The sequence below is a fragment of the Streptomyces sp. NPDC048416 genome, assembly GCF_043200435.1.
In the GTDB taxonomy this organism is placed as follows: Bacteria; Actinomycetota; Actinomycetes; order Streptomycetales; family Streptomycetaceae; genus Streptomyces.
The window spans coordinates 1-57671 of record NZ_JBICXU010000005.1 but is presented as its reverse complement, the minus strand read 5'-3'; the positions used below and the strand labels follow the sequence as shown (position 1 = coordinate 57671).

Below are 57671 nucleotides of genomic sequence, written 5' to 3'. Positions count from 1 at the left end.
TCGCGGTGCTGCACGTGACGCCGGAGAAGGGCTCGAACGGCAAGTCGCTTGAGGAGACCGTCGGGGGCGCGCTGCCGGTGGACTTCAACGCGCCCGCCGTGCCGAAGATCGCCTCCATGTCGGCCAACGGCTACCCGGCCGCGCCGCCGTTCGACGGCCAGAAGCTGTACCAGTGCAAGGACAAGCCGGGCCGTCTCTCGCTCGACGCGAGCATGCCGACGATGTACCGCCTCGGCTGCACCATGACCGGCGGGTCCTCCGGTGGCGGCTGGATCGCCACGGGCTCGGACGGCAAGCCCGCGCTCGTCTCCAACACGTCGATCGGCCCGGTCACGGCGGGCTGGCTGGCCGGCCCGCGCCTAGGCAAGGAGGCCAAGGGCGTCTTCGACTCGGTGAGCACCAAGTACGCCGGACGGTAAGCCCTTTGCGGGGGTCCTGTGAACGACAGGGCCCCCGCGCGTTCCCCTCGTGCCGAACGGGCATAGTAGGGGGCCGCACGGTGGGCCGACGGCGCACAGCCGCGCCCATCGCGCTGACAAGCACATGACAAAACCTGCCTTGAGGGGCAGGCTCATCAGGGGGAATCGTTTTCATGCGATCCATACGTCCGCTGCTGACCGCTTGCGGTCTCGCGGCGGCTCTCGCGCTGACCGCCACCGCGTGCGGTCCGGGCGGGAACGACGCCGACAGCAAGCCGTCCGCCTCCGGCTCCGCCGGAACCAAGGACGATGCCGCCTCCCGTGCCGGTCTGGCCGACGCCCTCAAGAAGCACGGGGCCGACCTGGACAAGTGGAAGAACGGCGGCTGGAGGGACTGGGACAAGAACACCTGGCTGCGTGACGCCAAGGACTTCGTCAACCCGGTGATCGACGGCCTGTGGAAGCCGGACCGGATGAAGTCCGCCAAGGACCCGCAGAAGACCATGGCGGCCGGCGACGTCACCGGCGGCACGGGCATCTCGGATCCCGAGCCCGCGCCCGTCAAGGCCGTCCAGGAGAAGCTGCCGTACCACCAGTTCGCCGCACCGGTCGGCAAGGTGTTCTTCGACTCCCCCGAGGGATCCATGGTGTGCTCGGGCACCGTCGTGAAGGACCCGGCCCACCCGGGCAGGTCCAACCTGGTGTGGACCGCCGGTCACTGCGTCCACCAGGGCGGCTCCGGCGGCTGGTACCGCAACATCGCCTTCGTCCCCTCCTACAACGACCAGGGCAAGCCGGCGGCGGCGCTCAACAACGCCAAGCCGCAGGAGGTCGCTCCCTACGGCGTGTACTGGGCCGACTGGGCCTCGACGTCCAACGAGTGGATCAATGACGGCGGCCCGACCGGCGGCACCGGCGCCCCGTACGACTACGCGGTCCTGCACGTGAAGCCGCAGAACGGCACCAAGTCCCTGGAGGAGACCGTCGGCAACGCGCTGACGGTCAACTTCTCCGCCCCGCAGGCCAAGACCGTCCCCTCGATGGGCGCCTGGGGCTACCCGGCGGCTCCGCCGTACGACGGCTCGCAGATGTTCCGGTGCGTCGACCACCCCGGTCAGCTCTCCATCAGCCCGGGCACTCCCCCGATGTACCGCATCGGCTGCACCATGACCGGCGGCTCCTCCGGCGGCGGCTGGTTCATGAACGGACCCGACGGCAAGGCGCAGCTGGTCTCCAACACCTCGATCGGCCCGGTCACCGCGGGCTGGCTGGCCGGCCCTCAGCTCGGCGCAGGCGCCAAGGCGCTCTTCGACTCGATGAGCGCGAAGTACGGCGGCCGCTGACACCCGGCCCCACCCGGCCGGACACGGCACCGACACCCGGCTCGCCGGATCCACCGGGTGCGGATCCAGGACCCGGCCCGCCCGGTCCACCCGGATACGGCGTCGGCGACCCGGTCCACCCGGATACGGCGAAGGCCGCCTCCCTCGTGCGCGAGGGAGGCGGCCTTTCGTCTTGCGGCCGATCACCTGGCCGACGCGTGGTGCATACGGTCAGTGCGCGGCCGGCACATAGGGAGCGAGCTCGGCGGCCAGCACCTCGTGCACCCGGGCCTTGAGCACGGTGCCCTCCGCCACGTGCTCCTCGGAGATCACCTCGCCCTCGGTGTGCGCCCGGGCGACCAACTGCCCGTGCGTGTACGGCACCAGCGCCTCGATCTCGATCTCGGGACGCGGCAGTTCGGTGTCGATGAGCGCCAGCAGCTCCTCGATGCCCTCGCCGGTACGGGCCGAGACCGCGATGGAGTGCCGCTCGATGCGCAGCAGCCGCTGGAGCACCAGCGGGTCCGCCGCGTCCGCCTTGTTGATCACCACGATCTCGGGCACATCGACCGCGCCCACGTCGCGGATGACCTCGCGCACGGCGGCCAGCTGCTCCTCCGGCGCCGGGTGCGACCCGTCCACCACATGCAGGATCAGGTCGGAATCGCCGACCTCCTCCATGGTGGAGCGGAACGCCTCGACGAGGTGGTGCGGCAGGTGCCGTACGAATCCGACGGTGTCGGCCAGCGTGTAGAGCCGCCCGCTGGGCGTCTCCGCCCGGCGCACGGTCGGGTCAAGGGTGGCGAACAGCGAGTTCTCCACCAGCACGCCCGCGCCCGTGAGGCGGTTGAGCAGCGAGGACTTGCCGGCGTTGGTGTAACCGGCGATGGCGACCGATGGCACCTTGTTGCGACGGCGCTCCTGGCGCTTGATCTCGCGGCCGGTCTTCATCTCCGCGATCTCACGGCGCATCTTCGCCATCTTCTCGCGGATCCGCCGACGGTCCGTCTCGATCTTGGTCTCACCGGGGCCACGGGTGGCCATGCCACCGCCGCCGCTCGACCCGCCGCCGCCCATCTGCCGCGACAGCGACTGACCCCAGCCGCGCAGACGCGGCAGCATGTACTGCATCTGCGCGAGCGAGACCTGCGCCTTGCCCTCACGGGACTTGGCGTGCTGGGCGAAGATGTCGAGGATCAGGGCGGTGCGGTCGACCACCTTGACCTTGACGACGTCTTCCAGATGGATCAGCTGGCCGGGGCTGAGCTCACCGTCACAGACCACCGTGTCGGCGCCCGTCTCAAGGACGATGTCGCGCAGCTCCTGCGCCTTGCCGGAACCGATGTAGGTGGCCGGGTCGGGCTTGTCGCGGCGCTGGTAGACGCCGTCGAGCACCAGGGCGCCCGCCGTCTCGGCGAGGGCCGCGAGCTCGGCGAGCGAGTTCTCCGCGTCCTTGAGTGTCCCCGTGGTCCATACGCCGACCAGCACCACGCGCTCCAGGCGCAGCTGCCGGTACTCGACCTCGGTGACGTCCTCGAGCTCGGTGGACAGGCCCGCCACGCGCCGCAGCGCGGCACGCTCGGAGCGGTCCAGCTGGTCGCCGTCCCGCGCTCCGTCGATCTCGTGGCTCCAGGCGACGTCCTCTTCCATCAGGGCATCGGCCCGAAGGCTCTCGGTGCGGTGGGTGTCCGCGAAGCTCTGCTCGTCCTGGGAAGGGGATGAAGAGGAGGTCATTGGATCCTTTACGTCGTTGGAATTCCGGACCGGAAGCTCCCGGGGGAACTCCGGCTGTGTCGGTCACAACGCGTAACGGGCCCAAATGATTCCCGAACGATTCCGGGCGGAATCCGGTCCCTGGCTGCGCCGCCGACGTGAACGATGGTCGCACGGGGCCTCCAGGGACGTCACCCCGGTTTCGGGCCCACTCCAGCCCCACTCCGGTACCACTCCACCCCGCTCCGGCCCCGCGGCCTTGCGGTGCGGCCTTGCGGTGCGGCCTTGCGGTGCGGTCTCGCGGTGGGGCTCGTGGTGCGGTCTCAGTGCCGGGGCGCCGGCGGGGCGTGCACCGGCGTCCGGCTGTGCCAGTCTGCGTGGCCGGGCATCGGCGGGGTCTTCTCGCCGTACAGCCACGCCTTGAAGAAACCGGACAGGTCACGGCCGGCGATGCGTGAGGCCAGCGCGGAGAAGTCGGCGGTCGTCGCCGTGGAGTCCCGGTGGTCCCGCACCCAGCGCCGCTCAAGGCGCTCGAAGGCGCGCGTCCCGATCTCCTCGCGCAGGGCGTACAGGACAAGGGCGCTGCCGTCGTAGACGATGGGCCGGAAGATCCCGATCTTCTGTCCGGGGCCGGCCGCCCTGGGCGCCGCCGGGGGGCCGCCTGCCGCGCGCCAGCTGTCCGAGAGGGCGTAGGCGTTGCGCATCCTGCGCTCCATGGGCTGCTTGCCGAACTCCTCGGCGTACAACGCCTCGTACCAGGTGGCGTGTCCCTCGTTCAGCCACACGTCCGACCACGCGCGGGGCGAGACGCTGTCGCCGAACCAGTGGTGCGTCAGCTCGTGCACCATGATCGAGTCCACGTACCACTCAGGGAACTGGGGCCGGACGAACAGGGACCGCTCGAACAGGGTCAGGGTCTGCGTCTCCAGCTCGAAGCCCGTGTCGGCGCCCGCGATCAGCACCCCGTACGTCTCGAACGGGTACCGCCCGACCCGCCGCTCCATCCAGGCGATCTGGTCGGGCGTCTTCTTCAGCCACGGCTCCAGCTTGGCTTGGTCCGCCGCGGGGACCACGTCACGGATAGGCAGCCCGTGCGGTCCCTCCCGGTGCAGCACCGCCGAGTGTCCGATCGACACCTGGGCGAGCTCGGTCGCCATGGGATGGCTGCTGTGGTACGAGGAAACGATGCGCCCGCCCCGGCGCTCGCGCCCGATGGGCAGCCCGTTGGCGACGACCGTCACGTCCGCGGGGGCGCTCACATGGAAGGTGAAGTACGCCTTGTCGGACGGGTGGTCGTTGCACGGGAACACGCGGTGGGCGGCGTCGGCCTGATTGGCCATCACCAGGCCGTCGGTGGTCCGTACCCAGCCGCCGTCGCGCGCCGCGTTGGGGTCGCTGGTGTGCCGCACGGTGATCCGTAGCGATTCACCGGTGTGGACGGGGTCCTGTGGAGTGATCACCAAGTCTTCGTCGGCGGAGGCGAATTGGGCCGCCTGTCCGTTCACGTCGACGCCGTGCACGGTGCCGCGGGCGAAGTCGAGGTTGATGTGCTCCAGATCGTCCGTCGCGACGGCGTCGATCGTGGTGACGGCCTCCATCGGCTTCGTGTTGACGCCCGGGTAGGTGAGCCCGATGTCGTACGCGAGGACGTCGTAGCCGGGGTTGCCGAGATGCGGGAAGAGCGGATCGCCGATTCCCAGCGGCACCGGGGCGGGCAGGGCCGCGGCGACGACGGAGGCCGCGGCCGCGGCAAGCAGCACGGCACGCAGGCGGCGGGAACGGGGACGGCGCGGGGTGAGCGGCATGCCCTACCGCTACCAGCGCGAAGGGGCCCGCCCCTGCCGACTCGCATGGGGGCCACCCGAACGGGGGCACCCGAGCGGGTGGTGCTGACCGGGTGGTGACCGGCCGACTGGTGCCGGCCGGGGGGCTGGTGCCGGCCGGGGGGCTGGTGCCGGCCGGGGGACGGCGGAGGTCGACGCGGAGGGGCGGCGGGATGACGGATGGCAGATGGCAGATTCCGAAAGTTGTCAATCCCACGCTCATCCCGCCCCCGCCCCCGCTGCCGCTGCCGCTGCCGCTGCCGCCGAACGCTGGGGATGGCCAATGTCAGATTCTGAAAATCGTCATCCCACGCTCACCCCGCCGCCGCCGGATGCTGCGCCCGGCTCACGTCGTACACCCCCGCCACGTCGCGCATGGTCCGCATGAGTGCGGGCAACCGGGTGGCGTCCGGGAGTTGGAGGGTGTAGGTGTGCCGGACGCGTTGTTCGCTGGGGGGTTCCACGGTGGCCGAGACGATGGCCACGTCGGCGCCGGCGATGGCTTCCGTGAGGTCGGCCAGCAGCCGGGGGCGTCCGAAGGCCTCGGCGACCAGCGTGACGCGGCATTCCGCGGCCTCTCCCCAGCGCACCTCCACCGGCGCGCGCCCCACGGCCTGCATGCGCACGACGGCCGGGCATTGCCGGCGGTGGACGGTCACCGCCGCGCCGCGCACCGAGAATCCCGTGACCGCGTCGGGCGGCACGGGGGTGCAGCAGCCGGCCAGCCGTACGGTCACGCCGGGCAGATCGGTCACCGCGTTGGCGGCGGTACGCCGGTCGGCGGGGACGTTGACCTGGGGGCGCGGGGTCGCGGCGGGCACGATGGCGCCTTCCGGATTGACCGCGAGCCAGCCGGCGATCGCGATCCGGGCGGCGGGGGTCCTCGCGTGGTCGAGCCAGTCGGACGAGGGCCCCGAGGTGGCGTCCTGGGCCAGCAGCAGGTGCACGGTGTCGCCGTCGTTCAAGACCGTACCGAGCGTTGCCAGGCGGCCGTTGACGCGTGCGCCGATGCAGCTGTGGGCGGCCGCCCCGTACTGCGCGTACGCGGCGTCCACACAGCTCGCGCCGGCCGGCAGGACCAGGGTGCGGTCGTCGGCGCAGAACACCGTGATCTCGCTGTCGCCCGCCAGTTCCTCGCGCAGGGAGGACCAGAAGGTGTCCGGGTCGGGGGCGTTCTGCTGCCAGTCCAAAAGGCGTGAGAGCCAGCCGGGGCGTGTCGGGTCCTCGCGCTCGTCCCCGGCCTGCTGCGGGCCGTCGCCGGGTCCTGCCGCACCGGGGTTGCCGAGCGCGATGACTCCGGCCTCGGCGACCTTGTGCATCCGGCGGGTACGGATAAGGACTTCGGCGACTTCGCCGGCCGGCCCGACGACCGCCGTGTGGAGCGACTGGTACAGGTTGAACTTGGGCGAGGCGATGAAGTCCTTGAATTCGGACACGACCGGCGTGAAGCAGGTGTGCAGTTCACCGAGGACCGCGTAGCAGTCGGCGTCCTCGGCGACCAGGACGAGGAGCCGGCCGAAGTCGGTGCCGCGCAGTTCGCCGCGTTTGAGCTGGACCCGGTGCACCGAGACGAAGTGGCGTGGCCTGATGAGGACTTCGGCGTGGATCCCGGCTTCCCGCAGCACGGCGCGTACGCCGTCGGCGATGGCGATGAGGGGGTCGACGGTGCCGGAGTTGGCCGCGATCAGGGCCCGGGTGTGCTCGTACTCCTCGGGGTGCAGGATCGCGAAGACCAGGTCTTCGAGTTCGGACTTGAGGGCCTGCACACCGAGCCGTTCGGCGAGCGGGATCAGTACGTCCCTGGTCACTTTGGCGATGCGGGCCTGTTTGTCGGGACGCATCACGCCCAGGGTGCGCATGTTGTGCAGCCGGTCGGCGAGTTTGATCGACATCACGCGTACGTCGTCACCGGTGGCGACGAGCATCTTGCGGAAGGTCTCGGGCTCGGCCGCGGCCCCGTAGTCGACCTTCTCCAACTTGGTGACGCCGTCCACCAGATAGGTGACTTCCTCGCCGAACTCCGCCCGTACCTGGTCGAGCGTCACCTCGGTGTCCTCCACGGTGTCGTGGAGGAGGGACGCGGTCAACGTGGTGGTTTCGGCGCCGAGTTCGGCGAGGATCAGCGTCACGGCGAGCGGATGCGTGATGTAGGGCTCGCCGCTCTTGCGGAACTGGCCGCGGTGGGACGCTTCGGCGAGTACGTACGCCCGGTGCAGTACGGCCAGGTCGGCGTCGGGGTGGTGGGCCCGGTGGGCGTCGGCCACGTGACCGATGGCGTCGGGCAGCCGGTCGCGTGGGACCGGGCCGAGCAGTGCCGCGCGGCCCAGTCGGCGGAGGTCGATCCGGGGGCGGCCGCGTCGGCGGCTGTGAGCACCAGGATTTGTGGCCTCTGCACTCATGGGGTACCTCCGGCAGCATCGACCGGTGGTGGAGGGACCGGCGTGCCTCTCCGGACCGGTGCTTGATGCTACCGACCCCACCACGTGGCGCAGTCCCGCTCTCGCTCAGCGTGAACCGGATCACCCATTCGAGCGAAGGTTCACGCCATGGCCGTTTCGCCGTCGGCCGGACGGCCGGGGTCGTCGGCCCGGGCCCCGGCGGGAGCAAGCTGCCGGGCCCCGGCGGGGCGGGCCGCCGCTGGGGGGAGGCGCGGCGGGCCGGACCCTGCGGGCGGGGCGGGCGGCTCGGCGGGGCCGCTCAGTCCGCCAGGAGGGACGGGTCGATGACGCCTTCGGCGACGATCACCGCGGGTCCGGTCATGTCGATCTCACCGTCCGGGTATTCGGTGATGACCAGTGTTCCGCCCGGCACGTCGACGGTGTACGTCGCGGGGGCGCCGGTGACGGCCGGGTCCGCGCCGTCCCTGCGGGCGGCTGCGACGGCGACGGCGCAGGCGCCGGTGCCGCAGGACCTGGTCTCGCCGGAGCCCCGCTCGTGGACCCGCATGGCCACGTGGCCGGGGCCGCGGTCCACGACGAACTCGATGTTCACGCCGTCCGGGTACACCTCGGCGGGGCTGAACGGGGGCACCGAGCGCAGCTCGCCCGCGTGGTCGAGGTCGTCCACGAAGGCGACGGCGTGCGGGTTGCCCATGTTCACGTTGCGCGCGGGCCAGCTGCGGCCGTCCACGGTGACGGTGACCGCGGACTCGGGGAGCTGGGCACGGCCCATGGAGACGGTGACGTCACCGCTCTTGGCGATGTGTGCCTTCTTGACGCCGCCTCGGGTCGCGATGGCCAGGTCGCCCTGTTCGACGAGCCCGGCGCGATGCAGGTAGCCGGCGAAGACGCGCACTCCGTTGCCGCACATTTCGGCGATCGAACCGTCGCTGTTGCGGTAGTCCATGAACCATGCGGCCTCGTCGGCCATGCCCTCGGCCTCGGGGTGGACGGCGCTGCGCACCACGTGGAGCAGGCCGTCGCCGCCGATTCCGGCTCGGCGGTCGCACAGCCGGGCGACGGTGGCCGCGGGCAGGTCGAGGGCGTTGTCCGGGTCGGGGACGATCACGAAGTCGTTCTCGGTTCCGTGGCCCTTGAGGAAGGCGATGGGTGCGGTGTTCACGCGTCAATCGTACGGGCGCGCACCGACAGTGGGCCGGTGAGGCCGGTGCGGCGGCCCGCCGGGACGGCCGACGGGGGGGCCGACGGGGGGCCGACGGGGGGGCCGAGGGGGTCAGCGGAATTGGCGAGGTCACGGAGTCGGCGGGGTGAGCCGAGCCGACGGGGTCAGCCGAGCCGGCGCGGTCAGCGGAGCCGGGCCACGCGCCAGACCGCGAGCGCGACGAGTACGCAGGCGACGCCGACGTACAGGGCGAGGACCCGCCAGTCGGGGCGTTCGCGCGATCCCCTGCTGGGCAGCCCCGGCCAGGTGTGGCCGACGCGGCGCGCGGCCATCATGCCCCAGCCCGCGGCGCAGCAGCTGATGAGGAGTCCGAGCATGGCCACGACCGGTCCGCCGTCGCCGAATTCGAAGGCGAGGGGGAAGGCGAACATGAGCGAGCCGAGGGCCGCGAGCATCACGATGGGGGCGAGCTGCCAGATCCGCAGGCGGCGCTGGGGGCGCAGTTCGACCTCGACCTCGCCGCCGTCCGACACCGCTCCCACGGAGCCGTCCTCCGGCCCGTCGGGGCTCAGGCCCGAGGCGCCGAGCACCGCGGAACCCAGGACAGGCGGTGTCGCTCGGGTGTCACGCGCGGGGTCGGTCGCGTCCTGGGCGGCGGATTCCGCTTCGGCGGCGTCCGGCGCCGCCGGACCGTGATCCGTCGAGCCCGCGGGCGCGGTGTCCTGCCGCGCTCCTTGCTCTCTGTTTCGAGGGCCGGCCTCCATCGCCACGCGCCCTCCCCACTCGGACTCCACTGGTCGATCGACGTTTGATGATGGCACGCGCGACGGTGCCGCATTGACCGGCGGGGCGTCCCGATGCCATCACGTGATCAGGCTGTGACCGCTCGTTCGACCAACGCCAGCGCCTGGTGCGGGAGTTCCGCCCGGTGCTCCGTCGCGCCGCTCAGCCAGTGGACGCGGGGATCGCGGCGGAACCAGGAGTCCTGACGGCGCGCGAAGCGTTTGGTGGCGCGTACGGTTTCGGCGCGCGCCTCGTCCTCGGTGCACTCGCCGGCGAACGCCGAGAGGACCTGCTGATAGCCGAGGGCCCGTGAAGCGGTCAGCCCGTCGCTCAGGCCGCGTTCGTCCAGGGCGCGCACCTCGTCGATGAGGCCCGCTTCCCACATGCGGTCGACGCGCAGTGCGATGCGTTCGTCGAGTTCGGGCCGGCCCACGTCGACGCCGATCTGGACGGTGGCGTACACCGATTCGTGGGTGGGGAGGTTGGCGGTGAACGGCTGCCCGGTGATCTCGATCACTTCGAGGGCGCGGACGATCCGGCGGCCGTTGCTCGGCAGGATCGCGCGCGCGGCCTCGGGGTCGGCGGCGGCCAGGCGGGCGTGCAGGGCGCCGGGGCCCCGCTCGTCGAGCTCGCTCTCGATGCGGGCGCGTACGGCGGGGTCGGTGCCGGGGAAGTCGAGCACGTCGAGTGCTGCGCGCACGTACAGGCCGGAGCCGCCGACGAGGACCGGGGTGCGTCCTTCGGCGAGCAGCCGGTCGATCTCGGCGCGGGCCAGCTTCTGGTAGGCGGCGACGTTGGCCGGTTCCGTCACGTCCCAGATGTCGAGGAGGTGGTGGGGGACGCCGGCGCGCTCGTCGGGCGTCAGCTTGGCGGTTCCGATGTCCATCCCCCGGTAGAGCTGCATGGAGTCGGCGTTGACGACCTCGCCGCCGAGCTGCTGGGCGAGGAAGACGCCCAGATCGGACTTTCCGGCCGCTGTCGGGCCGACGACGGCGATGACCCGCGCTGCGGGAGCTGCACTTCTCACGGTCACAGTCTCGCAAACCTCCGCGGTCCTCCTCGAACGAGCTACGTGACGTGGCCCGGCTGGGTTCGTTGCCTGTTGCGAGGTTCCGAACGCCGGTTTGTTGACCGGTGCCGCCGGGCGACGCAATGAGGCGCTCCGGCCGACCCGGGATTTCGCCCACACGAGTACGTTTTGGAGTAGATATGGGCGTTTTTTCGCTGTTTCGCCGCAAGGTCGACGCGGCCGTTGCGCAGCCGACCGAGGAAGCCGCGGCTGCCACGGTGACCCCGGACCCGGAGGCCAAGGGCGCCGACGACGCTCCGGCCGACTGCTGCGCCGCGGCTGAGGCTTCCGGGAGGACCGAGGCCGGCGCGGAGCCCGAAGCGGGGGACGCCCCCGCCGAGAGCGCGGCGGGCGCGGAGGGCGCGGCCGCCGAGGGGGTCGAGATCCCCAAGCAGCAGTCCGCCGAGGAAGCCGCGGACAACGAGGCGGGCGAAGGCGCTCGCAAGTAGTCCCACGGACGGTCCCATGGACAGACCCACGGACAGTCCCACGGGCAGCCCCACGGGCAGACCTACGGGTAGCCCCACGGGTATTCCCACGGGTCGCTTGCCCGAAGGACGCCGGCGGTGCGCCGCCCGCGTCCGCGTCCTGAACCACGCGCGCCGGAGGGCCGTGGAGCCGATGCGGCCCCACGGCCCTCCGGGGTGTCCCGACCGCCTCGCCCGCACCCGCACCCGCGTGTGGCGACGCTTCAGAACGGCCGGCGGATCGGGTTTCACGAGTTGGGTTTCAAGGATCAAGTTTCACGGATCGGGTTTCACGGATCGGGTTTCACGGATCGGGTTTCACGACCAGACGCCGACGAAGTAGCCGACTCCGTACGGCGCGTCCTCATAGAGCAGGCGTCCGGTGAGGTCCGCGCCGTCGGCCGCCCCCGCGAGCACCTGCCACGGCGCGCGGCCGGCCGCCTTCACCTGGTGCGCCAGCTGGTCGTCCAGGGCCATCAGCGCCCGGACGTCGGCGGTGGCCAGGGCCTTCGCCGCGAGCTCGTCGAAGGGCGCGGCACGCTCGTCGAGGTAGCCCGGAGCCTTGAGCGTGCGGCAGGCGCTGCCGTCGCCCATCACGAGCAGCGCGACCCTGGCGGCCCTGGCGGCCAGTTCCGTACCGGCGTCGGCGCAGAGCCCGCTTTCCAGGCGTTCGCCGACCGCGAGCCCCTGGACCGGTGCGTCGGCCCATCCGGCCCGCTCAAGGAGCCAGGCGCCCACGGCGAGCGACACCGGGAGCCGCTGCCCGCCTGGCTCGCCCTGGCCCAGGCGTACGGAGACGTCCACACCGAACCCGGTGAACGTGCCCACCGCCCCCTGCCGGAACGTGCCTCCGTCCGCGGCCGGGCCGACCACGACGAGGAGGTCGGGCCGGGACGCGGCGAGCACGCCGATCGCGTCGGCGCACGCATCGCGTGCCGCGTCGAGCTCGGGCGCGGCGCCTGCGGCGACCTCGGGCACGAGAAGGGGCGGGCAGGGGCAGACAGCGGCGGCTACGAGCATGATCCGCAGCCTAGCCGCGCTACGGGATCCCGGCCCTGCCCGGCCGCGGGACGGACCTGCGGGGTGCCTTCGAAGTCGCGCCGGCCCGACGCGTTGTGCGCGCCGGCCCGACGGGACTTTGAAGGAAGAACGGGACGGTGAAGACCGGGACGGTGAAGAAACGGCCTACAGGACCGAGCAGCCGCCCGTGGGCTCCGGCAGCGGCGCGGGGGCGCCGATCGAGGGCAGCCCCAGCATCACGCCGGCCGGCTTGCCGGCGGGTTCCGCGGTGCGCTTGGCCCAGGCGTCTCCGGCGCGGGTGCGGCGCACCGAGGTCGTCGCGCCCTCGGCGAGGAGGTGGTGCGGGGCTGCGTAGGTGATCTCGACGGTCACCACGTCACCCGGGCGCACGTCCTGGTCCGGCTTGGTGAAGTGGACCAGCCGGTTGTCGGGGGCGCGGCCGGACAGGCGCTGCGTGGAGCCGTCCTTGCGGCCCTCGCCCTCGGCGACCATGACCTCGAGGACCCGGCCGACCTGCTTCTTGTTCTCCTCCCAGGAGATCTCCTCCTGGAGGGCCGAGAGGCGCATGTAGCGCTCCTGCACGACCTCCTTGGGGATCTGGCCCTCCATCGTCGCGGCCGGTGTGCCGGGGCGCTTGGAGTACTGGAAGGTGAAGGCGTTGGCGAAGCGCGCCTCGCGGACCGTGTGCATGGTCTGCTCGAAGTCCTCCTCGCTCTCGCCGGGGAAGCCCACGATGATGTCGGTGGAGATGGCGGCGTGCGGGATGGCCGCGCGCACCTTCTCGATGATCCCGAGGAAGCGCTCCTGCCGGTAGGAGCGGCGCATCGCCTTGAGGACCGTGTCCGAGCCGGACTGCAACGGCATGTGCAGCTGAGGCATCACGTTCGGGGTCTCGGCCATCGCGGCGATCACGTCGTCCGTGAAGTCGCGCGGGTGCGGCGAGGTGAAGCGGACGCGCTCCAGGCCCTCGATGGTCCCGCAGGCGCGCAGCAGCTTGCTGAACGCCTCGCGGTCGCCGATGTCCGAGCCGTACGCGTTGACGTTCTGTCCGAGCAGCGTGATCTCCGAGACGCCCTCGCCGACCAGCGCCTCGATCTCGGCCAGGATGTCGCCGGGACGGCGGTCCTTCTCCTTGCCGCGCAGCGCCGGGACGATGCAGAAGGTGCACGTGTTGTTGCAGCCCACCGAGATGGACACCCACGCCGCGTAGGCGGACTCGCGCCGGGTGGGCAGCGTGGAGGGGAACGCCTCAAGGGACTCGGCGATCTCGACCTGCGCCTCCTCCTGGATGCGGGCGCGCTCCAGGAGCACCGGCAGCTTGCCGATGTTGTGCGTGCCGAAGACGACGTCGACCCAGGGGGCCCGCGCCACGATGGTGTCGCGGTCCTTCTGGGCGAGGCAGCCGCCGACGGCGATCTGCATGCCGGGCCGCTTCGTCTTCATCGGGGCGAGCCTGCCGAGGTTGCCGTACAGCTTGTTGTCGGCGTTCTCCCGCACCGCGCAGGTGTTGAAGACGACGACGTCGGCATCCCCGTCGGCGCCCTCGGGCGCGCGGACGTAACCGGCCCCCTCAAGGAGGCCGGACAGCCGCTCGGAGTCGTGGACGTTCATCTGGCACCCGTAGGTGCGCACCTCGTAGGTCTTCGCGCTCATCTCGCCCCCCAGGGTACGGGGCCCGGCGCCCCCTGGTCCTCGCGGGGAATGAACTGGCAGGATCCAGCCATGCTCCCCGCTCTGTCCCGGCTCAGCCGCACCCGCGCCCTCCAGGGCGCCGTGGCGGCCGCGGTGGCCCTCGGGCTGCTCGTGTGGTGGCTCGTCCCCTTCGGCAGCCCCTCCCCGGCCGGCACGATCGACTTCAGTACGGGCGTACACACCGGGGTGTACCAGCGGTACGGCGAGCTGTTGCAGCAGGCGCTGGCCCGCGATCTGCCGCACGTCGAAGTCCATCTGCGTACCAGCGAGGGATCGCAGCAGAACCTGCAGCGTCTGGCCGACGGCGTCTCCGACTTCACCATCGCGACGGCGGACTCCGTCGACAAGTTCCGCAAGGACGGCGGGCCGGGCGCCGCCGGGCTGCGCGGCTGCGCCCGCCTGTACGACGACTATGTGCAGCTGGTGGTGCCGAAGGACTCCCCGGTGCGCTCGGTCGCGGATCTGCGCGGCAAGCGGGTCGCCGTCGGGCAGGACGGCTCCGGGGTGCGGCTGCTCGCCGACCGGCTGCTGCCGGCCGCGGGCCTGGATCCGCGCGCCGACATCACGCCCGTCCCCGCCGGCATCGACACCATGCCCGAGCTGCTGCGCGCCGGGCGGATCGACGCGTTCTTCTGGTCCGGCGGGCTGCCGACCACGGCCGTGCTCAAGCTGTCGCAGGCGTATCCGATCCGGCTGGTCCCGCTCGCCGATCTGGTGTCCGCCCTGCACAAGGCGGACGGCAGCACCGGCTACTACCGGGCGGCGACCATGCCGGCCGATGCCTATCCCCTGGCGCAGCGGGGCGTGCCCGTGCCGACGATCGCCGTGGCGAATCTGCTGGTGACCACCGACCGTACGAACGCGGCGCTGACCGAGGGCTTCACCCGCACGGTGATAAACAGCCGCGACCGGATCGGCCGCGAGGTGCATGCGGCGCAGCTGGTGGATCTGCGGACGGCGATCTACACCAATCCGCTGCCGTTGCACGACGGGGCGCGCGACTACTACCGGTCGGTCAAGCCCTGACCCGTGCGCCGGGCGCGGGCATGGCCGGGCGAGGACGCGGGCGTGAGGGCGTCCCGGTTCACGATCCCGGCCGGCTGCGGGGCACGGTGACGGTCACGCGCAGGCCGTTCGGTTCGTGGTGGGCGTAGGCGATGGTTCCGCCGCCCGCCGCGAGCAGGGCGCGCGAGATGGAAAGGCCGAGGCCGGAGCCCTTGATGTTCTGGTGGCGGCCCGCGCGCCAGAAGCGGTCGCCGATCCGGCTCAGCTCGTCGTCGGAAAGTCCCGGGCCGTGGTCGGTCACGGTCACGGTGGCTCGTGGGCCTTCGACGGCGACGGTGACCCGTACCTCTTCGCCGACGGGGGTGAACTTCAGCGCGTTGTCGATGACGGCGTCCAGGGCGCTGGACAGCGCCACCGAGTCCGCCCAGCCGGTGGCGGCCGCCGAGCCGTCCGCGATCAGCCGTACGCCCTTGTCCTCGGCCAGGGGGCGCCACGCGGCGACCCGCTCCGTCGCGAGCGCCCCGACGTCGGTGAGCTGGAGGTCGGCCGCGGCGTGTTCGGCCAGCGCCAGACCCAGCAGGTCGTCGAGGACCTGGGCGAGGCGCTTGCCCTCGGTGCGCACCGAGGCGATCTCCTCGTTGCCCTCGGGGAGTTCGAGCGCGAGGAGTTCGATGCGCAGCAGCAGCGCGGAGAGCGGGTTGCGCAGCTGGTGCGATGCGTCGGCGACGAACGCCCGCTGTTGTTCGAGGACTTCTTCGACGTTGTCGGCCATCTCGTTGAACGAGTGGGCGAGCCTTCTGAGTTCCGGGGGCCCGCCGGCCGCGGCGACCCGGGAGTTCATGCGTCCGGTGGCGATGTCGTGGGTGACGGCGTCCAGGACGCGTACGGGCCTGAGCACCCATCCGGTCAGCCGGAACGCCGCGCCGACCGCGAGGAGCATGGCCGCCAGCTCGCCCGCCACGATGAACAGCCAGCCGCGCAGGGTGGCGGCCCGCATGCTCGCGGTGGGTGAGTCGGTGACCACGACCGCGATCACGTCGCCCTCGCGCACGACGGGCGAGGCGACCACGAGGCGGCCGCTCTGCCACGGCCAGACCTGGCCCGGGTCGTGGCTGCGGCGTCCGGCAAGGGCCTCGTGGAAGGCGACGTACCCCTCGCCCTTGGCGGGCACGTGCCAGTCGGTGGGGGCGCTCGCCATGGCGCTGCCGTTGCGGAAGAAGACGCCCGCCCTGATCCCGTACAGGGTCCAGTAGCGGGTCAGTTCCTCCTCCAGGGTGGTCAGCCGCTCGGCGCTGTTGGTGTCGTTGCCGTCGGTGGCCGTGACGAACTGTGCCAGCGCGGCGAAGCGGGCGGTGTCGTCGAGCCGGTCGACGACCACCCGTTGCTGTTGCGCGTGGGCCACGCTCAGCGCGAGCGGGAAGCCGAACGCGACCAGGACGAGCGCGAGCAGGAAGATGAGGAGCGGCAGGAGGCGGGTGCGCACCGGGCTTCTCGGGCCTCAGAGGGCGGCCGGCGCGACGAGCCGGTAGCCGACGCCGCGCACGGTCTCGATCAGTGCGGGCATGCGCAGTTTGGCGCGCAGGGAGGCGACATGCACTTCGAGGGTGCGGCCGGTCCCTTCCCAACTGGTGCGCCACACCTCGCTGATGATCTGCTCCCGGCGGAAGACGACGCCGGGACGCTGGGCGAGCAGCGCGAGCAGGTCGAACTCCTTGCGGGTCAGTTGCACGCCTTCGCCGTCGACGCTGACCTGGCGGGTGGGCAGCTCGATCTGCACCCGGCCGAGCCGCAGCCGGGCGTCGTCGGACTCGGGCCGCGCGCCGGGCGGCGGGCGGCGGATGACGGCGTGGATACGGGCGATGAGCTCGCCGGTGTCGTAGGGCTTGACCACATAGTCGTCGGCGCCGAGGTTCAGGCCGTGGATGCGCGAGCGGACGTCGGCGCGCGCGGTCACCATGATCACCGGGGTGGCGGTGCGCTTGCGGATCTTGCCGCAGACCTCGTAGCCGTCCTGGTCGGGCAGTCCGAGGTCGAGCAGGACCACACCGAAGGGCGGTTTGGGGCCGCTGTCGTCAGGGAGGAGGGCCTGAAGGGCCTCTTCGCCGTTGCGGGCGTGCTTCACCTCGAAGCCGTGCTTGGCGAGCACCGCGGACAGGGCGGCGGCGACGTGGTCGTCGTCCTCGACGAGCAGCAGTCTCATGGCCCCCCTCGGTCCTTGTGGTCCTTGCATGTGCGCCGGATCCGCGGGTTCGTCCCCGCGTGTTCATCGACCGCACCACGACATGTACTCCCGAATCCATGCCCATGGTCGCCACTTCGGTCAAGGGGGCGCCCGCCCGTTCACGCCATCCGTTACGGAGCCGGTACTCCATCGGGGGTGCGCGCTCACCGAGCGTGCTCCTGCGCAACCGGATCGTTATGCTCAAGTTCAGCTCAGATGTAATGACGCTGGTCACACCTCCCCACTACGGTCCTCCCCAACCGAGGAGGACGGAGCAAGAAGCCGATGAGCGGAGTATCAGTGGCCAAGGGGACCGAGGACGCCGTACCCGCGTCGGGTGACCTGGTCGTGCTGAGCAACGTCAACAAGCACTTCGGCGCGCTGCATGTGCTCCAGGACATCGACCTGACCATCGCCCGCGGCGAGGTCGTCGTCGTCATCGGGCCCTCAGGGTCCGGGAAGTCCACGCTGTGCCGCACCATCAACCGCCTGGAGACGATCGACTCCGGGGCGATCTCGATCGACGGCAGGCCGTTGCCCCAGGAGGGCAGGGAGCTGGCCCGGTTGCGTGCCGATGTCGGCATGGTCTTCCAGTCGTTCAACCTCTTCGCGCACAAGACGGTGCTGGAGAACGTCATGCTGGGCCAGGTCAAGGTCCGCAAGACCGACAGGCGGGCCGCCGAGGAGAAGGCGCGTGCCCTGCTCGACCGGGTCGGCGTCGGCACCCAGGCCGACAAGTACCCGGCGCAGCTCTCCGGTGGTCAGCAGCAACGGGTGGCGATCGCACGGGCGTTGGCGATGGACCCGAAGGTGATGCTCTTCGACGAGCCGACCTCCGCGCTCGACCCCGAGATGATCAACGAGGTCCTTGAGGTCATGCAGCAGCTGGCGCGGGACGGAATGACGATGGTCGTGGTCACCCACGAGATGGGCTTCGCCCGGTCCGCGGCCAACCGGGTCGTGTTCATGGCCGACGGCAAAATCGTCGAAGAGGCCACCCCGGACCAGTTCTTCAGCAATCCGCGCAGCGACCGTGCCAAGGACTTCCTGTCGAAGATCCTGCACCACTGAGGCACCGGCGCCGCCGGGCCGCCTCCTGACGAGACATGACGCACCTCTTGACGACAGTCGGCTGACCGATGCCATGGGGCGGGTGACAGCGGACGGACGGCACCACGGGCAACGACTGACGACGGACCGACGACATCGGGCCGTTGACGGCCGGTGAACGGCAGACAACAGATGACAGATGACGCAGTTCCAAGGTCAACTGGCCGTCGCTGCCGGGCGATGGCCGGCTGCCCGATGACGATCAACGACCAACGACGCAAGGAATGTTCGCCATGATGCTCCGCAAGTCCGCCGCCGTCGCGGCGATCGCCGCGCTCGCCCTGACCGCGACCGCCTGTGGCGGGAAGTCCGGCTCCGCCGGTGACAAGGAGTCCGCCCAGCCGGGCTCCAGCGGCGCGCCGCAGCTCCCGACGTACACGGTGGCCTCGAACGTCACGCTCGACTCGCCGACGTTCAAGGCGGCCAAGGCGCGGGGCAAGCTCGTCATCGGTTCCAAGGCCGACCAGCCCTACCTCGGCTTCGAGGACCAGTCGACGCGGGTGCGGTCCGGTTTCGACGTCGAGATCGCCAAGATGATCGCCGCCGACCTGGGCTTCAAGGCCGACCAGATCGAGTGGAAGACCGTCGACTCCGGCGTCCGTGAGACCGCGATCTCCAAGGGGCAGGTCGACTACTACGTCGGCACCTACACGATCAACGACAAGCGCAAGCAGCAGGTCGGCTTCGCCGGTCCGTACTACAAGGCCGGCGCGGACCTGCTCGTCCGCAAGGACGACACGTCGATCACGGGCAAGGACTCCGTCAAGGGCAAGAAGGTCTGCTCGATCGTCGGGTCCACCCCGCTCCAGGAGATCAAGAAGCCCGAGTACGGCGCGTCCGTCGTCGAGCTCTCCAAGTACTCGGACTGTGTGCAGCAGCTCCTGTCCAACCAGGTCGACGCGGTGACCACCGACGACGCGATTCTCAAGGGCTACGCCGCCAAGAACAAGGGCAAGCTCCGCGTGGTCGGCAAGCCGTTCACCGAGGAGCCGTACGGCATCGGCATGAGCAAGGACGACAAGGCGCTGCGCGACTTCATCGACTCATCGCTCGAAAAGCACGAGCAGGACGGCACCTACAAGAAGATCTACGACGCGACGCTCGGCCTGTCCGGTTCGACGTACCAGGCCCCGCCGGCCGTCGCCCGCTACTGAGCGACACCGTTTCGCCGTTCGGCGCGCCCCGTACGCGGTACGGGGCACGCCGGCCCCGCCCGATGACCCAGCCGCTGCCCGCCGACGCGGAGACCCCATGAACGTACTGCTCGACCATTTCGCGGATTTCCGTGACGGCTTCATAGGCACCGTGGAGATCACCGCGGTCAGTTCGGTCATCGCCCTGGTGCTCGGGCTGCTGCTGGCCGGTTTCCGGGTCTCTCCGGTGCCGCCGTTGCGGTTCTTCGGGACCGCCTGGGTGACGCTGTTGCGCAACACGCCGCTGACGCTGCTGTTCCTGGTGTCGTTCTTCGTCGTGCCGGAGGTCTTCTTTCCCGGGATGAGCCCGTTCCTGCTCGGTTCGCTCGCGCTGGGCTTCTACACGGCGTCGTTCGTCTGCGAGGCCGTGCGGTCGGGCATCAGCACGGTGCCGCTGGGTCAGGCCGAGGCGGCCCGGTCCATCGGGATGAGTTTCCCGCAGACGCTGAGCCTGATCGTGCTGCCGCAGGCCACCCGGACGGTGATTCCGCCGCTGAGTTCCATCTTCATCGCGCTCACCAAGAACTCGGCGATCGCGGGGGCGTTCGGTGTCACCGAGATGTTCGGCTGGCAGAAGCTGATGAGTGAGGACGGGTACGACATCGTGCCGGTGTTCATCTGGGTCGCCCTGGGCTATCTGATCGTCACGTTCGCGATCAGTGGTCTCTTCCGTCTCCTTGAGCGCCGCATGGAGGTCGCCCGATGAGTGCCAGCGTTCTGTACGACGCCCCCGGTCCCAAGGCCGTCGTCCGCAACCGGATCTACGCCGTTGTGGGGTCGGTCGCGCTGCTCGCTCTTGCCGTCCTCGCGGTCGTGCGGCTCTCGGACAAGGGCGATCTCGACTACGAGATGTGGGACATCTTCAACTACGAGGGCATCCGGCAGAACATCGCCGACGCCATCGTGGCCACGCTCAAGGCGTTCGGTCTGGCCGCCGTCGGTTCGCTGGTGCTGGGTGTGCTTCTCGCGGTGGCGCGGATGTCGGACCACAAGCCGGTCCGCTGGGTGGCCACCGCGTTCATCGAGCTGTTCCGTTCCATCCCGCTGCTCATCACGATCTACGGGGTGTGGATCGGTTTCCTCACCGACTACTCGATGTGGGCGCTGGCGCTCGGGCTGTCGATCTACAACGGTTGTGTCCAGGCGGAGGTGCTGCGGGCCGGGGTCAATTCCGTGCCCAGGGGCCAGCGTGAGGCCGCGTACGCGCTGGGCATGAGCAAGACGCAGGTGATGACCACCGTCCTCCTGCCGCAGGCGGTGCGGGCGATGCTGCCGACGATCATCAGCCAGCTCGTGGTGACCCTGAAGGACACATCGCTCGGTTTCATCATCCTGTACCCGGAGCTGTTGCAGACGGCCCGTCTGATCGCGAGCAACACGCAGGTCAACGGCGCGTATCCGTATGTGTCCACCATTGTGGTCATCGGCAGCATCTATGTGGCGATGTGTCTGGTCCTGTCGGCGCTCGCCACGTGGATCGAGAAGCGTGGGCGCCGGGCGAAGACCGGCATCGCGATGGGGACGGCCGAAGCTCCGATCACCGTGGCCGGTCCGGCCGCCGTCATGGCGACCGAGGGGGCCATCGGGGCCGATGGGGCGCCTGACGCGACGAACTGACGGCATATGAGGCAGTGACGCTCGCGTCGCTGCCTCCGTCACTTGACGCAAGCACGCGCAGTGGGTTGCATACGTTCTGTGATCGTGCACCGGGTTCCTCGCGCCACCTGCAAGCCGTCCCGACGCTCATCGGGAGCCACGCCGTGGACCCGGTGATCATCGTCGGCGCCGGTCCGGTGGGACTGGCGCTTGCGCTGTCCCTCGCCGCCCAGGGTGTGCCGTCCGTCATCCTGGACGAGGGGCCGGGCACGGAGGAGCCCCGGCAGGTCCGCACGGTCGTGCTCCGCCCCGACGTCGCGTCGTTCGTCGCGGGCCTCGGCTGTGAGGCCGTGCGGGGTGCGGGTGCCCGCTGGGTGGCCTGGCGGTCCATGCGGCGCGGTCAGCTGGTGCGCCGCGTCGCGTTCGGCGAGGGCGAGGACGGTGGGCCCGCGCCGGTGCATGTGTCGCAGCACGCTCTGGTGCGCGGGCTGCGTGACGCGGTGGTGGCGTCCGGTCTCGTACGGGTGGTCACGCACAGCCGTCTCGACCGGCTTGAGCAGGATGCCCGCGGGGTCTCCGCCCACACCTCGGGGCCCGGTGCGACCTGGTGGCGGGGCAGCTATGTGATCGGCTGCGACGGCGCCCGTTCCACCGTCCGCAAGCTGTTGGATGTCCGCTTCGCCGGCCGTACGGCGGTGGAGCGTCAGGCGGTTGTGGCGCTGCGCGCCGAACTCCCGTGGCCGGGTGAGGCGTTGCTGCACCGGCTGCCGCCGTGGCGTGCGGGTGGCGACGAGGTGACGGCGCGTCCTTCGGCGGGCGGTGTGTGGCGGCTGGACTGGCTGCTGCCGCCGCGTGCCGAACTGGTCACGCCCGATGCCCTGGTGGGGCGGGTCCGGGACACGCTGGGCGGCTGGTGCGGGGGGACGCCGCGCTATGAACTCCTCGACACGGGTGTCCACACCGTCCACCATCGTCTTGCCCGGCGTTGGCGGGTGCGGCGGGCCTTCTTGGCCGGTGACGCCGCGCATCTGCTGGGGGCGCTGGGTACGCAGGCTCTGGAGGAGGGGCTGCGGGATGCGCAGAACCTTGCCTGGAAGCTGGCGCGGGCGTGGCATCACGGGGCCTGCGAGGCGCTGTTGGACAGCTATCAGGCGGAGCGGCGGACGGCGGTCGCGGCCCGGCTCCGTGCGGCCGATCAGTCGTTGCCTGTCCTGCGCGGTGGTGCGGGGCTGCGGGCGTGGGTGCCGGGCACGATGCGTTCGCACGATGCTCTGGTGACCGATGGCCATCTGGGGCGCGGGCCGTTGGGTGCGCCTCCCGGTTATCCGCAGTCCGTGCTCGCGCCGGAGCCCGCCGGGTCGCACATCCCGGTGGGCACGCCGGTGGGTTCGCCGGTCGCCGATGTCCGTGTGACCGCCCCCGACGGGTCGGCCGTCGCTCTGCGGGACCGGCTGGGCAAGGGCCGGCTGCTTGTGGTGCTGGTCGCTCCCGGGACCGCCGTCTGGGACCGGCGTCATTGGCTGACTGCGGGCGTCATGCCCGGGTTGACCGCGGCGGTGGCCGCGTTGCCCCTGGGTGCGGAACTGCTGGTCGCCGAGGACTATCCGGGCGCCCCCGCTCATGCCGTCCTGCTGGTCCGCCCCGACGGGCACTTGGCCGCGGCGTTCAACGGTGTGCATCCCGCGGAGCTGTACGCCGCCGCGGGGGCTGTGGGCGGCGGGGCGGGCGATGGTGGCGGTGGCGGTGCGGGTGACGGCGGTGCCGGTGGTGGGGCTGCTGGTTCTGGTGCTGGTGCTGGTTCTGGTTCTGGTGCTGGTGCTGGTGCTGCGGAGGTGGGTGAGTCGGTGGGGCGGACGGCGGACATCAACTGACGTCTGTCATCTGTCGCCCGCCATCCGAACACCGATTGACCGTCACAGCGACTCATGGTCTACTCCGGAACGTGACCGACACCTGTGTGCGCCTGTGGCGGAGGGTCCATATGGACCTCGTCCGCTATGCGGGCTGCGTGTGTCGTCCGTCCTGCTGATTTCGCCTTCCCATCGCGCTGTGCCCGCAGCCTCTCGTACCGCTGCCGGCCGCACGCGCGCATTCGCGAACTTTCTCAGGACGGTCCTCCGTGTCACTTCCCGTAACCCCATCTGTCCCTGCGTCCGTGTCCGTTCCCGCCGCCGCGCCGGGATCCGGTTCCGCTCCCACCGCCGCGGAACTGCTCGACTTCGCCCGCCGTGTCGCCGTGGACGCCGCGCTGGTCGCCGCGCTGCCCCTCGACCCGGAGGGGCGTACGTGGGTGCGCCTCGACGGGCCCGGCGGCAGTGAGGCCTGGCTGATCGGCTGGCCCCCCGGTTCCGGTACGGGTTGGCACGACCACGGCGGCTCCCACGGCGCTTTCGCCACGGCGGCGGGCGCGCTGCGTGAGGACTCGCTTGCGGCGCGGCTGCCCACCGAGGGCTGGAAGACCCTGGAACTGGCCGAAGGGGTCGACCGTTCAAGGGAGTTGAGGGCGGGGGGCGGCCGTGCTTTCGGGCCGCATCATGTGCACCAGGTGCGGAACGGGTCGGGCAGCGGGCACGCCATCTCGGTGCATGCCTACTATCCGCCCCTGCCGCTCATCCGGCGTTACAGCCGGACGGGCGCGGTTCTGCGCGTCGAGCAGGTGGAGCGTCCGGAGGACTGGCAGTGAGCGCGGGGCGTACCCGTCCGGTGGGGATCGACGAACTCCTGGACCGGGCCAGGTCCGGTCTGGACCGGGTGACCGCCGAGGCGGCTTTCACGGAGGCCGCCGGCGGGGCTCTTCTGGTGGACATCCGGTATGCGGCGCTGCGGGAGAGGGACGGGCTGATTCCCGGGGCGTTGGTCGTCGAGCGCAATGAGCTGGAATGGCGGCTCGATCCGCAGGGCAGCCATCGCGTTCCGGAGGCGACGAGTCACGATGTGCGGGTGGTGGTGATCTGCAATGAGGGGTACGCGTCGTCCCTCGCGGCGGTGTCGCTGCGGCAGTTGGGGCTGCGTCGGGCGACCGATCTGATCGGTGGCTTCCAGGCGTGGCGAGCGGCAGGACTGCCGGTCACGGGCCCGGTGACCTGACCGGCCCAGCGCGGGCTGCCGGGCCGCCGCCCCGCCGGGGGGCTGCCTGCATGGCGTTTGCGGGGGGCCGTACGGTGCGGCGCGGGGCCCCGGTGCGGTGCGGGCCGTCCGGTTCGGCGTGGAGCTGCCTGCGCGGCATTGCGCGGTGCCGTCCGGTGCGGCGGGAGCCGTCCGGCGCGGCGGGAGCCGTCCGGTGCGGCATTGCGCGGGGCCGCCCGGTGCGGCGCTGGCGTCCGTGGCCCCACGGCTTTCGCCCCGCTCCCCCGGCCCTCTCGTTCCCCGCCCCTGTCCTCCCGTCCGGGCTTCACGTCCCCGCCGCGCGCAGGTCAGACCCTCGTACAGGCCAGGCCCCGTACAGCTCAAGCGTCGTACAAGTCGTCCGTGTCCTCGCCTTCCTGTTGCAGTGCTTGGCGGACGACGCGCAGGGCCATGCCCTCCGGGTAGCCCTTGCGGGCGAGCATGCCTGCGAGGCGGCGGAGTCGGCGGTCGCGGTCGAGGCCGCGGGTGGAGCGGAGTTTGCGTTCCACGAGGGCGCGGGCCGTCTCCTCCTCGCGGTCGGAGTCGAGCTGGGCGACCGCTTCGTCGACGACCGACGCGTCCACGCCTTTGGTGCGCAGTTCGCGTGCCAGGGCGCGGCGGGCGAGTCCTCGGCCGTGGTGGCGGGATTCGACCCATGCGTCGGCGAAGGCGGCGTCGTTGATCAGTCCGACCTCTTCGAAGCGGGAGAGGACTTCTTCGGAGACCTCGTCGGGGATCTCCCGCTTCTTGAGGGCGTCGGCGAGTTGTTTACGGGTCCGGGGGGTCCCGGTGAGCAGGCGCAGGCAGATCGCGCGCGCCCGCTCAGCCGGGTCCTGCGGCGGCGGCTCCTTCTCGGCCCTCGACGAGTTGGTGCCGTCGCCCGGTCCATCGGGGCCGCCCCGTCGGGAGCGGGCCCGCTGCGGGCTCGGTTCCTCGGGGCCGGCCCACTCGGTCCTGCGGGTCACCGCTAGCTCTTGGCAGCGGCGGCCTTGGCCGTCTTGGCCTTGGCGGCGGGGGCAGGCACGGCGGTCGTGTCCGACGCCGGGGCGGTGTCGGCCGCGGTGTCCTTGCCGGCCTCGGCGGCCGGTGTTTCGGGTCGGACGCCGACGCCCAGCTTTTCGAGGATCTTCTTCTCGATCTCGTTGGCGAGGTCCGGGTTGTCCTTGAGGAAGTTGCGGGCGTTCTCCTTGCCCTGGCCGAGCTGGTCGCCCTCGTAGGTGTACCAGGCGCCGGCCTTGCGGACGAAGCCGTGCTCGACGCCCATGTCGATCAGGCCGCCTTCGCGGCTGATGCCCTGGCCGTAGAGGATGTCGAACTCGGCCTGCTTGAAGGGCGGTGCGACCTTGTTCTTGACGACCTTGACGCGGGTGCGGTTGCCGACCGCGTCGGTGCCGTCCTTGAGCGTCTCGATCCGGCGGATGTCGAGGCGTACGGAGGCGTAGAACTTCAGCGCCCGGCCACCGGTCGTGGTCTCCGGGGAGCCGAACATGACGCCGATCTTCTCGCGGAGCTGGTTGATGAAGATCGCGGTGGTCTTCGACTGGTTGAGCGCGCTGGTGATCTTGCGGAGTGCCTGGCTCATCAGGCGGGCCTGGAGGCCCACGTGGGAGTCGCCCATCTCGCCCTCGATCTCCGCGCGCGGCACCAGGGCCGCCACGGAGTCGATGACGATGAGGTCGAGGGCGCCGGAGCGGACCAGCATGTCGACGATTTCCAGTGCCTGCTCGCCGTTGTCCGGCTGCGACAGGATGAGGTTGTCGATGTCGACGCCGAGCTTCTTGGCGTACTCGGGGTCGAGGGCGTGTTCGGCGTCGATGAAGGCCACCGAGCCGCCGAGCTTCTGCGCGTTGGCCACCGCGTGCAGGGTCAGGGTCGTCTTGCCGGAGGATTCCGGGCCGTACACCTCCACCACGCGGCCGCGCGGGAGGCCGCCGACGCCGAGCGCCACGTCGAGCGCGGTCGACCCGGTGGGGATGACCTCGATGGGCTCGTTCGGCCGCTCGCCCAGGCGCATCACCGCGCCCTTCCCGAATTGCCGTTCAATCTGTGCGAGCGCGGCGTCGAGCGCCTTCTCGCGGTCAGTTCCTGCCATGGGTTCCACCCGATTTGCTTGAGTCGATCGCTTCACGTCAAAGACGCTAACCCCTGCCACTGACAATGGGCCCCGACGTCCTTCCAGCCTGTGGATAACTCCACCGGAATCACGGTGGAACCCGTGGAAACACAGGGCCGGAACTCCATCAGAATGGATGTTCGATTTTCGTGTCAAGCGGACCACGCGGGGCGGAGCGCGGCGCTCCGGGCCGGTCGGTGACGTCGGCCGGTCAGTCGGTCGGTCGATCAACCGGTCAGTCGGTCAGTCGGTCAACCGGTCGGTCAGTCGGTTGGTCAACCGGTCGGTCGGTCAGTCAGTCGAGGCAGAACTCGTTGCCCTCGATGTCCTGCATCGTGATGCAGGACTCGTTGACCTCGTCGGCGAGCTGCGTGAGCACGTGGACCGCGCCGAGCGCGGTCAGCCGGGCGCGCTCGGCCTCCAGGGCCGCCAGGCGCTCGTCACCCACGAGCCCTGCGCCGACCCGCACGTCGAGGTGCACCCGGTTCTTGACGACCTTGCCTTCGGGAACGCGCTGGAAGTACAGCCGGGGCCCGTCACCCGTGGGGTCGGCGCAGACGAACCCCGCGTCCCGCTCCTCGGGCGGCAGCGAGGCGTTGTACGCGTCCCAGGTGGCGAAGCCGTCGGGCGGCGACGGTACGACGTACCCCAGGATCTCGCACCAGAAACGGGCGACGCGCTCGGGTTCCGCGCAGTCGAAGGTGACTTGGAACTTCTTGATCGATGACATCAACCCACCATAAGCGTGTGCTCAGTTGGTGATGGTGAGGCCGCGGGTGTCGTCGGTGAGAGCCCTGGGCCCGGAGTCTCGGGTGGTGGTCACGAGCGCTCTGGCTCGGGCGGCGCCGTGGCGGCCTGGCCGCGTGACTGGTGCCTGCCGTGCACGCGGGGGTCGTCCGTCACCTCGTACCGCTTCACATAGGCGCCGAGGAAGGCCTGGAGGGTCGCGACCGCCGGGATCGCGATGAGGGCACCGACGGCTCCCATCAGCGCGGTGCCCGCGATCACGGAGCCGAAGGCGACGGCGGGGTGGATGTCCACGGTCTTCGCGGTGAGTTTGGGCTGCAGCATGTAGTTCTCGAATTGCTGATAGATCACCACGAACCCCAGGACCCACACCGCATACCAGGGGTCCACGGTGAAGGCGAGCAGCATGGGCAGGGCGCCCGCGAGATAGGTGCCGATGGTCGGGATGAACTGGGAGACCAGGCCCACCCAGACGGCGAGTGCCGGTGCGTAGGGCACGCCCAGGATCTGGAACAGGACGTAGTGGGCGACACCGGATATGAGGGCCATGAGGCCGCGCGAGTAGAGGTAGCCGCCGGTCTTGTCGACAGCGATCTCCCAGGCCCGCAGCACCTCGGCCTGCCGGGCGGGCGGCAGCACGGAGCAGACGGTCCTGCGCAGCCGTGGGCCGTCGGCGGCGAAGTAGAACGCGAACAGGAAGATCGTCAGCAGTCGGAAGAGGCCGCCCAGGACGGTGGCGGAGACGTCGAGGACGCCGGTGGCGCTGTTCTGCACGTACTTCTGCAGCCAGTCGGAGTGCAGGAGGCTGTCGCGCACCTCGACGCGTGAGAGCTCGGTGTGGAAGGTGTGGTTGACCCAGTTGATCACCGAGTCGAGGTACTTGGGGAACTGCTCGACCATGTCGACGATCTGGCCGGCCAGCATGGAGCCGAGCAGCACGATGAAGCCGATTGTGGCGATCGTCAGGGCGAGGAAGACCAGGAAGGTGGCCAGGCCCCGGCGCATGCCGCGGGCCGCCATTCTGCCGACGGCGGGCTCCATGGCCAGCGCGACGAAGAACGCGATCAGGATGTTGATCAGCAGACCGATGAGCTGGTGGAAGGCCCAGCTGCCCAGTTGGAAACAGGCGTACAGGGCGAGCACGAGCACCACGGCGCGTGGCAGCCAGCGGGGCATGCGTGCGGGGCCGCCGGTTCTGAGCGGCCCTCTCGGGGGTTCGCCGGAGGCGGGCGCGTCGCCGCGGGGGCCGTCCGCCCGGGCGGCTTCGCGGTCGTCAGTGTTGATCTCATCAGTCGGTGCCACGGGTCAAGTCTCGCCCATGGGTCCGACAGCCGATCGCCGAGCCCGTCACGGCCCACCGCGGCCCGGCCGGTCACTGAGCCCGTCGCGACCCTTCACCGCCCGGGCCGGGCTTCGCTCAGCCGGTCGCTGCCCTCTTACCCGGGGGCCGGGCACCGCCCAGCCGCTCTCGGCTCCCCTTGCCAGGGGGACCAGGGGCCGGGCCGCCGCCCCCTCGCGGCACCCCCTTGCCAAGCCGCCCGCCCCGCGCGGCTCCCCCTTGCCGGGCCGCCGCGTCAGCAGTGACCCCGGTCGTCACTCGAAGGCGTCTTCCGGGGCCGCTCGGCGGCGGGTGGGCCGCCGGCCCGTGGGGCACGCCGTGGGGCACGCCGTCGTCGCCGTCTCACGGGCACTCACGGGCACACTGCGCGGGCGGGGCCGGTGGCGGGCGGGGGCCGCCGGGCGGGGCGTCGTCACCGTCGGTCCGCGGGCACGTCCATGGCGGCACAGACCGCCCGCCAGACGTCCTTGGCCTCCCAGCCCGCGTCGAGCGCTTCGTGCACGGTGCGCCCGCCGAGTTCGGTCATGACGTGGTCGCGCGCGAAGGAATCCGCGTAGGCGGCGCCGAAGTGGTCGGCCATCCGCTCCCAGAAAATCGTCAACCGCATGACTTCAGTATCCCGCCCTGGGAGTGCAGCCCGGGCCGTAGGGCCTGTCCGTGGCCGTGGGGGCCCTACCGTCTCCACCATGGCTGGTTCCGGAGCATCCCCGCACTCCCCCGACTCCCCGCCGGCGCGCGCCGAGCACTTCATCTGGCTGACGGCCAGGGTGCTGGAACAGCGCCGGTTCGCCTACCACTTCCTCGGCGGCGGCGCCGACGCCGTCGAGGCGGCGCTCGCCGCCTACCAGGGCGACGACGGTGGCTACGGCCACGCGCTCGAACCCGATCTGCGCGGCCCCGTCAGCCAGCCCCTGCACACGGCGCACGCGCTGCGCGTCCTGGACTCGGTGGGCCGGCTCGGCGGCCGCCGCGTGGAGCGGGTGTGCCGCTATCTGACGGAAATCTCCACCAGGGACGGCGCGCTGCCCGCCCTGCACCCCTCCCAGCGCGGCTATCCGGCGGCGCCGTTCGTCCCCGTCATCGACGATCCGCCCAGCGCCCTGCTGTCCACCGGGCCCGTGGTGGGGCTGCTGCATCGCAATCAGGTGTGGCACGCGTGGCTCTTCCGGGCCACCGACTTCTGCTGGGCGGCGGTCGACTCGCTGGAGACGACACATCCGTACGAGGTCGAGGCGGCCGTCGCCTTCCTGGACGGTGTGCCCGACCGTGCCCGCGCCGAGGGGGCCGCCGACCGGCTCGGCCGGCTCGTCAGGGAGCAGGGCCTTGCGGTGCTCGATCCGGCGCGGCTCGCCGACTACCCGATCCCCCCTGGTTACGCGCCCGGCGAGCACCACTTTCCGCACGACTACGCGCGCGTGCCGGAGTCGCTGGCGCGCCGCTGGTTCACCGACGAGGAGATGAAGCGTTCGCTGGATCATCTGGAGGCTGAGCAGGGGGAGGACGGCGGCTGGCCGATCCGTTGGCGCGCGTGGGCTCCCGGTACGTCTTTGGAGTGCCGTCCGATGGTGACGATCGAGGCGCTGCGTACGTTGCGTGCTTACGGCCGCACGGTGGGGTGACGCCGGGCGGTACGCGCCGGGGGCACCCGGGGGCGGAATGCTGCGTTATGCCCGTGACGCCCGTGATGCCCGGAGGTATACCGGAAACCCCCGAGATGCCTCGGGGCGGCTTCGGCGGCACGGGGATGTACGCCGTGCCGGGCCCCGTGCTGGTCAGCCGCCGAGGGCTCGTACGCCTGCTGTGACGAGTACGGCGGCGCCGACGATCACCAGGAACGGGGCGCGCAGGGCCAGCGCGAGCGCCGCCGCCGCGAGGCCGGCCGCCCGGGCGTCGAGCAGCACCTGGTGGCCGGTGCTGAAGGTCTCCTGTGCGGTGAGCGCGGCGAGCAGCGCCACGGGCAGCAGTGCGGCCAGCCGCCTGACCGTGGGTCGCTCCAGGGCGTGTGCAGGGACCAGCAGGCCGAGGAGTTTGGCGAGGTAGCAGCCGGCGGCGGTGACCGCGACGGCGATCCAGATGGTCAACGTGCCGGCCCCTTCTGGTGGTTCCCGTTGGCGCGGCGCAGGGGAACACCGGCGCCGTCGGCGTCGTGGGTGAGGGTGTGCTCGGGCGGGGTGTCCTGGCTCTTCGTGGCCGTTACGCGCTCTTTGAGGAAGAGCACGGTCGGTGCGGCGAGCGCGGCGGCCAGGACGGGCACGCCCGGGGGCAGTACCGGGATCAGGCCGAGGACGAGCACGACGGCGAAGGCGGCGGTGACGCGCTCGGTGGCGGTTTGGAGCATCGGGGCGAGGAGGGCGAGGAAGACGGCGGGGCTCGCGGCGTCCAGTCCCCAGGCGCCGGTGTCGCCCAGGGCCTGGGCGCCGAGGGCTCCGGCGAGCGTGGTCAGGTTCCACAGGACGTAGAGGCTGAGGCCGGTGACGGTGAAGCCGATCCGGGCGGCTCTGCGGGTCGGCTGGGCCAGGGTGACGGCGGTGGTCTCGTCGATCACCCAGTGGGCGGCCAGGGGGCGCAGGGCTGCGGGCAGGGCGAGCAGGTGGGACAGGCGCAGCCCGTAGAAGGCGTTGCGTATGCCCAGGAAGAAGGCGCCGGCCGCCGCTGTGTACGGGTTTCCGCCGGCGGCGAGGGCGCCGACGAGCGCGAACTGGGAGGCGCCGGTGAAGACGAGCAGGCTGAGCGCGCATGTCTGGAGGAGGCTGATGCCCGCTCCGACGGAGGTCACGCCGAAGGCGAAACCGGAGAGCCCCACGGCCACGCCGACACCCAGGGCGTCACGGACGACGGCCGCGTCGGTCCTGCCCGCCCTGCCGTAGGGCGGCTCGGGGGGTGTGCGCGGGGATGCCCCGGCAGGCGTGCGCCCGGGTGCGCCGGAGGTACGCGGGGATGCCCCGGCAGGCGTGCCCCCCGGTGTCCCGGAGGGAGGCAGGGACGCCCCGGCGGGCGTGCGCGCGTGTGTCCCGGAGGTACCCGGGGATGCCCCGGCAGGCGTGCCCCCCGGTGTCCCGGAGGGAGGCAGGGACGCCCCGGCGGGCGTGGGCGCGGGTGTCCCGGCGGGAGGCCGCCCCGGTGTCCCGGAGGGTGTTCGGGCGGATGTCGCGGGGGGTGTTTCGGGGGATGCTGTCCGTTCGGCTGCCACGGTGTCGACGTTAGGAGGAGGAGGCGTCCTCGTTCTTGTACGTTCTTGCGCGCTCGCGGCGGTAGGCGCCGGGGGTGACGCCGACGATGCGGGTGAAGTGACGGTTGAGGTGGGGCTGGTCGGTGAAGCCCACGGTGACGGCGGCTTCGGCGGGTGGGGTTCCGCCGTCCAGGAGGCGGCGGGCGCGGCGTACGCGCTCTCCTGTCAGCCAGGTGTGCGGGGGGAGGCCGTACTGCGCTTTGAAGGCGCGCAGCAGCGCGAAGGGGCTGGTGTCCAGTTCCTTGGCGAGTTGTTCCAGGGAGGGTGGGGTGGCCAGGTGTTGTTCCAGGAGGAGTCTGGCCGCGGCGGCCGTGCGGGCGCCGGCGGATCGTGGGGTCCGCTCGGGCAGGGCGCGGCCGTGGCGGCGCAGCAGGCGGGCGGCGGCGACGCGGAAGATGCTGTCGGCGGCCAGCGCGTTGCCGTGTTCCGCCGCGCGGTGCACTTCCTGGATGAGCAGGGCGGTGTCGGGGTCTTCGACGATGGTCTGGGCGAATCCGGCGGTGCCGCGCACCGTGGTGGTCTGCGCCGCGATGTCGGCGATGAGCGGGGCCGAGGGGTAGAGCGTGGCGTATGTCCAGCCCTCGGGGGTTCCGGCGTGGGCGGCGTGCGGCACCTCGGGGTTGATCATGACGATGGTGCCGGGGCGGGCCCTGACCGTTTCGCCGGGCAGGACGACGTCTTCGATTCCGGTGCGTACGGCGCCGAGGACGAAGCCCTCGTGGGCGTGCCGGGGGAAGGCGTGGCGTATGTACTTCGCGCGGAGCAGGTCGAGGCCGGGCAGCTGGGAGTGCTGCCAGTGCCGCGCCCATTCCCGGTCGGTGTCCACACCGTCATTTTCGCAGGTCCGGGGCTTTGTCAGTGGGTGGGTGCACGATGGGGCCATGGCACGGACAGCGCTGGATTCCTTCTCGCCCGCGACGCGCGGCTGGTTCACGGGGGCTTTCACCGCGCCCACCGCGGCGCAGGAGGGCGCCTGGAGGGCGATCGCGGAGGGTTCGGATGTGCTGGTCGTCGCGCCGACCGGCTCCGGCAAGACGCTCGCCGCCTTTCTCGCCGCGCTGGACCGGCTGGCGGCGGAGCCCGCTCCCGCGGAGAGCAAGAAGCGTTGCAGGGTGCTGTACGTGTCGCCGCTGAAGGCGCTGGCGGTGGACGTGGAGCGCAATCTGCGTTCGCCGTTGACCGGGATCCGTCAGGAGTCGGTGCGGCTGGGGTTGCCCGAGCCGGAGGTCCGGGTCGGTATCCGTTCCGGTGACACGCCGCCCGCGGAGCGTCGTGCGTTGGTGACGCGGCCGCCGGACATTTTGATCACGACGCCCGAGTCGCTGTTCCTGATGCTGACGTCCGCGGCGCGTGAGGCGCTTGCGGGTGTCGAGACGGTGATCCTGGACGAGGTGCACGCGGTGGCGGGCACCAAGCGGGGGGCCCATCTGGCGCTGTCCCTTGAGCGGTTGGACGAGTTGTTGCCGAGGCCGGCGCGGCGGATCGGCCTGTCGGCGACGGTGCGTCCGGTGGATGAGGTGGCGCGTTATCTGTCCCCGCAGCGCAAGGTGGAGATCGTGCAGCCGCCGTCCGCCAAGGAGTTCGACCTGTCGGTGGTGGTGCCGGTGGAGGACTTGGGCGAGTTGGGGGGCTCGCCTGCGGCGGATGCGCAGGAGGGTGGGGAGAAGCCGTCGATCTGGCCTCATGTCGAGGAGCGCATCGTCGATTTGGTGCAGGCGCACCGTTCGACGATCGTGTTCGCCAACTCGCGCCGTCTCGCGGAGCGTCTGTGCAACCGGCTCAACGAGATCGCGTACGAGCGTGCCATGGGCACGCCGCTTCCGGAGGCGCACGCGCCGGCGGATCTGATGGGGGGGTCGGGTGCGGCGGTGGGTGCGCCCGCGCTGCTCGCCAAGGCGCACCACGGGTCGGTCTCCAAGGAGCAGCGGGCGGTCGTGGAGGAGGATCTGAAGGCGGGGCGGATCCCGGCGGTGGTGGCGACCTCCAGTCTTGAACTGGGCATCGACATGGGCGCGGTGGATCTGGTGGTGCAGGTGGAGTCGCCGCCGTCCGTGGCGTCGGGTTTGCAGCGGGTGGGGCGGGCGGGTCACCAGGTGGGGGCGGTCTCCACCGGGGTGGTGTTCCCGAAGTACCGGGGCGATCTGGTGCAGTCGGCGGTGGTGACGGAGCGGATGCGCAGTGGGGAGATCGAGTCGCTGCGCGTTCCGTCGAATCCGCTGGACGTGCTGGCGCAGCAGCTGGTCGCGATGACGGCGCTGGACACCTGGCAGGTGGACGATCTGTTGGCGCTGGTGCGGCGGGCCGCGCCGTTTGCCGCGCTTCCGGAGTCGGCGTTCACGGCGGTCCTTGACATGCTGGCGGGCCGCTATCCCTCGGACGCGTTCGCGGAGTTGCGGCCAAGGGTGGTGTGGGACCGGGTGGGTGGCACGGTCACGGGCCGTCCGGGCGCCCAGCGGCTGGCCGTGACGTCGGGCGGCACGATTCCCGACCGGGGCCTGTTCGGGGTCTTCCTCGCGGGGAGCGACCCGAAGAAGGGCGGCGGCCGGGTCGGTGAGCTGGATGAGGAGATGGTGTACGAGTCGCGGGTGGGTGACGTCTTCACGCTGGGCACCACTTCGTGGCGCATCGAGGACATCACGCGGGACCGTGTCCTGGTGTCGCCGGCGCCGGGGGTGCCGGGGCGGCTGCCGTTCTGGAAGGGTGACCAGCTGGGCCGTCCGCTCGAACTGGGCCGTGCGCTGGGCGCGTTCCTGCGCGAGGTGGGCTCGATGGAAGCCGACGACGCCCGGCTGCGTCTGTCGCACGCGGGTCTTGATGCGTGGGCCGCGGACAATGTGATCGGCTATCTCGACGAGCAGCGCCGCGCCTGCGGTCACATTCCCGACGACCGTACGATCGTCGTCGAGCGTTTCCGGGACGAGCTCGGCGACTGGCGCGTGGTCATCCACTCCCCCTTCGGCGCGCAGGTGCACGCTCCGTGGGCTTTGGCGCTGGGGGCCCGCCTGGCCGAGCGGTACGGGATGGACGCGCAGGTGATGCATGCCGACGACGGCATCGTGCTGCGGCTGCCCGACGCCGACATGATGGGTCTCGACCTCCTCGATCAGGATCCCGCGCACCTCGATGCGACGTATGACAGCGAGCAGGCTCCGGTGGGGGCGGCGGACGCGGTCTTCGACAAGGGGGAGATCGAGCAGATCGTCACCGATCAGGTCGGCAGTTCCGCGTTGTTCGCGTCCCGGTTCCGCGAGTGTGCGGCGCGGGCGCTGCTGCTGCCGCGGCGCAGCCCGGGCAAGCGCACCCCGTTGTGGCAGCAGCGGCAGCGGGCGGCGCAACTGCTCCAGGTGGCGAGCGAGTTCGGGTCGTTTCCGATCGTTTTGGAGGCGGTGCGTGAGTGTCTCCAGGATGTTTTCGACGTGCCGGGTCTGACGGAGCTGATGGGGGATCTCGAAGCGCGCCGGGTGCGGCTGGTCGAGGTCACCACACCGGAGCCGTCGCCGTTCGCGCGTTCTCTTCTGTTCGGCTATGTCGCGCAGTTCCTGTACGAGGGTGATTCGCCGCTCGCCGAGCGGCGTGCCGCCGCGCTCTCCTTGGATTCTCGTCTGCTGTCGGAGCTTCTTGGCCAGGCGGAGCTGCGGGAACTGCTCGACGCGGATGTTCTGGGCGAGTTGGAGCAGGAGCTCCAGTGGCTGACCGAGGAGCGCCGCATCAAGGACGGTGAGGGGGTCGCCGATCTGCTGCGGGTCCTCGGGCCGCTCACGGGCGCCGAGTTGGCGGCCCGTGGCGCCGAGCCCGGCTGGGCGCCCGAGCTGGAGGCCGCGCGGCGCGCCCTGCGGGTCCGGATCGCCGGCACCGAGCACTGGGCGGCGATCGAGGACGCGGGGCGGCTGCGGGACGCGCTCGGCACGGCGCTGCCGGTCGGTGTGCCGGAGGCGTTCACCGAGCCGGTGAAGGATCCCCTCGGTGATCTGCTGTCCCGTTTCGCGCGCACGCACGGTCCGTTCACGTCGGCCACCGCCGCGGCCCGGTTCGGCCTGGGCACGGCGGTCACGGACGGGGCGCTGCACCGTCTGGCGGCGTCGGGTCGCATCGTGCAGGGCGAGTTCCATCCGGCGGGCATCGGCCAGGAGTGGTGCGATGCGACGATCCTGCGCAGGCTGCGGCGCCGCTCGCTCGCGGCGCTGCGCCAGGAGCTGGAGCCGGTGCCGCCCGCCGCGCTCGCCACGTTCCTGCCGCCGTGGCAGCATCTCGGCGCCGGCGCGCTGCGGGGCATCGACGGGCTTGCGCGCGCGGTGGAGCAGTTGCAGGGCGCCGCCGTGCCGGCTTCCGCGCTGGAAAAGCTGATCCTGCCGTCGCGGGTGTCCAACTACAGCACGGCGCTTCTGGACGAGCTGACCACCACCGGCGAGGTCGTGTGGGCGGGCGCGGGCGCCCTGGCGGGCAAGGACGGCTGGGTGTCGTTGTACTTGGCGGACGCGGCCCCGCTGCTCCTGCCGCCGCCGCATCCGCTAGAGCTGACCGCGCTCCACGAGTCGGTGCTCGCGGCGCTGGCTCCGGGCTACGGCCTGTTCTTCCGTCAGCTCGCCGACCAGGTCCGCGCCACCACGCATCCCGAGGCGAGCGACCCCCAGCTGGCCGACGCGCTGTGGGATTTGGCGTGGTCGGGCCGGCTCACCAACGACACGCTGGCTCCGCTGCGTTCCGTGCTGGGTTCGGGGCGCACCGCGGGGTCGACGGCTCACCGCGCCAAGCGGCCCGTCCCGCGCGGCCGTTACGGCACCCTGGCCTCCGCCGCCCGGGTGGCGTCGCGCACCGGGCCTCCGACGGTGTCGGGTCGCTGGTCGCTGCTTCCGCCCCGCGAGCCCGATCCGACCCACCGCGCCCATGCCCTGGCGCGCACTCTTTTGGACCGGCACGGTGTGGTCACCCGGGGCGCGGTGCAGGCGGAGGGTGTGGAGGGCGGCTTCTCCGCGACGTACCGCATCCTCGCCGCGTTCGAGGACAGCGGGCAGGCGCGGCGGGGCTATGTGGTCGAGGGGCTTGGCGCGGCCCAGTTCGCGATGGACGGTGCGGTGGACCGGCTGAGGGCTGCCGCCACCGCCCGGGACCGGGGCAGTGATGCGCACACCGCGCCGCAGGCGATCGTCCTGGCGGCCGCGGACCCGGCGAACGCCTACGGTGCGGCGTTGCCCTGGCCCGAGCCGCCGGGCGGGGCCGGGCACAAGCCGGGCCGCAAGGCGGGTTCCATGGTCGTGCTGGTCGACGGCGAGCTCGTGCTGTATTTGGAGCGCGGCGGCAAGTCGCTGCTGGCCTGGGCGGGCGAGCCGGACGATCCGGCGTTGGCGGCCGCCGCGGGCTCCTTGGCGGGGGCGGCGCGGGCCGGGCGGCTCGGCACCGTCACCGTGGAGCGGGCCAACGGGGACCCCGCGCTGACCTCGCCCATCGCCCGCGTCCTGGAGGCGGCCGGTTTCGTCGCGACCCCGAAGGGGCTGCGCCTGAGACCCTGATGGGGCGGGACAGCGAGCCCGGGGCGCCCGTTCCCGGCACAATGGAGCCCATGCCCGAAGGTGACACCGTCTACCAGGCCGCGCGGCGGCTGCACACGGCGCTGGCCGGGCAGGTCCTGACGCGGTGCGATCTGCGGGTGCCGCGGTTCGCGACGGCGGATCTGACCGGGCGGTCCGTGCTGGATGTGACCCCGCGCGGCAAGCACCTGCTGACCCGGATCGAGGGTGGTCTGACCCTGCACTCCCATCTGCGGATGGACGGGTCGTGGCGGATCTTCACGCCTGGTGAGCGCTGGAGCGGGGGTCCCGCCCACCAGATCCGGGCGATCCTCGGGAACACCGGGCACACGGCGGTCGGCTACCGGCTGCCCGTGGTGGAGCTGCTGCGTACACAGGACGAAGCCAAGGCGGTCGGTCATCTGGGGCCGGATCTGCTCGGCCCCGACTGGGACGCGGAGCTCGCCCTGCGCAACCTGCTCAGGGAGCCCGCCCGGTCGCTGGGGGACGCTCTGCTCGACCAGCGCAATCTGGCGGGCGTCGGCAATGTCTTCAAGTCGGAGATCTGCTTCGCGCTGCGGGTCGTGCCCTGGCTCGCGGTGGGTGAATTCCCCCGCCCCGAGCGTCTGGTGGCCACCGCCAAGCAGCTTCTGGAGGCCAACAAGGACCGGCCGGTCCGTCAGGCGTACGTGTACGGCCGGGCGGGCCGGCCGTGCCCGCGCTGCCGCACGCCCATCCGCACCGCCATGCAGCGCGACCCGTCGGGCCGTGAGCGGCCGACCTACTGGTGCCCCAAGTGCCAGCCCGCGCCCGCCCTTTGAGGCTCCGGGCCCGTGTGGGCCGCACCCCGCACGGTTATTGACGGGCCGTCAGGTCCGGTCGTACCGTCCCGGCATGGCCCTCACGGCGTACGACCTGAGCGACCGCACGGCTTTCGTCACGGGCGCCGCGAGCGGGATCGGCCGGGCAAGCGCCGTGCTCCTCGCCGAGGCCGGGGCCGGTGTGCACTGCGCGGACCGTGACGAGGCGGGCCTCGCCGAGACCGTGGCGCTGATCGCCAAGGCGGGCGGCGCCGCCCATGCGCACGTGCTCGACGTCGCGGACCGCGCCCAGGTCGAGGCGGCGATGGCGGCCGCAGGGCCGGTCCATGTGCTGGCCGCGATCGCGGGTGTCATGCACACAAGTCCGGTCCTGGAAACCGAGGACACCGACCTGGACCGGGTGCTCTCGGTCAACTTCAAGGGCGTGCTCCACGCCTGCCGGGCAGCGGCCCGCACCATGATCGCGCACGGTGTGCGGGGCTCCCTCATCACGATGGCCTCGGGGGCCGTGGACGCCGCACGGCCGGGCCTGTTCTGCTACGGCGTCTCCAAGGCTGCCGTGGTGCAGCTCACCAGGACGCTCGCCACGGAGCTCGGCCCGCACGGCATCCGCGTCAACGCCGTCGCTCCCGGCTGGGTGCGCACCGCCATGACCGATCAGCACGCCGCCGGGCAGCAGGAGCGCATCGAGGCGATGATGCTGCGGCTTTCCCCGCTCGGGCGGCTCGGCGCACCCGAGGACGTCGCGCAGGCCGTGCTGTATCTCGCGGCGGACGCGTCGGCGTTCACGACGGGCCAGATCCTGCGTCCGAACGGCGGCGTCTCGATGTCCTGGTAGCGCTCGATGCCCTGGTGGGGCGGGGGCGCGCGGCCGGCACGGCCGCCACATGGACCGGCAGCAGGCTCAGGCCCCAGCCGCCCACCACCGTCGCGCCCTCGACGAACCCCGTCTGGCCCGGCACCAGCACCAGCCGCAGCACGGCCCACCACCACAGGGCCGCGACCACGAGCGCGGGCACCCACCGCACCGCCGTCGTCATGCCCGCCACCGTCATGGGTCGCCTCCTCGGGCCGACGTTAGAGGGCCGGGTGCCCCGTCGGCAGGGCGCACCGGGTGCGGGCCCGGCGCGCTCCCCGTCCCCCGCTCCTCGTCGCGGTCGTCCCTTGGGCCCGTGTGCGGCGCGCCCGCGCACGGCGGCGCGCAGCCGCGTCCGCCACGGGTTCAGACGGTTTCCGCCTGGAACATCCACGCGTGCTTCTCCAGGTCGGCGGTGAGGCCGATGAGGATGTCCTGGGTGATCGGGTCGGGGTCGTCGGTCGCCGCGATGCGTTCGCGCATCCGGCCGATGACCACGCCGAGCGCGTCCACCAGGACCTTCACCGCGTCGGTGTCCTTGATCCAGCCCTCCGGGACGGTGCCGATCGCGCTGGACCGGGCGACCGTGCCGGCTCGGCCGTCCGGGCTGACGCCGATGGCGGAGGCCCGTTCGGCCACGGTGTCCGAGTGCTGCCGGGCGGTGGTGACGACCTCGTCGAGCTGGAGGTGTACGGACCTGAAGCGGGGGCCGACCACGTTCCAGTGGACCTGCTTGGCGACCAGGGAGAGGTCCACGAGGTCCACCAGTGCGCCCTGCAGAGCGTCGCCGACCACCTTGAGGTCGGATTCGGACAGCGGGCTCTTGATGTAGGACATGCATTCCTCCACTCGGACGGAACGTCCTCCACCCGCACCAGGAGGGAACACCCGTACGGAATATGCGGACGTATGCGCGATCTCCTACCACCCTGCCACAGAAGCCCCGAATCGGGCGCGGCGGGACAAGGCTGAGCCCCGGCCGGTCACTGGGTGACCGGCCGGGGCTCAGTACAAGCCTGTGCGCGCCTGGGTATCAGGCCGCGACGACGTCCACCGCTTCCGCGGGCGCCTTGATCGTCACCCGCTCCGTCGGCACACCAGTCACCGACGTCACGGAGATCGAATTGAGCATCGGACGTACCGGCGCACGCACCGGCATCGGATCACTCGCTGCCGCAGACGCAGCGAGCTCGGCCAGTGCCAGCTCGTCGCTCACTTCCCGCATGAGCTCGGACATCCGTACGTCAAGCGCGTCGCAGATGGCGGAGAGCAGTTCGGAGGATGCCTCCTTCTGCCCCCGCTCCACCTCGGAGAGATAGCCGAGTGAGACTCGGGCGGACGAGGAGACTTCGCGCAGAGTACGGCCCTGGCGCTGGCGCTGCCGACGCAGCACGTCACCCAGCAGGCGACGGAGCAGAATCATCGGTGGCTCCCTCCTCGGACCGCGTAGCCGCATCCTTCTCGCCCCACCGTACCGCCTCGCGCCGCGGCCGTGCGGGGAGCGATGTCGTGTTCACTCAGGGCTGCAAACATCAAATCCCCCCGTTCCGTTCCGTATCCTGTGCCCGCTCGCCCTTGCGGAGTTCACTGGAGAGCAGTTCGAGCACGCTGCGTACACTCTCTCTACGGATTTCCGCCCGGTCACCGTTCAACCGCAAAGCGACTGTTTTCTTCGCCCCGGCGGGGCCAACGGCCGAAACGTATACCGTCCCGACCGGCCGGCCGTCCTGCGGTTCGGGTCCGGCCACGCCCGTGGTCGCGATCCCCCAGCTCGCTCCGAGCGCCTTGCGCACCCCGGCCGCCATCTGCACCGCGACCTCGGAATCGACCGCTCCGCGCTCGGCGAGGAGGGCCCCGTCCACGCCCAGGACGTCCCGCTTGAGCTCGGTCGCGTACGCCGTCACGGAGCCCCGGAAGGCCCGCGAGGCACCGGGCACCGAGGTCAGTTCCGCCGCCACGAGGCCGCCCGTCAGGGACTCCGCCACCGCGAGCGTGTGGCCACGCTCCGTGAGCAGGCGCAGGACCCGGGCCGCCTCGCTCACGACGCGGGTCCCCCGGCGGCGCGTTGCGCGGCGAGCCCCTGGCGCCTCAGCACGATCGCCTGGCGCACGTAGTCGAGCCCCGTGACCACCGTGAGCACCACGGCGAGCGCCATCACCCAGAACCGCAGGGTCGCCAGCGGGCCCGTCAGGGCCAGGACGTACATGCCGGTCGCGGTGCCCTGCGCGAGGGTCTTGAGCTTGCCGCCCCGGCTGGCCGGAATCACCCCGTGCCTGATGACCCAGAAACGCATCAGTGTGATGCCGAGTTCCCGGAACAGGATGACCGCGGTGACCCACCACGGCAGGTCGCCGAGGAGCGAGAGGCAGATCAGCGCGGCTCCCATGATCGCCTTGTCGGCGATGGGGTCGGCGATCTTCCCGAAGTCGGTGACCAGGTTGTAGGTGCGCGCCAGATGCCCGTCGAAGATGTCGGTGATCATGGCGACGGCGAAGGCCGCCCAGGCCCACGCCCGCATCGCCGGGTCGTACCCGCCGTCGGCGAGCAGCAGCATGACGAAGCCCGGCACGAGGACCAGCCGGATCATGGTGAGGATGTTGGCGATGTTCCAGAGGCTGGCCTGATTGACGGCCGCAGCACCCAGCTTGCCGCCGGGCGCCGGCGCCCGGCCGGTACCGCCCGCCGTCGACGCCGGGACTCCGGTCATCTGCCCGCCTCCTCAACCCCGTCAAGCACCTCGACCACGAGGTCGACACCTTCGCTGGCGACGACCTTGGCCTCGACGATACGGCCGGGCGCAAGTCCCGCGCTCTCGGTGAAGATCACCTGGCCGTCGGTCTCGGGCGCCTGGTGCTCGGCGCGGCCGATGGCCCCGTCCTCGTCGTCGATGCTCTCCACCAGGACGCGCACCGTGTCGCCGATGCGCTCCTCGGCGCGCTGCGCGGTCAGTTCCTCGGCCAGGCGCGACAGGTGGGCCAGCCGCTCGGCGATGGTGTCGGCGTCCAGCTTGTCCGCGTAGCCGACCGCTTCGGTGCCTTCCTCGTCGGAGTAGCCGAAGACGCCGATGGCGTCGAGGCGGGCCGCGGTGAGGAAGCGTTCCAGCTCCTTGAAGTCCTCCTCGGTCTCGCCGGGGAAGCCGACGATGAAGTTGGAGCGGACACCGGCGGTGGGGGCCTTGGCGCGGATCGTGTCGAGCAGTTCCAAAAACCGCTCGGTGTCGCCGAAGCGGCGCATCGCGCGCAGCACGCCGGGCGCCGAGTGCTGGAAGGAGAGGTCGAAGTACGGCACGACCTTGTCGGTCGAGGTGAGGACGTCGATGAGGCCGGGCCGCATCTCGGCGGGCTGGAGGTAGCTGACCCGCACCCGCTCGATGCCGTCGACCTCGGCGAGCTCGGGAAGCAGCGTCTCAAGGAGCCGGATGTCGCCCAGGTCCTTGCCGTAGGAGGTGTTGTTCTCGGAGACCAGCATGACCTCCTTGACGCCCTGCTCGGCCAGCCAGCGCGTCTCGCCGAGCACGTCGCTGGGGCGGCGCGAGATGAACGAGCCGCGGAAGGAGGGGATCGCGCAGAACGAGCAGCGGCGGTCGCAGCCGGAGGCCAGCTTCACGGAGGCGACCGGGCTGGTGTCGAGGCGGCGGCGCAGCGGGGCGCGCGGCCCGGAGGCGGGCGCGAGACCGTCGGGAAGGTCCTCGGGGGCGGGGGCGCCCTCCTGGGCGTGGCCGGGCAGCGCCACGTCGGGGGCGGCCTGCCGCTCGGCGGGGCTGATGGGCAGCAGCTTGCGCCGGTCGCGCGGGGTGTGGGCCTCCACGCTGCCGCCGCTGAGGATGGTCTGGAGGCGGTTGGAGATGTCGGCGTAGTCGTCGAAACCGAGCACACCGTCGGCTTCGGGGAGCGCTTCGGCGAGATCCTTGCCGTAGCGCTCGGCCATGCAGCCGACCGCGACGACGGCCTGGGTCCTGCCGTGGTCCTTCAGATCGTTGGCTTCGAGGAGGGCGTCGACGGAGTCCTTCTTGGCTGCTTCGACGAATCCACAGGTGTTGACGACGGCGACGTCCGCGTCCGATGCGTCCTCGACGAGCTCCCAGCCGTCCGCTGCCAAGCGGCCTGCGAGCTCCTCCGAGTCCACCTCGTTACGGGCGCAGCCAAGAGTGACAAGGGCGACGGTGCGGCGTTCGGGCATGGACTCAAGACTACTTTGTCCTGGCCCACGCCCCCGCCGCGAGGGTCGTGGGCCCTCGCGGGCCGTCGTGGGCCGCGGGCTCGGCCCGGGCTCGGCCCCCGGCTCAGCCGACCTGCGGGTCGCCCTTGGTGTAGCTCAGGCGCTCGACCTGGCCGTCGTCGAACTTGCTGTCGATCTTCTTGCCGTTGACGTAGAGCTCGATCGCGCCCGCGTTGCCGAGGATCAGGTCGACCTTCTGGGCGTCCTGGAAGGTCTGGGCCTCGCCCTTTTGGAGCAGGCCGTCGAAGAGCATCTTGCCGTTGTGGTCCTTGGCCGAGATCCAGCTCTTGTCGTTGACCGCGGTGACCTTGACGGTGACCTTGTCGGCGGGGACCGCGGCGATCGCGCTGTCGGAGGGGGTGGGGGTCGGCTTCGGGGCGGGCTTGGACGGGGTGGCGCTCGCGGCGGGTGCGCTGGGTTTCTGCTGGGCGGGGCCTTCGGCCACGGACGCGTGACCCTTGCCCTTGTCGCCGCCGCCGAACATCGTGAAGCCGACGAAGCCGACGACCACGACGATCGCGGCCACCATGGCGGCGGTCCAGTTGGGCCGGCGGGGATCGGCGCGGATCCGCTCCGCGTCGAACAGGGGGGCGGCGGGCGTGGGCTCGGGCCTGCCGCCATGATCGTCGTCGTACTGGGCGACCAGCGGGGCGGGATCGAGGCCGACGGCCTGGGCGAACGTACGGATGTGTCCGCGCGCGTACACATCGCCGCCGCACCGCGAGAAGTCGTCCTGTTCGATCGCGTGCACGATGGGGATGCGCACCCGCGTGGAGGAACTGACCTCGTCGACCGTCAGTCCTGCGGCGATCCGGGCCTGCTGAAGTGCACGACCGATGGATGGCCCGTCGTTTTCGATCGAAGGCCGGTCGTCTTCGGGAGAGTTGCCGATGGACACGGGGGCGCCTTTCGAGCGTGAGCCACCTGCTGGGTGTTCAGTCTAGGGGGGGTGGGAAAGCGTGGGGCAACCGGGAGCACGGACTTTGTACGCCATCGGTATGGCCGGCGCCCCCGGACAGCGGGCCGCCGGCCCCATGTGCTTCCACGTCTCCCTCAACTTGACGTACGGCCAAGGGAAACGGTTGCTCGGTCATCCCGTACGAGTGCTGTTTGGTCCGGTCGGCCGTCGGCCGACCGGACCTGTCCGCCACCAGTACCCCGTGTGGGCCCTGACCACACTCAGGGGGTTTCCCCCCGGATCACTGCGAGCACTCCGTCGAGTTCGTCCGGCTTGACCAGGACGTCGCGGGCCTTGGAGCCCTCGCTGGGGCCGACGATGTTGCGCGACTCCATCAGGTCCATCAGCCGGCCCGCCTTGGCGAAGCCGACCCTCAGCTTGCGCTGGAGCATCGACGTCGAGCCGAACTGGGTGGACACGACCAGCTCGGCCGCCTGGCACAGCAGGTCCAGGTCGTCGCCGATCTCCTCGTCGATCTCCTTCTTCTGCTTGGTGCCGACGGTGACGTCGTCGCGGAAGACCGGGGCCATCTGGTCCTTGCAGTGCTGGACCACGGCCTGGATCTCGTCCTCGGTGACGAAGGCGCCCTGGAGGCGGGTCGGCTTGTTCGCGCCCATCGGCAGGAACAGGCCGTCGCCCTTGCCGATCAGTTTCTCGGCGCCCGGCTGGTCGAGGATGACCCGGCTGTCGGCGAGCGAGGAGGTGGCGAACGCGAGCCGCGAGGGCACGTTCGCCTTGATCAGGCCGGTGACGACGTCGACGGAGGGCCGCTGGGTGGCGAGCACCAGGTGGATGCCGGCGGCGCGGGCCAGCTGGGTGATGCGCACGATCGCGTCCTCCACGTCGCGCGGCGCGACCATCATCAGGTCGGCGAGCTCGTCGACGATGACCAGGAGGTACGGATACGGCGTCAGCTCGCGCTCGCTGCCTTCGGGCAGTTTCACCTTGCCGCGCCGGATCGCCTCGTTGAAGTCGTCGATGTGGCGGAAGCCGAACGCCGCGAGGTCGTCGTAGCGCAGATCCATCTCGCGCACGACCCACTGGAGCGCTTCGGCGGCCCGCTTGGGGTTGGTGATGATCGGCGTGATGAGGTGCGGGATGCCCTCGTACGCCGTCAGCTCCACCCGCTTGGGGTCGACGAGCACCATGCGGACGTCCTCGGGGGTGGCGCGCACCATTACCGAGGTGATGAGGCAGTTGATGCAGGAGGACTTTCCGGAACCGGTGGCTCCGGCGACCAGGACGTGCGGCATCTTGGCGAGGTTGGCCATGACGTAGCCGCCCTCGACGTCCTTGCCGAGCGCCACCAGCATCGGATGGTCGTCCTCGGCGGCGTCCGCGAGGCGCAGCACGTCCCCGAGGTTGACCATCTCGCGGTCGGTGTTGGGGATCTCGATGCCGACCGCGGACTTTCCGGGGATGGGCGAGATGATCCGCACGTCGGGGCTGGCCACCGCGTAGGCGATGTTCTTGGCGAGGGCGGTGATCCGTTCGACCTTCACGGCCGGGCCGAGTTCGATCTCGTACCGGGTGACCGTCGGGCCCCGGGTGAAGCCGGTGACGTTGGCGTCGACCTTGAACTCCATGAAGACGTTCTGGAGGGAGGCGACGACGGCGTCGTTGGCGGCGCTGCGGGTCTTGCCGGGGCCGCCCTTCTCCAGGAGGTCGAGCGAGGGCAGCGCGTAGGTGATGTCCCCGGCGAGCTGGAGCTGTTCGGCGCGCGGCGGCAGCGGCTCGGTGCTCTCGCGCGGCGGCTTCGTCAGGTCGGGTACGACGGGGGGCGCGCCCGGTGTGGCCTTCGGCGCCGCCGGTGCCTTGGTCTCGGCGGCCCGGGCGGTCGGCAGCGGGGTGGCCTGCTCCTTGTCGCGCTCGGTGGAGACGCCCTGGGTGAGGTCGGCGACCACCGGCGAGGGGGGCAGCCCGTTCATGACGGCGCCGTCGAGAGCGGCGGCCGCCGCGGCGGCCACGTCGACGGGGTCGAGCCCGTTCTCGAACGCCGGCTGCACGGAGCCGCGCCGGGGCCCGCGGCGCCGCGAAAACGCCTGCTCCTCGGCGCGCTCGGAGCCGTGCTCGGGGTCGTGCTCGACGGGGAGGGCGGCGCGGCGCCGGGTGCGGGGGGCGGGCTCAGCCTCGCGCCACTCGTCGTCGTACAGCTCCTCGTCGGCGAGTTCGCCGGGCAGCGGTTCGAGGACGCCGAGCCGCACGCAGAGCAGCCGCAGCCGCTGCGGGATGGCGTTGACCGGTGTCGCGGTGACCACGAGCAGTCCGAAGACGGTGAGCAGCACGAGCATCGGCACGGCGAGGACGTCGCCGAGGGTGAATTCGAGGGGCTTGGAGGAGGCCCAGCCGATCAGGCCGCCGGCGTCCTGCATGGCGTCGGTGCCGGCGCCGCGGCCGGGTGAGCCGCACGCGATGTGGACCTGGCCGAGGATGCCGAGGACGAGCGCGGACAGGCCGATGACGATGCGCCCGTTGGCCTCGGGTTTCTCCGGATAGAGGATGAGCCGGATCGCGATGGCGCCGAGCAGCAGGGGCACCACCACGTCGAGCCGGCCGAACGCGCCGGTGACCAGCATCTGTACGAGGTCACCGACCGGACCGCGCAGGTTCGACCAGGTGCCGGCGGCGACGATCAGCGCGATGCCGAGCAGCAGCAGGGCGACGCCGTCCTTGCGGTGGGCGGGGTCGAGTCCCTTGGCGCCGCGTCCTATGCCGCGGAACACCGCGCCGACGCCGTGGGCCGCGCCGAGCCAGATGGCGCGCACGAGCCGGTAGAGCCCGCCGGTCGGGGACGGGGCGGTCTTCGGGGCAGGCCTGGGGGCCGCCGCCTTCCTGGCGGGCGGCCTCTTGGCGGCGGTCTTCTTCGCGGGCGCCTTGGGGGCCGCGGCTTTCTTCGCGGGCGCGGCTTTCTTCGCCGGGGTACGGCCGGTGCGCTTCGCGGTGCCCGCCGTGCCCTGGGAACCCTTGCCGGACGTACGTGAGGCCATGGTGCTGAGGTTACCTGGGTCGGCGTCGGTGGACACGTGTGCCTACGGCTTCACCCGTCCGTGTCGTACGCCCCCACGGTTCCTGACGCCGCGTCAGCGGGACGCGGCGTCAGGTCCGTCGGTGCTCAGTTCTGCGTCGGTGCTCAGTTCTGCGAAGGGAGCGCGGTGGCGCCGCCGGTTCCGGGCTCCAGCGCGTCCAGGGCCCGCCGCAGCCCGGTGAGCTTGCGCTCCAGGTGGGCGGCCGTGGCGACCGCCGCGGCATCGGCGGATTCGTCGTCGAGCTGCTTGGAGAGCGCTTCGGCCTGCTCCTCAACTGCCGCGAGCCGTGCGGACAGTTCGGCCAGCAGCCCGGCCGACTCCCTGGCGGCGCCGCCCTGGGCGCCGCCCTCCAACTGGAGCCGCAGCAGGGAGGCCTGCTCGCGCAGCTGGCAGTTCTTCATGTACAGCTCGACGAAGACCGACACCTTGGCGCGCAGCACCCAGGGGTCGAACGGCTTCGAGATGTAGTCCACGGCACCCGCCGCGTAGCCCCGGAAGGTGTGATGGGGGCCGTGGTTGATGGCCGTGAGGAAGATGATCGGGATGTCCCGTGTCCGTTCACGCCTCTTGATGTGCGCGGCGGTCTCGAACCCGTCCATTCCGGGCATCTGAACGTCCAGCAGAATGACCGCGAAATCGTCCGTAAGCAGCGCTTTGAGCGCTTCCTCCCCTGACGATGCCCGCACCAGTGTCTGATCGAGCGCAGAGAGGATGGCCTCCAGCGCCAGCAGATTCTCCGGCCGGTCATCGACCAGGAGGATCTTGGCCTTCTGTACCATGGCCCGCCCTCCTCGCCCCGGCAGTGCACCGGGCGCCGCCCCAGGGGACGACTCCCTTGCGTCGCCCGTCCTTGTGCCGGTCATGGTAGCCGCACCCCGCCTGTCGCCACACCCTGTCACTGCGATGTCACTGTGCACGTAGCAGAAACGTAGGGGGAGACCAGAAGGTTCCCCGAATACCGCTGCCTCACACGCCTTCGGCCACCGTCAGTCAGCGCCCCTCGGCCATCGACCGGGCCGTGCAGGTCGGAGCCGGGCCCGATCCGGGCCGGTCCGGCCCCGATCCGGTTCGGACCTGCACGCGCCGGGGCCGGCACGGGCCCGGACCGGCACGCGCCCGGACCGGGCGCCTTCGCCTCGGCCCAGGCCCGGTCCGGGTCGGCTCCGCGCTCACTTCCCCCGCATCCACTGCTCCATCACGGAGAGCAGGTGGTCGGGGTCGACCGGCTTCGTCACGTAGTCGGAGGCGCCGGACTCGATGGCCTTCTCGCGGTCCCCCTTCATCGCCTTCGCGGTGAGCGCCACGATCGGCAGACCGGCGAACTGCGGCATCCTGCGAATCGCCGACGTCGTCGCGTACCCGTCCATCTCGGGCATCATGATGTCCATCAGGACGACCGCGGTGTCCTCGTGCTGTTCGAGCACTTCGATGCCCTCCCGCCCGTTCTCCGCGTACAGCACCGAAAGCCCGTGCTGCTCAAGGACGCTGGTGAGCGCGAAGACGTTGCGTACGTCGTCGTCGACGATCAAAACCTTCTCTCCTGCGAAGTGGAAGGTCCGCGCGGGCGTCCGTTCCGGCTCGCCCGCCCAGCCCTCGCCGGCGCCGGCCTCCTGGCCCGACATCGCGGCTTCCTGACGGCCTGCCGCTTCCAGTGCCTTGCGGCGCCGCCGGAACAGCCCGGCCGTCCCGGGCTGGGACACGTCGGGATCGGCCTGCCGGCCGCCGTTGTGCTGCGCGGGATCGAAGGGCCCGGACGCGCCGATGGCGAGGCCCGTCGTCCCGTCGAGCTGGCCGGGGGCGAGCTGCGGGTAGCCCTGCGGAGGCAACTCGCTGAGGTGCAGCGGGAGGTAGAGCGTGAACGTGGAGCCGCGCCCCGGTTCGCTCGCCGCGTGGATCTCGCCGCCGAGCAGCCGCGCGATCTCGCGGCTGATGGACAGGCCGAGGCCGGTCCCTCCGTACTTGCGGCTGGTGGTGCCGTCCGCCTGCTTGAACGCCTCGAAGATGACGCGCATCTTGCCGGCCGCGATCCCGATGCCGGTGTCGGTGACCGAGAACGCGATCAGGCCGGCGTCCGCGTCACGCAGCGAGCCCGCCTCGAGCAGCTGCTCGCGGATGGCGTGCGGCACGTCGGAGCCGGCCGGGCGGATGACGAGTTCGACGGCGCCGCTGTCGGTGAACTTCACCGCGTTGGACAACAGGTTGCGCAGCACCTGGAGCAGGCGCTGCTCGTCGGTGTGCAGCGTCGCGGGCAGCTCGGGCGAGACCCGTACCGAGAAGTCGAGGCCCTTCTCCGCGGTCAGCGGGCGGAAGGTGGCCTCCACGTAGTCGACGAGCTGGACCAGCGCGATCCGGGTCGGCGAGACATCCATCTTGCCGGCCTCGACCTTGGAGAGGTCGAGGATGTCGTTGATCAGCTGGAGCAGGTCGGAGCCCGCGCCGTGGATCGTCTCGGCGAACTCGACCTGCTTGGGCGAGAGGTTGCCCTCGGCGTTGTCGGCGAGCAACTTCGCGAGGATCAGCAGGGAGTTGAGCGGCGTGCGCAGCTCGTGCGACATGTTGGCCAGGAACTCCGACTTGTAGCGCATGGAGACGGCGAGTTGTTCGGCGCGCTCCTCCAGGACCTGCCGGGCCTCTTCGATCTCGGTGTTCTTCACTTCGATGTCGCGGTTCTGCTGGGCCAGCAGCTCGGCCTTCTCCTCCAGTTCGGCATTGGAGGCCTGGAGCGCGCTCTGGCGGTTCTCCAACTCGGCCGAGCGCTCGCGCAGTTGCTCGGTGAGCTCCTGCGACTGCTTGAGCAGCACCTCGGTCTTGGAGTTGACGGAGATGGTGTTGACGCTCGTCGCGATCATCTCGGCGATCTGGTTGAGGAAGTCCTTCTGGATGTGCGTGAACGGCTGGAACGAGGCCAGTTCGATCACGCCGAGCACCTTGCCCTCGAAGAGCACCGGCAGCACGATCACATGCGCGGGCGGCGCCTCGCCGAGGCCGGAGGAGATCCGCAGATAGCCCGGCGGCACGTTCTCCACCAGGATGGTCCGCTTCTCCTCGGCGGCCGTGCCGATCAGCGTCTCGCCGGGACGGAAGGAAGTCGGCATGGAGCCGGCGGAGTATCCGTAACTCCCGCGCATCCGCAGCTCGTACGAGCCGTCGCCCTCGGCGCTGACCTCGGACGCGCCGCCCGTCGGCATGGCGAGGAAGAACGCGCCGTGCTGCGCGGAGACGACCGGCGTCAGCTCGGTCATGATCAGCGAGGCGACGTCGTCGAGGTCGCGGCGGCCCTGCATGAGGCCGGAGATACGGGCGAGGTTGCCCTTGAGCCAGTCCTGCTCCTTGTTGGCGACGGTCGTGTCGCGCAGGTTGGCGATCATGGTGTTGATGTTGTCCTGGAGGGCCTGGATCTCGCCCGCCGCGTCCACGTCGATCTTCAGGTTGAGGTCGCCGCGCGTCACCGCGGTGGCGACGGCGGCGATCGCGCGGACCTGCCGGGTCAGGTTCCCGGCCATCTCGTTCACCGATTCGGTGAGGTCGCGCCAGGTCCCGTCCACGTCACGGACCCGGGCGTGGCCGCCCAGCTGGCCCTCGGTGCCGACCTCGCGGGCGACGCGGGTGACTTCCTGGCCGAACGAGGACAGCTGGTCGACCATCGTGTTGATGGTGTTCTTCAGCTCCTGGATCTCGCCCCGCGCGTCGATGTCGATCTTCTTGGTGAGGTCGCCCTGCGCGATGGCGGTGGTGACGGTGGCGATCTGGCGGACCTGGCCGGTGAGGTTGTCGGCCATGGAGTTCACCGACTCGGTGAGGTCCTTCCAGGTGCCCGAGACACCGGGCACGCGGGCCTGGCCGCCCAGGATGCCGTCGGTGCCCACCTCACGGGCCACCTTGGTGACCTGCTCGGCGAACGAGGACAGCGTCGTCACCATGGTGTTGACGGTGTCGGCGAGCTCGGCGACCTCGCCGCGCGCCTCGACCGTCACCTTCTTGGTGAGGTCTCCGTTGGCGACGGCCGCCGAGACCCGGGAGATGTTGCGCACCTGGGTCGTCAGGTTGGCGGCCATCAGGTTGACGTTGTCGCTGAGGTCCTTCCAGATGCCGGTGACCCCGCGCACCCGGGCCTGCCCGCCGAGGATGCCCTCGGTGCCGACCTCGCGGGCCACGCGCGTGACCTCGTCGGCGAAGTTGGACAGCTGGTCGACCATCGTGTTGACGGTCGTGACCAGCTCAAGGATCTCGCCCTTGGAGTCGACGGTGATCTTCTTGGAGAGGTCGCCCTCGGCGACCGCCGTCGTCACCTCGGCGATGTTGCGCACCTGGGACGTCAGGTTGTTGGCCATGAAGTTGACGGACTGGGTGAGGTCCTTCCAGGTGCCGGAGACACCCTGCACCTCGGCCTGGCCGCCCAGGATGCCCTCGGTGCCCACCTCGCGGGCCACCCGCGTGACCTGCTCCGCGAAGTTGGAGAGCTGGTCGACCATCGTGTTCAGGGTGTTCTTGAGCTCCAGGATCTCGCCCCGGGCGTCCACGTCGATCTTCTGCGAGAGATCACCCCGGGCCACCGCCGTGGCGACCTGGGCGATGTTGCGGACCTGGGCCGTGAGGTTGCCGGCCATGCCGTTCACGGAGTCGGTCAGGTCGCGCCAGACACCCGCGACGCCGGGCACCTGCGCCTGGCCGCCGAGCCGTCCGTCGGTGCCCACCTCGCGGGCGACGCGGGTGACCTGCTCGGCGAAGGCGGAGAGCTGGTCGACCATCGTGTTGATGGTGTTCTTCAGCTCCAGCATCTCGCCCCGGGCGTCCACGTCGATCTTCTGCGAGAGATCACCCCGGGCCACCGCCGTGGTCACCTGGGCGATCTGACGCACCTGTGACGTCAGGTTGCCCGCCATGAAGTTGACGGAGTCGGTGAGTTCCTTCCAGGTGCCGGAGACGCCGTCGACACGGGCCTGCCCGCCGAGGCGGCCCTCGGTGCCCACGTCCCGCGCCATCCGTGTGACCTGGTCGGCGAAGTTGGACAGCTGCGCCACCATCGTGTTGACGGTGTTCTTCAGCTCCAGCATCTCGCCCGCGACATCGACGGTGACCTTCTGCGAGAGGTCGCCGTTGGCGACCGCCGTGGTCACCTGGGCGATGTCGCGGACCTGCCCGGTGAGGTTGCGGAACGCGGTGTTGACGGAATCCGTCAGGTCCTTCCACGTCCCGGCCGCGCCCGGCACCTCCGCCTGCCCGCCGAGCCGGCCCTCGATGCCGACCTCGCGGGCCACCCGGGTCACCTCGGAGCCGAACGACTGGAGCTGGTCGACCATCGTGTTGACGGTGTTCTTCAGCTCCAGCATCTCGCCGGCCACGTCGACGGTGACCTTCTGGCTCATGTCACCGCTGGCGACCGCCGTGGTCACCTGCGCGATGTCCCGTACCTGCGTCGTCAGGTTGCGGAAGACGGTGTTGACGGAATCCGTCAGGTCCTTCCACGTCCCGGCCGCGCCGGGCACCTGCGCCTGCCCGCCGAGCAGCCCCTCGGCGCCGACCTCGTTGGCGACCCGGGTGACCTCGTCCGCGAACGTGCGCAGCGTCTCGGTCATCTGGTTGATGGTCTCCGCCAGCTGCGCGACCTCGCCGCGCGCGTTGACCGTGACCTTCTGCGAGAGGTCGCCGCTGGCCACGGCCGTGGTGACCTGGGCGATCCCGCGCACCTGGGCCGTCAGGTTCGTCGCCATCACGTTGACGGAGTCGGTGAGGTCCTTCCACACCCCGGCCACGCCCGGCACCTGCGCCTGCCCGCCCAGCTCGCCCTCGGTGCCCACCTCGCGGGCGACGCGGGTCACCTCGGAGGAGAAGGAGGACAGCTGGTCGACCATCGTGTTGACGGTGTTCTTCAGCTGAAGCATCTCGCCGGCCACGTGCACCGTGACCTTGCGCGACAGATCGCCCTTGGCGACGGCGGTCGTGACGAGAGCAATGTCACGTACCTGGGCCGTCAGCCGGTACGCCATCGTGTTGACCGAATCCGTCAGATCCTTCCAGGAACCTGACATTCCGCGCACCTGGGCCTGGCCGCCCAGCTTGCCCTCGGTGCCCACTTCGAGAGCCACCCGCGTCACCTCGTCGGTGAAGGTGGAGAGCTGGTCGACCAGGTTGTTGACGGTTCGCCCGACCTTGAGGAATTCGCCGCGCAGCGGCCGCTCGGCGCCGTCGCTGCCGTGCGACCGCAGGTCCATCCGCTGTTCCAGGTCACCCTCGGTCACCGCGGAGAGCACCCGCCCGACCTCCGAGACCGGTCGCGCCAGATCGTCCACCAGCGCGTTGGACGCGTCGATCGCGGCCGCCCAGGAGCCCTCGCAGGCCCCGTTCTCCAGGCGCTCGGTCAGCTTCCCCTCGCGCCCCACCATCCTGCGTACCCGGGCGATCTCCCCGGTCAGATGCAGATTGCGGTCCGCGACCTCGTTCAAGACGGCGGCGATCTCCGCCATCACCCCGTCACCGGAGACCGTCAGGCGCTTGCGGAAGTTTCCGTCCCGCATCGACGCGAGCGCGGCGAGCAGCCGTTGCAGCGCCGCCGTGTCCACCTCGGTCGTTCCGCCGCTCCCCCGCTGCTTGCTGTTCCGGGCCTGTTGAGTCCGGGGCTGATCGTCTTTCGCGCGCGTGCTTACGCCCCGCGCTGCTGCGCCAGACTCCACCGTGTCCCTCCCGCAGGGGTTGACCGCACCCGGGCTGTCTCCGGAAGCATGCCCAGTGTTTCACCATGGCCGAACCAGGCCATAACAGTTCGGCAGCTTCGCATATCCGTCCCCGCCCACGGAGGGCGGAAACACTGGTGACCGGCATCCGCTCGGACCGTGAAGGTAAGTAACCTGGCTTCCGGCTGTCCAGCCACCCCGGTCCGCCCGGCGAGGGGGCGGTTCGTACCCTATGCCCGGAAAAGCATGGGGGAGGGCGGCACGGAGGACGGCCACGGGACACCGGAGGGGGCGCGCCGCATGGGACTGTTGGTCCCCGGGGGGCACGTACCGGAGCCCCGGCAAGGAAATCCGGGCGTCGAGACGCGTACGAGGAGTTCTGTGATCACCGCGCAGGCGGCAGCCAGCTTCGACCCTGTCGGGCGGTCGGTCGCGACCGCCCGCGCCTTCGTCCGGGACACCCTCCAGGGCTGGGGGTACGCGGACGTCGTGGACGACGCCGTGGTCCTCACCAGCGAGCTCGTCACCAACGCGGTGGTCCACGCCGGCACCAAGGCGGACGTCCTGTGTCTGCGCTCCGAGGACGGCGTACGCGTAGAAGTGGCCGACCGCTACCCCGAACGTGAGGTTCCGCTCCTGGGCTCCCCCGCCGACATCGCGGGGCCCGACCGGGAGAGCGGCCGCGGCCTGCTGCTCTGCGCCGCCCTCGCCTCCCGCTGGGGCGTCGAGTACACCCCGACCAGAAAGAACGTCTGGTTCCAACTCGACCTGCCCAACCGGCCGGTGGGCACCCGCTCGGCCGGCCCGGCGCTGCCGACCGCGCTGCTCCCCGTCACTGACGGCCGGGTCCGTGTCGCGGTCGTGCAGATCGACCGGGCCGGCGCGGTCCGCGCCTGGAACGAGGACGCCGAGGAACTGTTCGGCTATCGAGCCGAGCAGGTCACCGGCAAGGCACTCACCGACTTCGCGGCCTGGCCGCACACCCCCGGCACCTCCACCGGCATCGTCGAAGCCCTCCAACTCTCGCGCTGGGAAGGCACGTACGGGATAAGGGGCGCCGACGGCCGCGTGGTCCCGGTGTACGCCTCGCACCTGCGGGTCCGCGACACCGAGGGCGAGCCCTCCACGGTCTGTCTGCTGGTACGCGACGACGAGCGGGCGGTGCTCCAGACTCCAGCCCGCCAGCCCGCCACCGACCCGGCCGTCCTCGGCGAGAGCCGCAGCGTCGACCCGTTCGAGGTCTTCATCGGCTCCCCCGCCCCCGACGACCTCGACGGGCTGCTCCAGCGCACCGTGGAGCGCGCCCGCGACATGCTCGACGGCGACTCCGCCTTCCTGCTGCTCGCCACCGACGACGAGACCGAGCTGGAGGTCCGGGCCACCACCGGTCTCCCCTCCGCCCGCCAGCGCTTCGCCCGCGTCCCCGTCGAGGCCGGCACGGGCCGGTACGGCTCGGCCCGCATGCCCGCCGTCCACGAGGACCTGGCGGCCGTGCCCGGCGCCGTACCGCTCCTCGACGCCACCGGCATGCGCTCGGTCGTCACCGTCCCGCTCAAGGTCGAGGGCCGCCTCACCGGATCCCTCGGCGTCGCCGCCGAATCACCGGGCCGCTATTCCAACGAGGAGGCCCTGCGTCTCCAGTTCGCCGCCGACCGCATCGCGCTCGCCGTCGAATCGGCCCGCCTGGGCGAGCTGGAACGCCTGCGCAGGGGCTCGCTGAGCTTCCTCGTCGAGGCCTCCGACCTCCTGGCCGGCACCCTGGACCGCGATCAGACGCTGGCCCTCATGGCGCAGATGACCGTGCCCACCCTCGCCACGTGGTGCGCCGTGTACACGATCGCCGACCAGTCGTCCGACCCGTATCTCTCCTACGTCCTGCACGAGGACGAGGAACGCATCGACGGCCTCAAGGCACTCCTCTCCAAGATCAGCCCGCCGGAGCCGGTGCCCACGCCGGGCGCCCGCGTCTGGGCCGCCCCCGGCGAGGCGGCGCACCAGGCGGCGCTGCGCGTCTCGATGCGCGACATGGGCCGCTCAGGCAGCCCGCACACCGGCGGCGGCCTCGGCACCACGCTGTCGACCGCAGCCGCGGTGGGCGGCGAAACCGTCGTGCTGCCCCTGGTCGCCCGCAACCGCGTCATCGGCATGCTGACACTCGGCAAGCCGTCGGACGACCACTTCCGCCAGGAGATCCTGGAACTCGCCGAGGACCTTTCTCGCCGGGCCGCGCTCGCCCTGGACAACGCCCGCCTGTACTCCGAGCGCATGGCCATCAGCCGTTCACTGCAACGCTCCCTGCTCCCGCCGGGCCTCCCGCAGATCCCCGGCGTCGAGGTCGAGGTCATCTACCGCGCGGCCGGCGAGGGCAACGAGGTGGGCGGCGACTTCTACGACCTGTTCCCCATCCGGGACGGCGCCTACGGCTTCGCCATCGGCGACGTCTGCGGTACGGGACCGGAGGCCGCCGCGGTCACCGGCCTCGCCCGGCACGCCCTGCGTCTGCTCGCCCGCGAGGGCTTCGGCGGCCCCGCGGTCCTGGAGCGGCTGAACGCGGCGATCCTCGACGAGGGCGCCCGCAGCCGCTTCCTGACGCTCCTCTACGGCGAGTTGTGGCCCCAGGAGGACGGCAGCGCGATCCTGAAGGTCGTGTGCGCCGGGCACCCGCTGCCGTTGCGGCTGCGCCAGGACGGCACAGTCGAGCCGGCGGCGGACCCGCAGCCCCTGCTCGGTGTGATGGACGACCTGGAGCTGTACGAGCAGACCATCACCCTCGACCCGGGCGATGTCCTGCTGTGCGTCACCGACGGCATCACCGAGCGCCGCGAGGGCACGCGCATGCTGGGCGACGACGGCCTCACCGATGTCCTCGCCACGTGTACGGGACTGACGGCGGGCGCGGTCGCGGCCCGTGTGCTGCGCGCGGTCGAGCGTTTCGCGGCCGAACCGGCCTCCGACGACATGGCGATCCTGACGATGCGCATCCCGGAAGAGGCCAAGCGATAACGGGGAGTGGATACGCGAAAGGCCCCGCCCAATGGGCGGGGCCTTTCGGTGTTCTGAGCCCCCATGCGGAATCGAACCGCAGACCTTCTCCTTACCATGGAGACGCTCTACCGACTGAGCTATAGGGGCCTGTTGTTGTTTCGGGGTTTCCCCCTCGCCAACGAGATAAAGCATACCCCGAATCAGACGGTGTTCCGAACCACGGTCACAGGTGCCGGTCATGCGGGTTGCAGCAACCCGCCCAGCGCGTTGCAGGCCGCCACCATTCTTCTCAACTCCGCCTCGCACAGCCCGTCGAGCGAAGGCAGCGCAAGCGTTTCGTCCGCCGCACGCTCGGTCTCGGCAAGCACCGCCCCCTGCCGCCGGAACTCCCGCGCCCTGTGTACGGGGACGGGTACGGGCACTTCGCAGGCGATCCCGCGCCGCCGCAACAGGCGCGCGAACGCGTCCCGGTCGGGCCGCCCGTTGCCGGGCACACGCACGACGTACCGCAGATAGCGGTGGCCTTCGGCCGGCGCGGGCGTCTTGACCCCGATGAGCCGACGGTCCAAGTACCGTGCCCGTTCCCTCCGTTGGGCGACATCTCCACCAAGGCCCTCGCGGTCTTCCGCCTCCAGGAGCAACACCCCGTGGCCTGCGGCCAGTTCGGCGAACCGCGCGTTCTCGGCCGGGTATCCGAAGCGCCGTACGAGTACGACGGCGGCGGTTTTGGCGGTGGTGACCGCACGTACGGCCTCGGGGGCCAGGCAGTAGGTCAGCGGGTCGATGTCCGCGAACACCGGGGCCGCCCCGACGGCCACGACGTCCCGGGCCAGTACACCGGTGTCGTAGGCCGGCACGATCACTTCGTCGCCGGGCGCGACACCGGCCGACTTGAGCGCTCCTGTCATCCCCATGGCAGCGCATTCTGCTCGTGCCACATGAACACCAGGTGAGCGGACACAAAAAAACGCTGGCCCCCGAACCGAAGTTCAGGGACCAGCGTTGAAGATTTGTTCGGCGGCGTCCTACTCTCCCACAGGGTCCCCCCTGCAGTACCATCGGCGCTGAAAGGCTTAGCTTCCGGGTTCGGAATGTAACCGGGCGT

General features: G+C 71.1%; 45 protein-coding genes, 1 tRNA gene, 1 rRNA gene and 1 pseudogene (1 of these 48 running past the window's edge). 17 read left to right on the top strand and 31 right to left on the bottom strand.

Annotation, left to right across the window (positions count from 1 at the left end):
* Together ACGFW5_RS08620 and ACGFW5_RS08615 are read left to right on the top strand one after the other, a co-directional pair.
* Positions 1-419 carry the end of a hypothetical protein gene (locus tag ACGFW5_RS08620; RefSeq protein WP_393833446.1) on the top strand. Its footprint begins 805 nt before the window's first position, so only the last 419 of its 1224 coding nucleotides appear in the window; the start codon falls outside the window, past its left edge; it ends in the stop codon at positions 417-419.
* A 173-nt stretch (positions 420-592) separates the two neighbouring features.
* Positions 593-1762 carry a trypsin-like serine peptidase gene (locus ACGFW5_RS08615; protein WP_393833445.1) on the top strand — a complete coding sequence of 390 codons (1170 nt, stop codon included), beginning with the start codon at positions 593-595 and terminating at the stop codon, positions 1760-1762.
* Positions 1763-1972: 210 nt separating this feature from the next.
* Here ACGFW5_RS08615 and hflX read toward each other — a convergent pair whose 3' ends face one another.
* The 6 genes from hflX to miaA form a co-directional block, all read right to left on the bottom strand.
* Positions 1973-3475, bottom strand: coding sequence for a GTPase HflX (hflX, locus tag ACGFW5_RS08610; protein WP_393833444.1), 1503 nt, complete (start codon positions 3473-3475; stop codon positions 1973-1975).
* Between the two features lie 302 nt (positions 3476-3777).
* Complete coding sequence (locus ACGFW5_RS08605) at positions 3778-5259, bottom strand: M1 family metallopeptidase (RefSeq protein ID WP_393833443.1); 1482 nt, start codon at positions 5257-5259, stop codon at positions 3778-3780.
* Between the two features lie 332 nt (positions 5260-5591).
* On the bottom strand, positions 5592-7676 hold the full coding sequence (locus ACGFW5_RS08600; protein ID WP_393833442.1) for a RelA/SpoT family protein: 2085 nt from the start codon (positions 7674-7676) through the stop codon (positions 5592-5594).
* A gap of 298 nt (positions 7677-7974) precedes the next feature.
* On the bottom strand, positions 7975-8838 hold the full coding sequence (gene dapF, locus ACGFW5_RS08595) for a diaminopimelate epimerase (RefSeq protein WP_393833441.1): 864 nt from the start codon (positions 8836-8838) through the stop codon (positions 7975-7977).
* A 182-nt stretch (positions 8839-9020) separates the two neighbouring features.
* Positions 9021-9608 carry a hypothetical protein gene (locus ACGFW5_RS08590; protein WP_393833440.1) on the bottom strand — a complete coding sequence of 196 codons (588 nt, stop codon included), beginning with the start codon at positions 9606-9608 and terminating at the stop codon, positions 9021-9023.
* 101 nt (positions 9609-9709) lie between these two features.
* Positions 9710-10648 carry a tRNA (adenosine(37)-N6)-dimethylallyltransferase MiaA gene (miaA, locus tag ACGFW5_RS08585; RefSeq protein ID WP_393833439.1) on the bottom strand — a complete coding sequence of 313 codons (939 nt, stop codon included), beginning with the start codon at positions 10646-10648 and terminating at the stop codon, positions 9710-9712.
* 182 nt (positions 10649-10830) lie between these two features.
* On the opposite strand from miaA, the gene ACGFW5_RS08580 reads away from it, so the two are divergent.
* Positions 10831-11139 carry a hypothetical protein gene (locus tag ACGFW5_RS08580; RefSeq protein ID WP_393833438.1) on the top strand — a complete coding sequence of 103 codons (309 nt, stop codon included), beginning with the start codon at positions 10831-10833 and terminating at the stop codon, positions 11137-11139.
* A gap of 336 nt (positions 11140-11475) precedes the next feature.
* Here ACGFW5_RS08580 and ACGFW5_RS08575 read toward each other — a convergent pair whose 3' ends face one another.
* Entirely contained in the window at positions 11476-12177 is a 702-nt protein-coding gene (locus ACGFW5_RS08575) for a class III extradiol dioxygenase subunit B-like domain-containing protein (RefSeq protein WP_393833437.1), read from the bottom strand.
* A gap of 165 nt (positions 12178-12342) precedes the next feature.
* On the bottom strand, positions 12343-13830 hold the full coding sequence (gene miaB / locus ACGFW5_RS08570; protein WP_393833436.1) for a tRNA (N6-isopentenyl adenosine(37)-C2)-methylthiotransferase MiaB: 1488 nt from the start codon (positions 13828-13830) through the stop codon (positions 12343-12345).
* 69 nt (positions 13831-13899) lie between these two features.
* On the opposite strand from miaB, the gene ACGFW5_RS08565 reads away from it, so the two are divergent.
* Positions 13900-14895 (top strand): TAXI family TRAP transporter solute-binding subunit, encoded by a 996-nt coding sequence (locus ACGFW5_RS08565; RefSeq protein ID WP_393833435.1) that lies wholly within the window; start codon positions 13900-13902, stop codon positions 14893-14895.
* A gap of 58 nt (positions 14896-14953) precedes the next feature.
* Here the strand turns inward: ACGFW5_RS08565 and ACGFW5_RS08560 are convergent, their stop codons facing one another.
* On the bottom strand, positions 14954-16357 hold the full coding sequence (locus ACGFW5_RS08560; protein ID WP_393833434.1) for a sensor histidine kinase: 1404 nt from the start codon (positions 16355-16357) through the stop codon (positions 14954-14956).
* A 15-nt stretch (positions 16358-16372) separates the two neighbouring features.
* Entirely contained in the window at positions 16373-17074 is a 702-nt protein-coding gene (locus tag ACGFW5_RS08555; RefSeq protein WP_393833433.1) for a response regulator transcription factor, read from the bottom strand.
* Between the two features lie 306 nt (positions 17075-17380).
* Between ACGFW5_RS08555 and ACGFW5_RS08550 the strand changes: the two genes are divergently transcribed.
* The 8 genes from ACGFW5_RS08550 (at position 17381) to ACGFW5_RS08515 (ending at position 24081) form a co-directional block, all read left to right on the top strand.
* On the top strand, positions 17381-18166 hold the full coding sequence (locus ACGFW5_RS08550; RefSeq protein WP_393833432.1) for an amino acid ABC transporter ATP-binding protein: 786 nt from the start codon (positions 17381-17383) through the stop codon (positions 18164-18166).
* A gap of 272 nt (positions 18167-18438) precedes the next feature.
* Positions 18439-19359 (top strand): glutamate ABC transporter substrate-binding protein, encoded by a 921-nt coding sequence (locus tag ACGFW5_RS08545; RefSeq protein WP_393833431.1) that lies wholly within the window; start codon positions 18439-18441, stop codon positions 19357-19359.
* A 97-nt stretch (positions 19360-19456) separates the two neighbouring features.
* Positions 19457-20104, top strand: a complete 648-nt coding sequence (locus tag ACGFW5_RS08540; protein ID WP_393833430.1) for an amino acid ABC transporter permease — start codon at positions 19457-19459, stop codon at positions 20102-20104.
* Positions 20101-21015, top strand: coding sequence for an amino acid ABC transporter permease (locus tag ACGFW5_RS08535; RefSeq protein ID WP_393833429.1), 915 nt, complete (start codon positions 20101-20103; stop codon positions 21013-21015). The genes ACGFW5_RS08540 and ACGFW5_RS08535 overlap by 4 nt, the downstream gene beginning before the upstream one ends.
* Positions 21016-21158: 143 nt before the next feature.
* Positions 21159-22865, top strand: coding sequence for an FAD-dependent monooxygenase (locus ACGFW5_RS08530; RefSeq protein ID WP_393833428.1), 1707 nt, complete (start codon positions 21159-21161; stop codon positions 22863-22865).
* A gap of 71 nt (positions 22866-22936) precedes the next feature.
* Complete coding sequence (locus ACGFW5_RS08525; RefSeq protein ID WP_313960178.1) at positions 22937-23023, top strand: putative leader peptide; 87 nt, start codon at positions 22937-22939, stop codon at positions 23021-23023.
* Positions 23024-23149: 126 nt separating this feature from the next.
* Positions 23150-23677 carry a cysteine dioxygenase gene (locus ACGFW5_RS08520; RefSeq protein ID WP_393833427.1) on the top strand — a complete coding sequence of 176 codons (528 nt, stop codon included), beginning with the start codon at positions 23150-23152 and terminating at the stop codon, positions 23675-23677.
* Positions 23668-24081, top strand: a complete 414-nt coding sequence (locus ACGFW5_RS08515; protein WP_393833693.1) for a rhodanese-like domain-containing protein — start codon at positions 23668-23670, stop codon at positions 24079-24081. The genes ACGFW5_RS08520 and ACGFW5_RS08515 overlap by 10 nt, the downstream gene beginning before the upstream one ends.
* A gap of 359 nt (positions 24082-24440) precedes the next feature.
* On the opposite strand, the pseudogene recX reads toward ACGFW5_RS08515, so the two are convergent.
* The 5 genes and pseudogenes from recX to ACGFW5_RS08490 form a co-directional block, all read right to left on the bottom strand.
* Positions 24441-25157 (bottom strand): annotated as a pseudogene (recX, locus tag ACGFW5_RS08510) (recombination regulator RecX); the annotation flags it as partial.
* On the bottom strand, positions 25067-26191 hold the full coding sequence (gene recA / locus ACGFW5_RS08505) for a recombinase RecA (RefSeq protein WP_393833426.1): 1125 nt from the start codon (positions 26189-26191) through the stop codon (positions 25067-25069). The pseudogene recX and the gene recA, both read right to left, overlap by 91 nt.
* Positions 26192-26507: 316 nt before the next feature.
* Positions 26508-26942: a VOC family protein gene (locus ACGFW5_RS08500; protein ID WP_393833425.1), complete on the bottom strand. Its 435-nt coding sequence runs from the start codon at positions 26940-26942 to the stop codon at positions 26508-26510.
* A gap of 89 nt (positions 26943-27031) precedes the next feature.
* The gene (locus ACGFW5_RS08495) at positions 27032-28135 is read right to left on the bottom strand and encodes an AI-2E family transporter (RefSeq protein WP_393833692.1); all 1104 of its coding nucleotides are present in this window, start codon (positions 28133-28135) and stop codon (positions 27032-27034) included.
* Positions 28136-28710: 575 nt separating this feature from the next.
* On the bottom strand, positions 28711-28905 hold the full coding sequence (locus ACGFW5_RS08490; RefSeq protein ID WP_100575844.1) for a DUF3046 domain-containing protein: 195 nt from the start codon (positions 28903-28905) through the stop codon (positions 28711-28713).
* 79 nt (positions 28906-28984) lie between these two features.
* On the opposite strand from ACGFW5_RS08490, the gene ACGFW5_RS08485 reads away from it, so the two are divergent.
* On the top strand, positions 28985-29917 hold the full coding sequence (locus ACGFW5_RS08485) for a hypothetical protein (RefSeq protein ID WP_393833424.1): 933 nt from the start codon (positions 28985-28987) through the stop codon (positions 29915-29917).
* 153 nt (positions 29918-30070) lie between these two features.
* On the opposite strand, the gene ACGFW5_RS08480 is transcribed toward ACGFW5_RS08485, so the two are convergent.
* The 3 genes from ACGFW5_RS08480 to ACGFW5_RS08470 all read right to left on the bottom strand — a co-directional run bounded on the left by ACGFW5_RS08480 (position 30071) and on the right by ACGFW5_RS08470 (position 32410).
* A complete protein-coding gene (locus ACGFW5_RS08480; protein WP_393833423.1) occupies positions 30071-30379 on the bottom strand; it encodes an AzlD domain-containing protein in 309 nt (102 codons plus the stop codon).
* On the bottom strand, positions 30376-31278 hold the full coding sequence (locus ACGFW5_RS08475) for an AzlC family ABC transporter permease (protein WP_393833691.1): 903 nt from the start codon (positions 31276-31278) through the stop codon (positions 30376-30378). Before ACGFW5_RS08475 ends, ACGFW5_RS08480 begins: the two co-directional genes overlap by 4 nt.
* Positions 31279-31498: 220 nt before the next feature.
* Positions 31499-32410 (bottom strand): AraC family transcriptional regulator, encoded by a 912-nt coding sequence (locus ACGFW5_RS08470; protein ID WP_393833690.1) that lies wholly within the window; start codon positions 32408-32410, stop codon positions 31499-31501.
* Here ACGFW5_RS08470 and ACGFW5_RS08465 point away from each other — a divergent pair.
* From ACGFW5_RS08465 to ACGFW5_RS08455, 3 genes are all read left to right on the top strand, one after another.
* Entirely contained in the window at positions 32409-37034 is a 4626-nt protein-coding gene (locus ACGFW5_RS08465) for an ATP-dependent helicase (RefSeq protein WP_393833422.1), read from the top strand. The genes ACGFW5_RS08470 and ACGFW5_RS08465 overlap by 2 nt on opposite strands.
* A 50-nt stretch (positions 37035-37084) precedes the next feature.
* Complete coding sequence (locus tag ACGFW5_RS08460) at positions 37085-37852, top strand: Fpg/Nei family DNA glycosylase (protein WP_393833421.1); 768 nt, start codon at positions 37085-37087, stop codon at positions 37850-37852.
* Between the two features lie 73 nt (positions 37853-37925).
* On the top strand, positions 37926-38690 hold the full coding sequence (locus tag ACGFW5_RS08455; RefSeq protein ID WP_393833420.1) for an SDR family NAD(P)-dependent oxidoreductase: 765 nt from the start codon (positions 37926-37928) through the stop codon (positions 38688-38690).
* On the opposite strand, the gene ACGFW5_RS08450 is transcribed toward ACGFW5_RS08455, so the two are convergent.
* The 10 genes from ACGFW5_RS08450 to ACGFW5_RS08405 all read right to left on the bottom strand — a co-directional run bounded on the left by ACGFW5_RS08450 (position 38638) and on the right by ACGFW5_RS08405 (position 53581).
* Positions 38638-38907, bottom strand: coding sequence for a hypothetical protein (locus ACGFW5_RS08450; protein WP_393833419.1), 270 nt, complete (start codon positions 38905-38907; stop codon positions 38638-38640). The two genes, ACGFW5_RS08455 and ACGFW5_RS08450, sit on opposite strands and share 53 nt — an antisense overlap.
* Before the next feature lie 167 nt (positions 38908-39074).
* Positions 39075-39545, bottom strand: coding sequence for a Dps family protein (locus tag ACGFW5_RS08445; RefSeq protein ID WP_393833418.1), 471 nt, complete (start codon positions 39543-39545; stop codon positions 39075-39077).
* Positions 39546-39741: 196 nt separating this feature from the next.
* Positions 39742-40131, bottom strand: a complete 390-nt coding sequence (locus ACGFW5_RS08440; protein ID WP_328308839.1) for a helix-turn-helix transcriptional regulator — start codon at positions 40129-40131, stop codon at positions 39742-39744.
* A 109-nt stretch (positions 40132-40240) separates the two neighbouring features.
* The gene (locus tag ACGFW5_RS08435) at positions 40241-40750 is read right to left on the bottom strand and encodes a CinA family protein (protein WP_393833417.1); all 510 of its coding nucleotides are present in this window, start codon (positions 40748-40750) and stop codon (positions 40241-40243) included.
* On the bottom strand, positions 40747-41415 hold the full coding sequence (gene pgsA, locus ACGFW5_RS08430) for a CDP-diacylglycerol--glycerol-3-phosphate 3-phosphatidyltransferase (protein WP_393833416.1): 669 nt from the start codon (positions 41413-41415) through the stop codon (positions 40747-40749). The genes ACGFW5_RS08435 and pgsA overlap by 4 nt, the downstream gene beginning before the upstream one ends.
* Positions 41412-42887 carry a 30S ribosomal protein S12 methylthiotransferase RimO gene (rimO, locus tag ACGFW5_RS08425; RefSeq protein ID WP_393833415.1) on the bottom strand — a complete coding sequence of 492 codons (1476 nt, stop codon included), beginning with the start codon at positions 42885-42887 and terminating at the stop codon, positions 41412-41414. The genes pgsA and rimO overlap by 4 nt, the downstream gene beginning before the upstream one ends.
* Positions 42888-42990: 103 nt before the next feature.
* On the bottom strand, positions 42991-43824 hold the full coding sequence (locus ACGFW5_RS08420; protein ID WP_393833414.1) for a helix-turn-helix domain-containing protein: 834 nt from the start codon (positions 43822-43824) through the stop codon (positions 42991-42993).
* A 281-nt stretch (positions 43825-44105) separates the two neighbouring features.
* Positions 44106-46871 (bottom strand): DNA translocase FtsK, encoded by a 2766-nt coding sequence (locus ACGFW5_RS08415; RefSeq protein WP_393833413.1) that lies wholly within the window; start codon positions 46869-46871, stop codon positions 44106-44108.
* A 143-nt stretch (positions 46872-47014) separates the two neighbouring features.
* Complete coding sequence (locus tag ACGFW5_RS08410) at positions 47015-47689, bottom strand: two-component system response regulator (RefSeq protein WP_393833412.1); 675 nt, start codon at positions 47687-47689, stop codon at positions 47015-47017.
* 390 nt (positions 47690-48079) lie between these two features.
* Positions 48080-53581 carry a HAMP domain-containing protein gene (locus ACGFW5_RS08405; protein WP_393833411.1) on the bottom strand — a complete coding sequence of 1834 codons (5502 nt, stop codon included), beginning with the start codon at positions 53579-53581 and terminating at the stop codon, positions 48080-48082.
* Positions 53582-53881: 300 nt separating this feature from the next.
* On the opposite strand from ACGFW5_RS08405, the gene ACGFW5_RS08400 reads away from it, so the two are divergent.
* Complete coding sequence (locus ACGFW5_RS08400) at positions 53882-56584, top strand: SpoIIE family protein phosphatase (RefSeq protein ID WP_393833410.1); 2703 nt, start codon at positions 53882-53884, stop codon at positions 56582-56584.
* Between the two features lie 56 nt (positions 56585-56640).
* On the opposite strand, the gene ACGFW5_RS08395 is transcribed toward ACGFW5_RS08400, so the two are convergent.
* The 3 genes from ACGFW5_RS08395 to rrf all read right to left on the bottom strand — a co-directional run.
* Positions 56641-56713: transfer RNA gene (locus ACGFW5_RS08395), tRNA-Thr, on the bottom strand.
* Positions 56714-56802: 89 nt separating this feature from the next.
* Positions 56803-57480 (bottom strand): DegT/DnrJ/EryC1/StrS family aminotransferase, encoded by a 678-nt coding sequence (locus ACGFW5_RS08390; RefSeq protein ID WP_393833409.1) that lies wholly within the window; start codon positions 57478-57480, stop codon positions 56803-56805.
* Between the two features lie 98 nt (positions 57481-57578).
* Positions 57579-57671, bottom strand: a 5S ribosomal RNA gene (gene rrf / locus ACGFW5_RS08385); the annotation flags it as partial.

Excerpts from the sequence above, each read along its gene's own strand:
- ACGFW5_RS08615 (WP_393833445.1), top strand. The coding sequence starts at position 593 with ATGCGATCCATACGTCCGCTGCTGACCGCTTGCGGTCTCGCGGCGGCT.
- hflX (WP_393833444.1), bottom strand. The coding sequence starts at position 3,475 with ATGACCTCCTCTTCATCCCCTTCCCAGGACGAGCAGAGCTTCGCGGAC.
- ACGFW5_RS08605 (WP_393833443.1), bottom strand. The coding sequence starts at position 5,259 with ATGCCGCTCACCCCGCGCCGTCCCCGTTCCCGCCGCCTGCGTGCCGTG.
- ACGFW5_RS08600 (WP_393833442.1), bottom strand. The coding sequence starts at position 7,676 with ATGAGTGCAGAGGCCACAAATCCTGGTGCTCACAGCCGCCGACGCGGC.
- ACGFW5_RS08580 (WP_393833438.1), top strand. The coding sequence starts at position 10,831 with ATGGGCGTTTTTTCGCTGTTTCGCCGCAAGGTCGACGCGGCCGTTGCG.
- ACGFW5_RS08575 (WP_393833437.1), bottom strand. The coding sequence starts at position 12,177 with ATGCTCGTAGCCGCCGCTGTCTGCCCCTGCCCGCCCCTTCTCGTGCCC.
- miaB (WP_393833436.1), bottom strand. The coding sequence starts at position 13,830 with ATGAGCGCGAAGACCTACGAGGTGCGCACCTACGGGTGCCAGATGAAC.
- ACGFW5_RS08565 (WP_393833435.1), top strand. The coding sequence starts at position 13,900 with ATGCTCCCCGCTCTGTCCCGGCTCAGCCGCACCCGCGCCCTCCAGGGC.
- ACGFW5_RS08555 (WP_393833433.1), bottom strand. The coding sequence starts at position 17,074 with ATGAGACTGCTGCTCGTCGAGGACGACGACCACGTCGCCGCCGCCCTG.
- ACGFW5_RS08550 (WP_393833432.1), top strand. The coding sequence starts at position 17,381 with ATGAGCGGAGTATCAGTGGCCAAGGGGACCGAGGACGCCGTACCCGCG.
- ACGFW5_RS08545 (WP_393833431.1), top strand. The coding sequence starts at position 18,439 with ATGATGCTCCGCAAGTCCGCCGCCGTCGCGGCGATCGCCGCGCTCGCC.
- ACGFW5_RS08540 (WP_393833430.1), top strand. The coding sequence starts at position 19,457 with ATGAACGTACTGCTCGACCATTTCGCGGATTTCCGTGACGGCTTCATA.
- ACGFW5_RS08535 (WP_393833429.1), top strand. The coding sequence starts at position 20,101 with ATGAGTGCCAGCGTTCTGTACGACGCCCCCGGTCCCAAGGCCGTCGTC.
- recA (WP_393833426.1), bottom strand. The coding sequence starts at position 26,191 with ATGGCAGGAACTGACCGCGAGAAGGCGCTCGACGCCGCGCTCGCACAG.
- ACGFW5_RS08500 (WP_393833425.1), bottom strand. The coding sequence starts at position 26,942 with ATGTCATCGATCAAGAAGTTCCAAGTCACCTTCGACTGCGCGGAACCC.
- ACGFW5_RS08495 (WP_393833692.1), bottom strand. The coding sequence starts at position 28,135 with ATGCCCCGCTGGCTGCCACGCGCCGTGGTGCTCGTGCTCGCCCTGTAC.
- ACGFW5_RS08490 (WP_100575844.1), bottom strand. The coding sequence starts at position 28,905 with ATGCGGTTGACGATTTTCTGGGAGCGGATGGCCGACCACTTCGGCGCC.
- ACGFW5_RS08485 (WP_393833424.1), top strand. The coding sequence starts at position 28,985 with ATGGCTGGTTCCGGAGCATCCCCGCACTCCCCCGACTCCCCGCCGGCG.
- ACGFW5_RS08465 (WP_393833422.1), top strand. The coding sequence starts at position 32,409 with ATGGCACGGACAGCGCTGGATTCCTTCTCGCCCGCGACGCGCGGCTGG.
- ACGFW5_RS08470 (WP_393833690.1), bottom strand. The coding sequence starts at position 32,410 with ATGGCCCCATCGTGCACCCACCCACTGACAAAGCCCCGGACCTGCGAA.
- ACGFW5_RS08460 (WP_393833421.1), top strand. The coding sequence starts at position 37,085 with ATGCCCGAAGGTGACACCGTCTACCAGGCCGCGCGGCGGCTGCACACG.
- ACGFW5_RS08455 (WP_393833420.1), top strand. The coding sequence starts at position 37,926 with ATGGCCCTCACGGCGTACGACCTGAGCGACCGCACGGCTTTCGTCACG.
- ACGFW5_RS08450 (WP_393833419.1), bottom strand. The coding sequence starts at position 38,907 with ATGACGGTGGCGGGCATGACGACGGCGGTGCGGTGGGTGCCCGCGCTC.
- ACGFW5_RS08445 (WP_393833418.1), bottom strand. The coding sequence starts at position 39,545 with ATGTCCTACATCAAGAGCCCGCTGTCCGAATCCGACCTCAAGGTGGTC.
- ACGFW5_RS08440 (WP_328308839.1), bottom strand. The coding sequence starts at position 40,131 with ATGATTCTGCTCCGTCGCCTGCTGGGTGACGTGCTGCGTCGGCAGCGC.
- pgsA (WP_393833416.1), bottom strand. The coding sequence starts at position 41,415 with ATGACCGGAGTCCCGGCGTCGACGGCGGGCGGTACCGGCCGGGCGCCG.
- rimO (WP_393833415.1), bottom strand. The coding sequence starts at position 42,887 with ATGCCCGAACGCCGCACCGTCGCCCTTGTCACTCTTGGCTGCGCCCGT.
- ACGFW5_RS08415 (WP_393833413.1), bottom strand. The coding sequence starts at position 46,871 with ATGGCCTCACGTACGTCCGGCAAGGGTTCCCAGGGCACGGCGGGCACC.
- ACGFW5_RS08410 (WP_393833412.1), bottom strand. The coding sequence starts at position 47,689 with ATGGTACAGAAGGCCAAGATCCTCCTGGTCGATGACCGGCCGGAGAAT.
- ACGFW5_RS08400 (WP_393833410.1), top strand. The coding sequence starts at position 53,882 with ATGGGACTGTTGGTCCCCGGGGGGCACGTACCGGAGCCCCGGCAAGGA.
- ACGFW5_RS08390 (WP_393833409.1), bottom strand. The coding sequence starts at position 57,480 with ATGGGGATGACAGGAGCGCTCAAGTCGGCCGGTGTCGCGCCCGGCGAC.